Origin of the sequence: Dinghuibacter silviterrae (genome assembly GCF_004366355.1) — a bacterium.
Taxonomy (GTDB): domain Bacteria; phylum Bacteroidota; class Bacteroidia; order Chitinophagales; family Chitinophagaceae; genus Dinghuibacter; species Dinghuibacter silviterrae.
Genome location: NZ_SODV01000002.1, coordinates 1,784,776 through 1,842,240, shown reverse-complemented (window position 1 = coordinate 1,842,240; position 57,465 = coordinate 1,784,776). Strand labels below are relative to the sequence as shown.

Here is a 57,465-nt window from a genome sequence, read left to right as displayed (position 1 = left end):
GGCGGTCGTTTATGGAGGCATCGTCACGGTTTGTTTGTTGTTCATGCGCCTGCCCCCCTTGATTTTCAAGAGGGCATACGACGAACGCCGGTGGACCGTGGGCCGGGAAATCATTTCGGATGCGGTCGCGTTCGCCGTGGTGGGGACAGGGGTCTGTCTCTATACCGCAGTGCGGTATGGGCGCCAGGGCGGTTATCTTACCTTGATAGGGATGGTGGTGGCCATCGGGCTCATACCTTATGTGGTCAGTGTATTGCTTAAAGAGAATAGGCTCCTGAAAAAATACCGGCTTGCCGCGGATACGATCCAAAAAGAATTAGCTGCCCCCCCGGTGCTACAGCCGGTGACCGGCCTGGTATTGCTCCGGTCGGAAAATCCCAGCGAAAACCTGGAAATGACGCCGGACGACCTTGTTTGCATCGAGGCATCGGATAATTATATCCGGGTTTTCCGGGCAAGCACCCCCCCGGTCCTGCTTAGGAGCGCGCTAAAACGGGCGGAAGAAGACCTGAAGGGCCATCCGGGATTTTTTCGCTGCCACCGAGGATACATTGTCAACCTGTCGAAGGTCGTCCTGGTCACCGGGAATGCGCAGGGATTGAAGTTGCACCTGGCGTCTGGCCAGGTAGTCCCGGTTTCCAGGGGTCTCACCGCGGACATCCGGCAACTGCTGAAAAAGACATAGCCTTCCCGTTCGCCCCAAAGCCTTGCAGGCCGCCCCTTGCTTTTGGAAGCCGCTCCCCACCGAGGCTACCTTAGCAGGAAACACGTACGATGCATTCATTTCTTGTCGCTGTATTGGCATTGCATATCACCGGGGGGACGATCGCCCTTTTCGCTGGGTTTAGTGCCATCGTCACCTCAAAAGGTGGGAAGGCACACCGGTTGGCCGGGCGGGTTTATTTCTGGTCCATGACCGCCGTCTTTCTCAGCGTTGTCACGCTTGCCATAGCGCACGACAACCACTTCCTGTTGACGGTTGGTTTTTTCAGTTATTATATGGTCGTCAGGGGGTACCGGATCCTTTACCTGAAAAAGCTCGGGAGAGGGCAAAAGGCGACACCATTGGACTGGGGTATCATGGCCATCGCGGGCCTCTTTATCGGATACCTCCTGTGGTGGGGCGTGTTTGCCGCCCTGGGCGGGGATCGCTTTGGGATCGTGGCAATCGTCTTTGGCAGCCTGGGGGCGCGTGCCGTGTTCCAGGACATACTGAAGTTTACCCGCGGCCCCAGGGACAAGATGCATTGGTGGTACGACCACATCAATGGCATGGGCGGGGCATATATCGCGACGCTCACCGCTGTGGTGGTGGTCAATGTGCAAATGGCACCCGGGTGGGTGTGGTGGTTGCTGCCGGCGGCGATTGGTGTGCCGGTGATTCGGTATACGATTTGGCGGTATAGACCTGACTTTTAATGTATTTTTGCGCTTATGGAAGCGAACAAAAAGGCCTTCTATAGATTCCTGAACCTATTTAGGGAAATCCCGACGGCAGATGTTGAGCTGATCAGCCAGCATCTCCAGCAGAAGGATATTGTTCCCGGTCAGGTTTTGCTTCAGCAAGGCAAAACAGCAAAAGAATTATTCTTTGTTGTTTCAGGGATCCTCAAGATCATTTCCATCAACGAAAAGGGTACCGACGTCATTCAATTCTTCATCAAAGAAAACAGATTTTGTACTATTTTATACAGCTTCAATGGCAACATTGTTGCGCAGGAGAGCATTGTCGCTGCTACGACCGGCGAACTGCTGGTGTTTTCGAAAACATCACTAGAAGCCCTCTATGCTCAATTGCCTTATTTTAAAAACCTCGTAGAGCGCATTACCCAGCAAGCGCTGTTGGATAAGATCAAGATCCGGAACAGCCTTATGGGCGAAGAAGCGACCATCCGGTACCATAAATTCATTTCCCAACAACCGGACATCATGCTTCGGGTTCCTTTAAGTGACGTTGCCTCCTACCTGGGGATCACCCAGCAATCGCTCAGCCGGATACGGAGAAGTTTTAAAAATGGGAAAGGCGGGGATACCGCTGAGTAGTTCCAGGCTGCCAAAAACCGTAAACGGTAAGGGTGGCTAAAGGCCACTAGTCGCAATTGCCAAACCCAACAATAAAGCGGGGATCGAGAGCGCTGGCGCTTTCGACGAGGGCCGGGATTCGTCTGCTTTTATCCCGCTCATCAAAATAGGTTAAATGAAACTCGATTTGATTGTTGTTCCTGTGTAAGGGAATCATACCCTTTTCATTATTCAGCCCAGCTCCATCTGTATAAGCATACCAGGAATTTGTAACAAGTGTTTTTGCGGGAATATTATAGTTTGCTATCCACTGCTCTTCTTCCATTTCTAAAAGCCTTAAATGATAGGCTTTCCCATTTACCAGCGCTTCCAATTGAAGCTTACGCATGATCATTGGCTCCAAATGCCTATTATAAATTGAGGCTGCAATTTCGATATGAAAAACCTTTCGGGTTCCCCCTTCCCTGACATGGTTTTCCATTTCGTCAAAATGGGAATAGATATAGGTTAGCGTTACATCATGGAATTTCAGATGTTTAGGCACCCACCTGCCAGGGACGAGAGCATCAGCCGCCTTATCCCCTAATTTTTTCGCAATCCACATTTCAAATCCGGTTATCATAAAGGCTGAATTTGTCATTTGTTACTATAAAATAGGCTTATGATTGAAACGGCAAGAGCCACCACCGATAAAATTAAGGTTAGGAGAGGCGTCCATTTTCGATATCGGAATTCCCTTTCTTCCAGCCAGTCCTTGAAGAGTATAAATGATGCTATTTCTCGTTTCTTTTTTCGATATATGTAGCTCATGATTGTTACAATGATGGCCGGGTAGTGTAAATATAATATAACGGATTAAATAGCCTTCACCGTTGAAACCAAGGTCGATGAATTGAGGGCGATTGTTTGTTGTACGATAGGTTCGCCCAGGTGGCGGAAAGAAACTCCGTTCAGGGAAAGCTTTTGATCCATAAAGGGGGAGCCAGGAAAAAACTATTCTCATACAAGTATATAAATTTAAATACGTGATAATCAACACATAAGGGCGCGGCCCTTTTTGTAAAATCAATAAGATTCATTAACTTGGGTGATATTTTATGGTCTCGTCAACTTATAACGATAGTAATCAATCTCTTTCTAAACAAACTTCTGGCTTTGAAAAGGCGGAAATAGAAATGTTGCGGGAGAACCTTCGCCGTTCCTACAAGGAGCGGTTCCTGATGGCGACAAGGTTGTATAAGATTCAGCAAACAATGAAGAAGGCGGTCATCACACATAAGCCCTTTATCAGCAAGTAACACGAATGGATATTTTTGACGAGGAAATACTAAAATTCTGGGCAGCTTTGCAAAACTCCCGGGTAAGATATATCATGGTTGGAGGATACGCGACAAACCTACACGGTTTTTCACGATATACAGGTGATTTAGATATTTGGATCGAAGACAACGCAGAAAACAGGCAACGACTTAGGCAGGCGTTTATCGAATGTGGCATGGGAGATTATTACATGCTAGAAACTATGCAATTTGTCCCCGGCTGGACAGATTTTCGTTTAATGAATGGTCTTCGATTGGACATCCTTGTTGATATGAAGGGTCTTGAAGGATATAATTTCGAAGAGTGTCTTCAAATGGCATCTATCGCTGATATCGACGGCGTACAAGTCCCATTCTTACATATCAATCAGTTGATAGCAAACAAAAAAGCCGTCAATAGGCCGAAAGATCAGGTGGATGTGATCGAATTAGAAAAAATACAGAAGATACAGAACGGAATATAACGCCTCAAAAATGCGATGGAAATAACCGCAACTTGCGGAGTAAACGGAAGCCTTCAACTCTGACGATTTGAAGGCTTCCGTTTTTCTGTGTGATCCGGACCCGAAAATAATTCGCCGCTCATTCGCTGCGAAGGGATTTTATGGGGTTAGCGAGGGCCGCGCGGATGGTCTGAATACTGACCGTCAGCAGGGCAATGATGAGGGCGGCGGCGCCGGCCACGACGAAGATCCACCAACTGATCTCCGTACGATAGGCAAACGTTTCGAGCCATTTGTACATACCCCACCACGCAGCGGGGAAGGCGATGAGCGCAGCGATCCCGACAAGGATCGTGAATTCCCTGCTGAGAAGGCCGACGATACTATTGACGCTGGCGCCAAGGACCTTCCGGATCCCGATCTCCTTGGTGCGTTGTTCGGCAGCATAAGTAGCGAGGCCGAAAAGACCGAGGCAGGCAATGAGGATGGCGAAGACGGCGAAGGTGATGAAGACCTGGCCGGTCTGCTGCTCGGCGTGGTACAATCGATCAAAGTCGTTATCCATGAAGGTATAGTTGAAGGGAAGTCCTTGCTTAGCGGCATGGACCTTACTTTCCACCTGCCGGAGGAGACTGAAGACATCCTTCGTGTGAAAGCGGACGGCCATGGTATTCCATATAAACGTGTTGGCGATCATGACAAGGGGGTGGATCTTGTCATGCATGGAGTTATAGTTAAAATCCTTTACGACACCGATGACATGAAAGGCGATATGCTTGAAGTGAGCCGTCGAATCGTCCCGATCGGGATTGACCTCATCCGCCCGATTGTAGAGAAGAAGATTGAACGGGTCCTTCACACCGAGCATCGCTACGGCGGCTTCATTAAGGATGATGGCGGTGGAGTCGGTTGGAAATTGCGCGAGGTCGAAGTTGCGGCCTTTGACGATCTGCATGCCGAGCGTGGGAACATAATGGTCGTCGACCCTGAGCGTGGTCATAAAGGTCGCCTTCCTGGCGTCGAGCGAGGCATCCTGGAACCAGCCTGGCTGTTGGTACTGGTCGCCGCCGGCGGTGGGGATGTCGTTGGTGACGGTTGCGTCGGTGACCCCGGCAAGGGTGAGCAGGTCCTTGCGAAGATTGGTCGTGCCTTCCTGGCCGAGCGACCCGATGTTATGGAGGACGAGTACCTGATCCCGATTAAAGCCGACTTCCTTATTTCGAATATAGTGAAGCTGGCGATAGATGACGAGGGTGCTCACGACAAGGCCGATAGAAATGAAAAATTGAAAGACCACCAGGCTGCTGCGGAGCCAGCTGCTCTTGAAGCCTGCGGCTATTTTTCCTTTCAATACATGAATCGGCTGAAAGGAACTAAGGTAGAAGGCGGGGTAGCTGCCTGCTAGACAGCCGACCACCAGCACCAGGAGAATGAGGATGGGCAGGAACCGACCGCTGAAAAGCACGTTGGGATGGAGCGATTTGCCGGCAAGCTGATTGAACATCGGTAGCAGCAGGACAGCGATGCAAAGGGCAAGGGCGAGGGAGAAGAGGCTGAGCAGGATGGACTCGGTAAGGAATTGGATGATGAGGTGTCCCTTTGTCGAGCCGGTGACCTTGCGGATGCCCACTTCCTTGGCGCGGTTGGCGGAGCGGGCGGTGCTGAGGTTCATGAAATTGACGCAGGCGATCAGGAGGATGAGGACGGCGATGACGGAGAAGATGTATACAAACTGGATATTGCTGTTGGCTTCCAGCTCATAAGACATATTGGAATAGAGGTGCACGTCGGTGAGAGGGAAGATGGGGTACCGGAAATGATTACCCGCTTTCCCGAGGTCGGTGACCGAAGCGTGGAACATTTCCTGGAGGGCCCGGCCGACATTGAGGTTGACGACCGCGTCTACATCCTTCTGGGCTTCGGCTCGCGTGGTGCCGGGTCGGACAAGGATATAGGTATAATAATTACTACTTAACCAGTCGTTGTCGCTGGGGTCATTAAAGGTGTAGGCTTCGCGGAGGGGGCGAATAAAGCTGAAATGGAATTGGGACTGTTCCGGCATGTCCCGGATGACCCCGGTGATTTTGAGGGGCTTATTTTTATACCCTACCTCCAGCGTGCGGCCGATGACATCGGTGCTGTTGAAATAGCGGCGGGCGGCGCTTTCATCGATCACGATGGAACCAGGGTTGTTGAGGGCGGTATTGGGGTCGCCGGCGATCATGGGCAGCGTGAAGACCTTGAAGATCGTCGAGTCGGCGAAAGTGAAGTGATGATCGAGGACGTGGTCGTCACCCTTCCTCACAAACAGGTCGCCCGTGTTTCGAAACCTCACCATCTGCTGGATCTCCGGATAGGAAGCAACGAGCGCGGGGCCGAAAAATTTGGAGGTGTTGGCAGAAACGAACCTGGTGTTGTTGATATAGGCGTCCTCATCGACCCGGTAGATGCGATCCGCGTTTACGTTGTAGCGGTCGTAACTAAGCTCATCGGTGACGTACAGGACGATCAGCAGACAGACACCGAGGCCGGAAGCGAGGCCGATGATGTTGAGGGCGGTAAAGCCCTTGCTTTTACTGAGGCTGCGGAAAGCAATCTTGAGATAGTTGCGGAACATGAGAAGGTCGGGTTTATGATGGGTAAGGCTGTCAAATCATTAGGACGCCACCAAAAGGATGCCGAGCTTATAAAGTCTTGAAGATCATTCTTTTGTCGGAGCCTGCGAGAGACAACGATGTTCGGTTTCGATACAGTAATCGTGCGGGAACGAGCATCGGCGGGCGGATTGGACACTTTTCGAACCTATGATTATGTTTATTTCAAAAAGTCATTCAGGTAACCTAAGATTATTTTTGTTTGCATCATCAGGCTCACATGTCCCTGTGAAGGAACAATGGCCAAATGTGATTTTGGCATTGGCTGCAGGTCTGCGGCAACACCACCACCCAACAATTGATATGTTTTCATCAACTCAGTTTTATCCAATCCGTCATTGTCACCCGAAATAATTAATACAGGCGCAGTAATTTTTGCAATATTCGAGTCACCTACGTTGAATGGAACTTTAGCGAAGTCAAGCATCTGCTTTAAGAAGCTCGTCCATTTTGTTTTATCAGGCGCCACTGCATCGTACCCGGTTTTTATCGGCGTATTATCAAAAAATTCGGGTTTAAAATTTTTAAATGCACTGTTTACTATAGGTAACCAACCAGCTGATTTATAAGTGGAGGAAATGATCACTAATTTTCTTAAGCGTTTAGGGCTTTGTACAGCAAACTGGTAAGCTACTGAGCCCCCCATACTATATCCTACTACATCAGCACTGTCAATTTTCAGGTAATCCATCACACCCTCCACGTCACTTGCTAAAGTAGTCATCGATAAATTTCTATCTGAAAAGGGAGTATGCCCATGTCCTTGCATTTCAATGGCAATTACTTTCCTGGTTTTTGACAGATCAGGGATTAATTGGCCCCAGTTCATATCGATCGTGTAAAAGGCTCCGTGTAGTAAAACGATAGGCCTGCCCTCGCCATATACTTCGTAATAAACTTTGATGCCATTAACGGGTGCGTAACCACTGTTGGAAGGTTTGATTTGCTGCCCGTTTGACCGGGATGCTGTCAACACAATGATTACAATTAGCAGTATTGATTTCGTTTTGAGAAAATTTTGCATAACGTGATTTTTTTTAGATCATTTCCCGGATAAGGTTGCCAATACATTTTCCAAATTGTTCATTGACAGCGTATATCCTTCTTCGAAGCCCATTTCAATCATCTTTTCCATGCGGGCAAGAGATTCATTATAAATAGCAATACGCACGGTTGTCTTTCCTTTCTGTTCGCTAAAGGTGTAATCCCAATCAGAACCGGGTAATTGAGGGTTTTCATCTTTGTCCGCAAAAGCATTGAACAATTTGAAATTAGTCTTTGGGCTGATGGAAGTGTATTTCTGAATTGCCCAAAACTCTTGTCCTTCAGGGCTTACCATCGCATAAAACCTTCGTCCACCCACCTTGAAGTCCATAAATTTTGTTCTTGACGTCCATGGTTTAGCTGCCACCCATTGGTCAAGGATTTCTGGTTTGGTAAAAGCATCCCATACCAGGGAAAGGTCGGCATCAAACTCTCTGGTTATGAATACCGTTTTTGTTGCTTTGTCAACGGTAAAATCAAATAGCAAACTCTTTGTCATTTTTTCTTTTTTTTAATTGTTGATAATACCTCGTCAAGTTGATTAAATTGAGTTTCCCAAGTTTTCCTGAATTGGGCTATCCAATCGTCCAATTCTTGCATTTTTTTTGGATTGAAATGATAATAAATTTCTCTGCCGGACGGCTCAGGTCTAATCAATTCGCATTCCTGTAATACCTTAATATGCTTTGATACGGCCTGCCGGCTCATATCAAATTTTTCCGCCATTGCATTGGGCGTTAATGATTGAATAGCAATTAAAGCTAAAATAGCCCTGCGTGTTGGGTCAGCTATGGCTTGGAATATGTCTTGTTTCATTTTTCAATACTCAATTACGCAACCTACAGGTTGCAAATATATATGCAACTTTTGAGTTGCGCAAGTTTATAGGCAATTATTTTTGACGGGGTAAAATGTCGGAAGCGCTTTCGGGAAAAAAGAAGCGGAATTTGCCAATCATTCGCTGCGGAGGGATTTCACGGGGTTAGCGAGGGCCGCTCGGATCGTCTGGAAGCTCACGGTGACCAGCGCAATCAGAATGGCGGCCCCGGCCGCCGCAGCAAAGATCCACCAACTGATGCCGGTCCTATAGGCAAAACTCTGTAGCCACTGGTTCATGGCCCACCACGCGATGGGAAAGGCGATAATAGAAGCGATCCCCACCAGTTGCAGGAAATCGCGGCTTAGCAGGGCCACGATACCGCCGACATTTGCTCCCAGCACCTTGCGGATGCCGATCTCCTTCGTCCGCTGCTCGGCCGCATAGGTCACCAGGCCGAACAGCCCGAGACAGGCGATGAGGATGGCAAAGACGGCAAAGGTGACAAAGAGCCGGCCCGTCTGCGACTCGCTCTTGTAAATGTTGTTGAAGTCGTTGTCCATGAAGGTATAGCTGAAAGGCGCCCCGTTCGCGATGCGTCCCCAGCCGGCCTCCACCTCCTGTACCTGCGAACGGATGTCGCCGCCCTTAAAGCGGATGGACAGGCTGCCGCGGTTGTCGGCGAGGTTCATGATCATGGGCAGTACTTTTTCATGCATCGAGGTAAAGTTGAAATCCTTTACGACACCGATGACATGGTATTCGTTGAGCTTATAGGCGCCGGTGGAGTCCTGCGTGCCAGGGGCGTAAAGTTTTTGGTTGTGCGGGTCTTTAAAGCCCAGCATCTTTGCCGCCGCTTCATTGAGGATAATGCCCATTGAGTCCGTGCGGTATTCGGAAGGGGCAAAATTCCTGCCCGCGACCATGTGCATGCCAAGCGTGGGGATATAGTGTTCGTCGACATACAAATTGGTCAGGAGCGCCATATTCCCGGGAGCCATATTTCGTTCGCGGTACCAGGCATTCTGACTGTAGTTGCCTGGATTAGTGGGGAGATTGTTGGTAAGGGTTGCGTCGACCACGCCGTTCAGCTTGAGCAGGTCCTGGCGAAACGACCTTACTGCATCGCCGGCCGTATAGGCATTTTGCACGACCAGCACCTGGTCCCGGTCAAAGCCGACATCCCGGTTGCGGATGTAGGTGAGCTGGCGATAGATGACAAGCGTTCCGATAATCAGCCCGATGGATATAAAAAACTGGAAGACGACCAGGCCGCTGCGCAGCCAACTGCTCTTGAAACCCGCGGCGATCCTGCCCTTTAGGACTTGGATCGGCTGGAACGATGAAAGATAGAACGCGGGATAGCTGCCGGCGAGGAAACCCACCGTGAGGACCAGCCCAGCCGCCAGCGGCAGGATGTGCGCAGAGAAGAACATCCCCTCATCCAACTGTTTACCCGAGAGTTGGTTGAAGATGGGCAGGAGAACAACGGCGACGCCCACCGCAAGCAACAGCGAGAAAAAACTGAGCAGCACTGACTCCGTAAGGAACTGGAAAATGAGCTGTCCCCTGGTAGAACCTGTCACCTTGCGAATACCCACTTCCTTTGCGCGATTGGCGGAACGGGCCGTGCTGAGGTTCATAAAATTCACACAGGCGATGGCCAGGATGAGGGTCGCGATAAACAAAAAGACGTACACATAGACTGCGTTGCCGTTGGGTTCGAATTCGGCAATCTTGTTGGAATGAAGATGAATATCCCTCAGCGGCATCAGGAGGTACCGGATATGCGCTCCCTGTCGCTCCATGTCCTGCATGGATTGGTGCAGGTCGGTCTGCATCGCTTTGCCGATATAGGTGTTGACCGTGGCATTCACGCGGCTTTGGAGGAAGTCCTTGCTGTAGCCCGGTCTGACAAGGACATAGCTGATACAGTTCTGGCCGAGCCAATAATCGCCGATGCCGGCTTCGCGCATCGGCCGGATAAGGCTGAAGTGGAAATGCGACTGGCGGGGCATATCCTGGCAGACACCGGTGATCTTGCAGATGGTGTGGTTTTCCAGTTCCAGGGTCTTGCCGACTACGTTCCCCGGGACATCAGATTCATCAAAATATTTTCTGGCTGTACGCTCGTCGATGACCAGCGAGTTGGGTTCATTCAGCGCCGTATTCGGATCTCCGGCGAGCATCCGGACGGTGAAGACCTTGAAAAAGGTGGAATCGGCGAAGACGTAATGGTGTTCCTGGATATAATTGTTGCCCTTTCTCACCATGACATCCCCCGCGTAGCTAAGCCGGACAAATTGTTCGAACTGCGGATTCTCACGGATCAGGGCAGGGGCCAGGGGTTTGGGCCCATCTGCGCCCAGGTATGCCGTATTGTTGTAAAATATGTCCGCGTCAAGGCGATAGATGCGATCCGCGTTGACATTGTAACGGTCATAGCCCAACTCGTCAGTGACATACAGGACGATCAGGAGACAGACAGCGAGTCCTGTCGACAGCCCGATGATGTTGATGGCGGTAAAACCCTTGCTTTTCCTGAGGCTGCGGAACGCGATCCTGAGATAGTTGCGGAACATGGTGTGGTCGGTGTTTGTAACGAGTAAGGCGGCCAAATCATCAAGATGATCCCAAAAGGGCGCCGGATTTGTAAAGTCTTGAAGACCATCCATCTGTCGAGGCTGGTGAGAGGCCATGATGTCCGGTTTCGATACAGTAATCGTGCGTGAACGAACAATCGGCGGGGGACTGCCTGGAGGTCAGATGCGGACATGTTTAAATACGCTGAAAACTGCTGTCAGAAAGGGGTCTATGAAATAAGAAGACGGGTGGTGAGCCTGGTTGGATTTTTTTCGAACCAGGGATACAGAAGTTTGAAGGTTCTATTTTCGACCATGCAGACAATAATATATTGATTATTAATATTTTAATGCGAATTATTGGTCAAAATTTACCCATCCAGTGGTCAATATTCACCCATTGAACCTTCCCAAATAGAATGAATGATAGCTAATGAGTAGAACGAACACATAAGTGCTTATTTTGTAGATTTTATCACATTTTGGGCATTCAAAGTGTGAAATTGCCGATGGAACTTGTAAAAGTAGCCTTGAGTATTTTCCATTTATTATCACCCAACCGATCACCCAACTTATCACCCAACCTGCTCCTGACATTATCCCAGGAGTATTATAGGCCTAGTGGGTTTTTTTGAACAAGAGTATATATGACTTTAAAATTTAATTAATCATAAAAAACTGTTAATCAATATAATACAGACCATCAATAGGGCACTTTGGTTAGAAAATAATTGTATCTTAGTATCATGAGCCAACGGAGATACCAAAAACATAAGTGCAGACTCGCCGTTAGAGGGACAAAAAGAGCCTTTGGAAAACTTGCGCCCAGGCTCGGTGTAAGGAAATTCCACCTTTCACATACGTCAGATTTCTCTGATGTTGAGAACAGCCCTGAAGGAATAGATGAGATTCAGAAATTAGTTAGCCAAGCTGGCCTTGCTGCCGCATCTGAAGCAAAAGCAGTTGGAATACCCAGAGTATTTGCCCGTGATAACAAAATCATCCGGGAATATCCTGATGGGCGTTATGAGGTACTTGCTTCATCTATAGGTCCCAAAGAAGTAACCTATTATAGGCGCTTAAAATCTGATATCCTGCATGTCAGAAAGAAGTAAACGCCTGCGGATTCTTGCGGGCCCCAATGGTAGTGGAAAAAGTACAATCGTAAAGAAAATCAGAAGCAGCTATTATTGTGGATTCTTCGTTAATGCTGATGAAATCCAGCAAACTCTAGACGCCAAGAAAGTCCTCAATCTTAATGCGGAATATGGCTTGACAATTCCATTAGAAACGTATCATCACTACCTGCTCCACGAAGGAAAAAGTTGGTTAGAAAAAGCAGAGGCTGAAAAATCTCCCATCAATATTTCGTTTTCTGAAAATAATTTACTGATAGGTAATAGCCATCCCACAGGCAAATATGATGCGGCAATTGCCGCGGATTTTATCCGGTTTCAACTATTGTTACAGAACAACACCTTCACTTTTGAAACGGTACTTAGTCACTCATCAAAAATAAATTTCCTTCGACAAGCAAAAGAACATGGTTATAAAAACTACTTGTATTTTGTTTGCACCGTCGATCCAACCATTAATATCAATAGGGTTGCACAAAGAGTTGCATTAAAGGGGCATGCCGTTCCGGAAGATAAGATCATTAACAGATATTATAGTTCCTTAGCTTTACTCCCGTCCTTGATCCCATTGACCTACCGAACATATCTTTTAGATAATTCGGCTGAAAATTCTGAAATAAAATTGGTGGCAGAAGTTGAAAATGGGAACACTTTTATTCCAAAAACAGAGAATATTCCCTGGTGGGTGTATGAGCATGTAATAGATCCATTGTTTATTGATGGCAGACCTTCATAAATTTTTCGCCCGATTTCCTAAGAATAGGTCAGCTTTGAGGATAATCGGGTTTGTACAATTGGGCTCCCGCCCAACAAAATGCCAGCTTGTACGTAAATCCTTCCTCTCGTATATCGTTGTGTAGTGATCATCAAACCCAAGCAACCCATGCTGGATTGGACGCCTGCTATTGATCCCTCAGATAACCCAACCCTGGAAGAACTCCGCAAAGACAGCCACGCCTATCTTGCCCCGGAGGTTTGACATATTCTATCACAGTATGCTATTTGATACCGTAAACGAGCCGATCACCAAAGAATAGCAGGGAAATCCAAACCTTAGGTGGTTTACCGTTGGTGGACCAGGTTCGAATTACCCAACCAGCCCGACCGAATCGGATTCGAATCAAATATCAATGAAAATGGCCCGTTTGCGAGTAGCAATTCCGATGCTGGTAACGATAAAAACCAAAAAAACCGATTTCAGAGCGGGTTTTGGTTGCAAAGCCCACCTGTGTGAGTCTGTTTGGCTTTTTTTCGAACCAATGCTATGAGGCATTACTGTCGATTTCCCATATCAAGATATTGATATTCAACATATAAAGACTTGACATACCACACCTACGACAACCCAATTCGACGGATTTGTAGGTCAGGCTGAAAGCTATCGATATAATAAGAGGTACAATGTGCAACATTTAAATAAGTTTGCACAGATTTTCAACTGTTCCCCCAGGGACTTTTTACCAGAGACATCGCTCGTATGAATACAGGATAGTGGCAGTGATCGATTATACATAAACGATATTTATAACTTATGAACTCCCTAACGGTACTTACCCAACCCTTCGACCAATGGATTAACGAAATCTCTTCACTAATTAAGGATGGAGAATCCATTGCTGCTGGACCTGCCTCAACTAAAGAACAATATGATTCATTCAGGGATAAGGAAAAAAATTGGAGCGACAATACATCTATGTTCCTTGAATCAAGTTTTTCAACGAAAAAGTATGTAAATGAGTTCCTAGGACTTGACGCCAGGTTGCATGTTCCACAACAGCCAAGGGTCCAAAAGCCGAAAAATCCCTTAGCTTTTCATGAGGAATATAAGACCGACAAGCACTTTCTTAATCAAAAGATAAATTTCTTAAAAGCGAATCATAGTATCATATCGGTATGCGATCTTATTAGGGGCATTCACGTGGATATAGATTATAGAAAAGGTTATAATCTCAAAATGAAGAAATCCTTTCTTCTTGAAAAACTATATCAGATTGATGACGGCACACATCACGGATTGGATATAATTTTTGAAGGTAATGGAGTCCCTGTCAGGGATTATTCACAGGTCTGTGATATCGCGAGGTCGTTAGAGAATGATGGGTTAATTGAGACTGTAGGTGGTTCCGCTGCCGGAATATGGGGCAAGATAACGTTCAACGGCGCTCAATATGTTGAAGAATATCTTTTGAAGATTACAGAGGATTATTCCTCTGGTCCCTCCACCATTCAAGAACTTTCCCAAAAAATCGAGCAGCTTCGACAAGATCATTCAATGGAGCACCAGGTCCTTTTTGAGGAGCTTGAGGAGCTAAAAGGGGTCATTGAGAAGCTAGACCATAAAAGCTTCGGACAGTTATTAAAAGGAAAATTGTTTGATATGGTGGCGGAAAAGGTTATTTCGTGGGAAACCGCTGGAGCAATCTTTAAGTTCTTATTTGGCCATGGAATAACGCTTCTATTGAACTGAAACAGCCCTTTTTGCACTCTTTAACCCAACACTTCGCCAAGTTATAACCTATGAGGAGGTCATAATCATGATTGCTAGATCTCTATCTTTCGTACCTCTTAAAAACCAGAACTGAAACATTCTGCAAACCAAAGTCTACAGGATTTATAATTTCAACATACTCCGAATGCACCCCGCTAATATAATCCTGAGAGATATTTCCGTTTTTCATTGAAAAGACGATCCAGGTGTGATCACCGTCGTCATAGGCCTTCCATTTTCCTGAATAAACTGTCCTTCCGTTTCTCAACGTAAAGCTCATATCAGGCGCCAGCAAGAGTCCGACGTCGCTGTTGTCGCAATAAGCAGTAGAATCGCCCGCTAATTTATGTGTAAATGGCTTGAATTTGCCCAAGGCAGCGCTCTCAAATCGGTTCTTACAACCGTACTGAAAGATCATCAAAACGCAGAAAGCGGCGAGTAATATATTGTAAGTGACAAAGGTCTTCATCCCGACTATATTTGAATATTAATGATGGGTCTTGACATCGCTGTCTTTTAAAAGTTGCAAAGGGAAACACAAACCTTTTATTTTATTAAAATTCACCTCATCATTTTATCTGCTTTGGGTACTTTGTTTACTTTTTTCGGGGCTAGAATGTGGCGTATCAAACTTCAAGAACCGACCGACGAAAAACTCAAATTAGAGGTTGAAATGTTACGCCGGGGAGTGCCCCCTCCGGGACCATAACCCATTAATTAGATACGGAGTTTTTGCATAAAGGATTAACCTTAAGCGATTCATACCAGAATCTTTTTGAAAGCCAAATATTGATTAAATAGTTTAGAAAATAGGTCAAGACTACCTTTGTCGCCGCTTGAATAAAATCTAATAATTCTGCACCAATCGAAATCTTCCTTGCAATTAAGATCTAACAGGACAAATTCCCTAAATCCACTCATAAAATCAGTCAACTCTGAATCATTCATATTAATTTGCATCGCCGAGATATATCCAAAAACGATATACTGGATATCTTCTACTTTGCTTACCATAAATAGGCCCGGCTTTCTAAGGATATTTTGAATGAGCTCAGAAAATCTCCCAATCATGATCTTTAACGTTTATTGTGTGCAACCTAGTGGGTAAAGTCTTTGAGAAATCGAACCTAAGTGCCAGCAAGATACCTATGGCAGAATAAGCTTTTCTGGGTCAAAATCTGAAATTCCAATATCGGCAAGTGAAATATTAAAAACGTTACAACATTCCATAACGAATCCGCCTACCTCATAGTAAGCGATACGTTGACCTGACTCATAAAGATCCTTGGCTTGGGATGTAGTGCCTAGTTCGTCAATTCTTTCTTTTATCAAGGTAACCAAATGACTTAGAAATAAATATTCAACATTGTCTTTCATATATTTATTGTTGTTTAGTTTTTAGGGCATCCTTTGCAATCTGAAGGTAAGCTTTGTTTCTCTCTATATCCCCTTCCCATTTCTTTATAAGTCCGGTGCGCTCACGGGGATCTTTGGATTCCCATATTTCCTTGGTCAGTCCAGGTTTGGTAAGAGGGTCTTTTACCCATTGCTCATGTTGTTCAATTGTTTTTTCTGTATTTCGAATTGTTTTTTGAAGTTGGCCAATAGTTTGCTTGCCATAGTTTTCCGCTACGCCAGGATAACGCTCGGCCGCGATTTCCCCAGGTGATTTAGGGCTGTTTACCAGTGGCTCAGTAACTATTGTTATTCGATTATCAAAGGGTGCTTCCGTATTTGCAGGGCCAGAACTTGAGAGTGGCAACATTTGTCGGTTCGGAAAAGCACTTGAATTTGGATCAGGAACCGCTCCGGGGGTAGTTGACATCATGACCCCATCAACCGAAGCGCCAATATAAGATCCATGTTCACCACCTAATACGAATCCCAATGATCCGCCTGGCCCTTTTAGGTTATCGCCAATTTCTGTAGCGTGTCTAATATTTGCTCCCGCGACCTCTACATCAACCTCACTTCGAGGACCAATATGAGTCAAGCCGTTGTTATCTTCACGCATTACGTCTTGACGCGCATCGTGCCACCTTTTTGCGGCTTCGGCATTTGCAGCCTGTAACTGTTCCGGATTTAGCATGATTACAACGGCCGTGGTAGCCCGAGGATTCCCATTGTTTAGGCCTGCGGGAGAATATTCTTTCCCATCGAGGTCTACGCCGTCTATGGGCCTGTTGGATGCGAATTGATAAGGTGTTAATTCGGCGTATTTTCTCGACAGCGGATCTACAGACAAAAACCTTCCAACCCTTGGATCGTAGATTCTCATGCCATAATCCTGTTGATCGCCTACACCCTTGACTTCATCATCGTTCTCTTTCCCATTATATCCGTAACGAAAATTTTGTTCCCCATTTTTTATAAAAGTCCGTCCAGGTTCCTGTGCTCCAAACGGATAATAGTCCGTAGCACTCACCACATCTGGGCGGTAATAATCTACAGTCCCATCGCTATTCGAGTCTATTCCGGATTTTCTATCACTAACAACAGCTACTACATTGCCTCTATTATCTGTAAGCTCATATCGCTTGTTTCCCCGAATAAACGTAGTCGCATAACCCACACCTAGGCCGGGCATTGCAACCAATATAACATTTGCACTTTGTAGGTCATCGTGCATCTTGGTAGCAATGGCCTTGGGGTCAGGAATCGCAGCTATGGCAATTTTTTCCTCAACAATGGAAAATGACCTCCTGGTTTCGACAAGCAACTCAGTGATGTTCGTTGCGCGATTATCAGCTGTTTGGAAGAATTTTTGATGATATTCCTTATTTACCGAATCGAGTGTCTTTAATTCGGTTGCGATAGATTGCAATTGCATTTCAAGCCATGCCTTGTATAATGAAAACACATCGGTTTTCTCCCCAAGCAAGGACGAAACATAAGCAGGACGGAGCGAAAGACTGTCTATTGCGGAGTTATTGCGGTCATAGTAAAGAATCCTTGACACTTTACTTAGCAACATAGCTTTATAAGCCTTGGCAATGTGATCTTGATTATAAAAAAGCGTGGTATCACCTCTCTTAATCATAGTTCCTCCCTTTGCCCTGTCTTGTTTTAGGTAGATTGCTACGCTATCCTCTGGAAAATTCTTTGGATTTTGATTATTCAGGAGCCATTTTCGAATCAAATAGTGCTCCCTGACTTCGTCGAGAAGCATAATCTTCCGCAGCACATTTGGCTGGGTAGTCAGTTCAGGGAATGCTTCAGCCAGGTATTGTCCAAACGCCCATCTCGGATTTATTTCTCCAGTGGCATGTAGCTGAATTTGAGCGATGGAAAGTTGCTTGAGGAAACCATCGTAAAAAGCATTGAAATAATCAAACGGGGTGGCCACCTTGCTTTGTACTCGGGCATAGTCACCATCAGCCATTTTTACTGAATCCACAATATTTCCATAACAAGAAAGGAGGTAACAGACATGGGTTTGCTTGTCTATAGCTGCAGCTACTGTAAAGCTCTTCGTATCTTTTGAAGCAAAGATTAAGAGGCTTGGGTCATTGTTGATAACCCTGTTGAGAATTGTCTGTCCAAAGGAGGTTCGTAAGCAAAAGAGAAATACAAGGGATAAGAACAAATGGTTGAGTTTCATAAGCAGCTTATAGGATCGTTCGGAATCAGAGGAACTTTACATCAAATATGTGCTTTTTTTTCATATCCTCAAACCCATGGCGTAACATTTGAACCTTAACTAACCTTTATGTCTTCCTTAAAAGAGGAAGTAATTTGGGCGATATTCTAACCTATTTATGAAATTCGATTTCGTTGCGAGTAACGACAAAAAACAAAAAAAACCGCTCTGAAAGCGGGTTTTGGTTGGAAAGTCCATCTGTGTGATCCGGATTGGATTACCTCCGCCGCGAGGGCGCGGCTGCGGTGATCCATAAAAGGGGAGCTAACCCAAGCCTCCCCAACGGATGTACGCCCCGCCTTCGGCGTGGCTTGTCGTGTTCATCCGTCCGCTTCGGCGAGCAAGCTCGCCGCCGCTCCCGTATAAACACGACCGCCGGGGCAAAGCCCCGGCGAATCCGTTTAGAACGCTTGTGATCCTGGTTGGATTTTTTTCGAACCAACACCACGAGGCCTTGCGGTCGATTTTTCACATCAAAAGGTTGATATTCAATAGGTAAAGATCTTGCATACCCTACTCGCAACAAGGCATTTAGATCAGCAATGAAAATATTATAATATTTGTTTTTACAAATTTCATAAATAACCTAATTTCACAGTTTAGGTGCCAATTATGTGATTTTTTTCACACTTTTGGCATCTAAACTGTGAAATGGAGATCCAACGAAAAATATCGAAAAAGCTGTCCGCGTGGCAAAAATCCACGGCTCGCAAGCCGCTCATCTTGCAAGGCGCAAGGCAGGTCGGTAAGACCTGGCTGCTAAAGCATTTTGGGGACAGTGAATTTGCCGACGTTGCCTACTTCAACTTTGAAGAGCAACCGGACCTCAAACAATTTTTTCAACAAACTAAGGACATTTCCAATATCCTTCAAAACCTCTCTCTCATATTTGGCCGAACCATTCTGCCCCAGGAGACACTGATCATTTTCGATGAAATACAGGAATGCAACGACGCCCTTAATGCACTCAAGTATTTTTGTGAAAATGCGCCTGAGTATGCCGTAGCGGGTGCCGGCTCTCTCCTCGGCGTATCGATGTCCAGGGGAAATTCATTCCCTGTCGGGAAAGTGGATTTTCTACACCTCTACCCTATCTGTTTTTCCGAGTTTTTATCGGTCGCCGATCCAAAACTATTCTCCTACCTGGAAAATATCAATGAAATAGTGCCCATACCTGATATTTTCTTCCATCGGCTGGTTGAAAAGCTGAAGTTGTTCTTTGTAAGCGGGGGAATGCCCGAAGCCGTGGTAACCCTGTTGGAAAACCAGGATATGGAAGGCACACAAGTGGTCCTTCAAAATATTCTAAACGCTTACGCCCTCGATTTTTCCAAACATGCAGAAAACAAAGACATCCCCAAGATAAACCATCTTTGGACGTCGATACCTTCCCAACTAGCCAGGGACAATAAAAAATTCGTTTACCAGACGGTAAAGCAAGGCGCTCGTGCCCGGGAATACGAAGACGCATTACTTTGGCTTTCCCAGGCAGGCCTTATTCATCGGATCTTTCGTAGCGAAAAGCCAGGTCTGCCCCTTTCCGCCTATGACGACCTTTCGGCTTTCAAGCTTTATTTGATCGATGTAGGATTACTGCGTAGGCTATCACTGTTGGACCCCATTGCTGTAACTGAAGGTAACAGGCTATTTACCGAATTTAAAGGGGCATTGAGCGAAAACTTCGTGTTACAACACCTGGTCGCACATTTTGAAGGAGAACCGCGATACTGGACGTCCGGCAACCAGGCAGAGGTGGACTTTTTAATCCAGGTCAAAAATAACATCTTGCCTATTGAAGTTAAGTCGGATGAGAATGTCCGAGGCAAAAGCCTTATTAAGTATAATGAGCTTTATAAGCCGGCGGTGCGTGTACGGTATTCGCTTAGGAATCTGAAAAAGGATGAGGGGCTTCTGAACATACCTTTGTTTATGGTAGATTATACGGAGAAATTGCTTGGACTATAAGAAAAGAACTAATTAAGATGCTCATCTAAATAGGTTAGAAGGCGAATTTAATATCCAATTACTGTTTCTTTTTACGTTGATAAAACATTTTCGCGGCCTTATTAAAATCGCCCTCACCCATAGAATCAGGCACCACTGGGTCCCACATCGAATTCAACTGATCTTCTCCTTCAGAATACAAAAGGTGCCCACCACTGTCATAATAATAAACTGCCAAAGGTCGCATTTGTACTTTTCCAAAATCTATAAGTGTAAGAACCTTTTCGGAAACGCCCTTATATGTAAACACTCCATATTTGAATGATTCGTGGTACACTAAAATCCAGATTTTTATTAAATTCGGCTTATCAGTTCTTATACATGTCCTTCTTATAAAGTGAACATGCGAACTATCGGGGAAAGCTGAAGAGAGTATCCATTCTGATGAATGTAGGAGATCTTCTAAGTATACTTGAGCATTTGCCCTGCAAAATAAAAATGACATTACGAAGAAAAGAGGACAAGCAATTATTTTTTTCATAACGTCGAATTATTACATCAAGATAATAAGATTCTTTCATTTAGTTATGAAAGACAGTATTTGATCCGACAGTTGGTAGTTTCCATAAGTGAGCGATCAAATGAGAACTGCTACAATTAGTCACTCCATAGACATTGACGTCACCTCTTTTGCTTCATGCACTTTACCACTACCACCAAATACCTCAGTTAATGATGACTGTAAAAGTTCTTGGGCTTGAGTTTGAGTTTCAGATATCTGATGCTCCAACTGGTTTATCGTCTGAAGGAGTTGCTGCACTTTGGCGACTATTCGATGTTGTTCAGAAAGAGGAGGGAGGGGAAATAAACAAGATTTAATAAAATCAGATGATACTCTCTTCTGTCCAGCAGAACCAGTCATTTTTCTTTCACCATTTTTCAAAAAAAATGAACTTTTGAAAAAGAGATAAACGTACTCAGGTAGAATGTACTTACTATCGCCTCTGAATATATGTAGTTCCGTTGTGCCAGCCCCAACTCCATTAACTAATCCTTTAAATATCCCAGCTTTGGAGTTTTCAAAACATGGAGTAATCTTAGCAACAGCAACATCATTTTCTGCAAAATGGGTAAACCCAGTTTTCACATCGCTCCATTTCCTGATCTCAAATTTCGGTGCTTCTCCAAAGTTTGAACTAATTAAAGCCATAGGTACAAATGAAACATCTTTATTATCAGCAAACACGTTCCTTGGGTTAATATGACCAAGCTCCCCTAAACGATGCCAGCCCCACCCCATTGGCAATTCAAAAGGGATTTCATGCTGAGAAATAGCGGATAATTCTTTTCCACTTTTAACTTTGCTATCCACTACCAGATTTCGCCTTTCTGCTTTAATGTATTGAATGTTTTTATCAGATGGCTCCTCGGTTTCGTCCTGCTGGGTTAGTTTCCCCTGTATTGCTTCTTGTAGAATGGCTTGGCGAAGTTCCGGAATATCATTTAATTGTAATTCTAAGCAGCAATTATTGATTTGTTCAATAGAAGACTTTCTTCTATTAAGTGAAGCAAGAATTTCGTATTGCTCTTCAATGCAAGGAAGCTTAATTGAAATATTTGAAAGATTTTTGAAATATAATCTTTCCCTAACACTTCCTCCCGTATTCTTTGCAATCTCAAATAAACCAATATCACTTTTAATAAATAAAAGCAAATACTCAGGTGCAATTTTTTCATTGCAAGAAAAGACCACATAATCTGGACTAATTATTCCGATTTTTTGGGGGCTATCAGCTAGACCTATCGAGCCAACATTGATTCTCATTGGGTTGTATGCAAACCAATTCGCTTTTAACAATTTGTACCGGCTTAAGTCAGCCAATCTTTGTTGCTGCGAGAGTATAAGACCATCTTTATTGCTAACACCTATAAGAGGTAGATTGTCTCCATCCCTCTTTCCTACGGTAGTTCTTTGTTCTATTAATACATGACCTAATTTGACTTGAGACATACTATAGCAGTTCTAACTTTAATTTTTCAATAGCATCATTTATTTGATCTCTTTTTAATTCGATTTTTTCCAAAATATCGCTAATTTTCAAATCAGCTTCAATTGAAATTTTTCGAGGGTTCGAGGAGTCCAAATTGTAATTCCTTTTTTTAATATCCTCAATAGTTACCTTCCAAGCGTATTCATTTTCTACTCTTTTCTTCCACCAGTTTTTCTCCAGAGCAAACTCCTTTATGTCAATGGGCTTTGTTTTGTTATAATTTTTTATCCCCTCTGGGTAAGGATGTTCAAAATACCAGACCTCATTAGTGGGCTCACCTTTTTCAAAAAAGAGCAAATTGGTTTTAATACCGGTATAGGGAGCAAACACGCCGTTGGGTAAACGCACAATGGTATGCAGATTACATTTTTCCAATAGATTTTCCTTAATCCGGGTAGCTACCCCTTCACCAAATAAAAACCCATCAGGCAATACCAACCCGCAACGGCCGCCATCCTTTAACAAATGAATAAGAAGAGCCACAAAGAGATTGGCAGTTTCTCGAGTTCGATAAAGTAGAGGGAAATTATTTTCAACGCCATCTTCTTCTATACCGCCAAATGGAGGGTTAGTAATAATAACATTTACCCTATCTCTCTCACTCCAATTAGACCAAGTTTTATTCAATAAGTTATCATGGTCAATTGCAGGAACTTCTAAGCCATGCAAAATCAAATTAGTTGTAGCAAGCATATGGGGCAATGGCTTTTTCTCTACACCTTTAATACTATTTTGCAAGGTTTCTCTATCAACTAAGCTTTTAACTTTGCTGTGCTTACGGATATATTCTATTGCGTTAATCAAAAATCCGCCAGTACCACAGGCAGGGTCTAAAATCGTTTCCCCTAGCTTTGGCTCAATCATCTCAACAATAAACTGCGTTACGGGCCGCGGCGTATAAAACTCTCCGGCGTTCCCTGCGCTTTGCAGGTCACGCAATATCTGTTCGTAAATATCGTTAAAGGCATGACGTTCAGCCTGTGTATTTAGTTTAATATCGCTGTTAATCTTATTTATCACTTGACGCAATAGCGTACCGCTTTTCATGTAATTGTAAGAATCCTCAAACACATCTCTCACCATTTTTGCAGCATCCTTTTTATTGCGAAGCTTCATATTTTTCAATATAGGGAACAAGGTGTTGTCAACAAAGTCTAATAGTTCTTCACCTGTCATGCCTTCTTCATCAGCCGCCCAATTCCGCCAGCGCAAGTCGTTTCTTATAGGAGATTTGTAATCCTCTTTAATTGCCTCCCATTCTTCTTCCATTTCATCAAATATCTTCAGGAAAAGCATCCATCCTAATTGCGAGATGCGCTGAGCGTCTCCGTCTACACCAGCATCCTTACGCATGATATCTTGGATCGATTTAACTGTCGTTGTCAAACTAGCCATTAAAAAAAGGTTTAAATACACGTTGAAATTTTTCTGCATTCTCTTTGAGCCATTGAAAATATTCCGGCCATTTATTCTCGTTGGTTGGATCACCTATTTTATACTTTACTATTCTAAAAGCAGTACTATCAGGCAAATCCATCCATTCCAAATCTGTTCCCAGCTCCTGTTCGACATCAGTCTTATGTTGCAAAATTCTTTGATAAATAGAGCTATCATCTTTGATGTACAATTCGCACCCAACTTGCTTTTGTTTTGAATTAAATGTCAGTGAAAGATCGGCCTTAGAAGTACCAAAGCTTATAGAATACCAATGTTGTGGTCTGGGTGTTCTACCTAATCTCAAAATTGTTGAAGAATCGCCTTTAGCATACTCTTTAAATGCATACCAAAATTGTTGTTGCTGAAGTTTTAACTCTGATACTGATCCCTTTTCTGAAAGCGCTGCCGAATTAATAGTTTTTGCCCAATCGTTTGGTTGCGATATAATATTAAATTTAGGAGCAGGCAAAGAATCCCCGATCTTCCATAATTCTACCTGGATTAAAAAAAATTTAATATCAGCTAGTATATTCCGATTCAGCCAATCGATAGCAGCCTTATGCTCATCATTATAATCTTTGGCGATCCAAATAATAATACTAGCGTCTAGACCCGCAGCATAGGTAATAATCTGTCCTAAATGTTTGTGATCTGTGCTTTCAAGCTGATTTTCAATAATAATCTTCTTTTGAGTCTTAGTTTCTAATCCAACAATATCCGCATTATACCGACCAGTTGCCTCTTCCACTTTAATTTCATCGATTTCTATCTCTAGCTCATTACATAACTCTTGTATGTTTTTAGGCTCTGCAAGCCATCGGGTAAAATCTATTGCCTCGTGGGGCCAAACGGTTCTCAAATCAACTGTTTCAAGTATTCCTAATGGCGTCATAGTATTTATGCGTATAATTGACTTTCCAAATCTTTTAGTGCGGCGGTGTAATTTTCTTTTCCACCGAACATATCAATGATCTCCCTGGGAGTTCCAAAATTAACAAGTGGGTCAATTGAAAGAACTTCTGCACTTTCAATCGTTGCTATTCCCTCGTCAGCATATTTATCAAGCAACGCTTCCAAAACCTTTTTTGATTGCTCGCCATACTTAGTAAAATAGTTACGCTTTTTTACATTATTAACTCTCTCTTTTCGAGTTAACGGCGGCTGGTCGAATGCAACATGACAAACCAAATCAAATAAGTCCAACTCTCTGTTTACAGCATCCTGCAGTGCGCTTACCAAAACACCCTGTTCTTCAAGTTCTTTAATGATAGCAGCCTTTTTATCTGACTGATTCCATCTATTCAGAAAGTCCGTCATTGAGGAATAATGATTTGTAATAATTTCTCTCGTATGGTCCTTCAAACTCACCGTAATTGGTCGGCCTTCATTGTCAAAATACATTTCTCTAGTAACAAGAACAGAAACAGCAACCCCGCTTACATAAGTTTTGTCGCTTCCCTCTCTTACATAGGAAATAGTATCATTATCTGGATAACGAACTGGTGGTTTCCGAACACTAATTTCTTCCCCGCTTACATTATCGATGATGGGATTTGTAAATTCCTCTTCTTCATCTTCGATAGTTGATAAATTTTCTTCCTCGCTCGCCTCTTTGATTCGGATAGGGGGGCCATCAAACTCCGGGTCAGCAAATAAGTCCGTTACATTTCGAAAGTCCAAAATAGTGAAGTAGAGCTTTCCAAAATCCTCTCTAATTCTTGTACCTCTACCTATGATTTGCTTAAACTCAGTCATACTCTGGATATTACTGTCCAGCACAATTACTTTACAAGTTTGTGCATCCACTCCCGTACTCATAAGCTTAGATGTAGTAGCAATTACTGGGTATTTCTCCTCGGGATTAATGAAATTATCAAGCTCCTTTTTTCCTTCGTCATTATCCCCAGTTATCTGCATGATATATTTATAATTCTCCCTTACTAAATCGGCATTATGTCTTGATAAAGCGGATCGCATCCTCTCAGCATGGTCGATATCTACGCAAAAAATTATCGTTTTGGAAAATCTTCCTGCACCATACAAAAACTCAGTCACTTTTCTCGCTACAGTATCCGTTCTTTCTTCGATTACTATGTTGCGGTCAAAATCTCTCCGGTTATAGATTCTATCTTCTACAAGGTTGCCGTCTTTATCTAATTTGCCTTTAGGTGGCCTCCATCCCTCTAGGTCAATATTTAATCCTACTCTTACCACCCTATAAGGAGCCAGAAATCCATCATCTATACCTTGTTTTAGTGAATATGTATAGATTGGATCACCGAAATATTCAATATTTGAAATCTCATTGGTTTCCTTGGGTGTAGCTGTTAGCCCAAGATGAGTCGCATTGGTAAAATATTCTAGTATTTCGCGCCAGGCACTATCTTCTTTCGCACTACCTCTATGACACTCATCTATAATAACAAGATCAAAGAAGTCTGGTGAAAATTGCTTATAAATATTAGCTTCTTCTTCATTGCCGGATAAGCCTTGATATAGTGCCAAAAAAATTTCATAGCTCTTATCTACTTGTCTTTTCTTAACCCAGGTCATCTTGTCACCAAAATGCCGGAAGTCATTTTTCTTTGTTTGATCAATTAGTGCATTTCTATCCGCCAAAAATAATATTCTTTTTTTTACTCTTGCTTTCCATAATCTATAGACTATTTGAAAGGCTGTATATGTTTTTCCCGTACCTGTCGCCATAACCAATAAAATTCGGTTTTGGCCTTTGACAGTAGCCTCTATTGTTCTGTTGATGGCGATTTCCTGGTAGTACCGTGGTTTTCTACCCGAGCTATCAGAATAATACTCTTGCGAAATAATTCTTTCTTGCTCCTCTGTTTTTATACCTTTGAATATTTTGAACTTATTCCATAATTCTTCGGGAGAAGGGAATTGATCAAGCCCCAACTCAAGTTCAATATTCATCCCCTTTGCTGTCCTATCATGAAATAGAAAAGCATCTCCATTGCTACTGAAAACACATGGGATATCGAGTATTCTTGCATATTCTAAAGCTTGCTGAATACCCGCATTGACGGAGTGGTTATTGTCCTTTGCTTCAATTATTGCAATAGGGTTAGAATTATAGTAAAGGATGTAGTCAGCTCTTTTTCTTTTACCTCTTGCAGTAAGCTTTCCTCTTACAAAAATCTTTCCGTCAGTAAAGGAAACTTCTTCCAATATCTGGGATTCAATATCCCAACCGGCCCTCTGTAAAGCTGGCGTTATATATTTTGTACAAATATCCCTTTCGGAAAGTTGATGTTTGGCGCCCATGCTGATTAAGGTGTTTCCCATTCTCAGTATACGGAAGATGGGTAAATTAAGTATGAAATCTAAACATTATTCAAACCCCTCCCTAAAAAACTCTTCCATCGAGATCCCAAACGCCGCCACAACCTTATACAAACTGCTAATCCGTAAATCCTCGGTCCCCCGCTCATACTTCCCATACTGCGCCCTGCCGATATTATGCTCATAGGCGAACTGCTCATAGCTGGTATACCCGCCATCCGTCCGCAATTGCCGGAGGCGTTCCCCGATTTTTCCTAGAAAAATTTCGATTTCCGCGTCGGTTGGTTTTTCATTTTTCTTCTTGGCCATGCTTAAAATAAGACAAAACCTACCTAATAAATTACGCGTATATAGATCGTCCAAAATAAATCGGCTTAAATAGTATCTTTTTTCGATCCTTTTGTTATTTTTGTAGGGCATTCATTGACTATCAATCCATTATGAAGCCTTTTATAGTGTAACTTTGCGATTCTTCAATAAAGGAATTTGAAGCAATTCGCTTGAGTCTTGTCTTAGAAAACTGGCACTTTTCAAGAAGGGAACAAGATGAGAGTGATGAGCCTGCGTTATGGCGTGGGCTCTCCCTTACCTGTTCCCGGGCATGCCAGTGCCTCTAAGATAGGTTTGTGGAGGCCCGCGTCTCTTTCTATGCCTGCCCCACCCTGGATATTAACGTGCAATCTCTAAAATGCAAGATAATGAACTGGGACCAGGACATTCCGAACAGCGCCATCGTCGCGGCGCATCAACCGCTCCACCTAACCCCGGAGTATATGCGCAATCCGGGGAAGTTCATCAGGGATTTTTTCCATGCCCAAACCCTCGATGAGGCTCGGAGGTTTACGACCGCTTTATTTAATAGCGCGATATGCGCACCTAGCCATAGCCGGGACGGGGTTTCCAAGTCGGACATTGTGTTCGCCCACGGCCAGTTTCTCCAATTCGTTGAGGCTGTCTATTGGTTTCACAGGGACGAGATAAATATTGATAAAGGTGGAGATCATGGAAGGACACCAGGGTAGGCCATTTCCGCCGCGTAACCGTCCTCCGGTGCGGGACTATCGATATAAGCATGTCTTGATTGTCTGGCAGGCTGGAAAGTTGGAATCGTTTGCCCGGATATTCGAGGTTATTCCCAAAACAGTCGTTGCCGATGACATGGGAATGCACTACCACAGCTTTGTCAACAAACTCAATAGGCCGGAGTTGTGGAACGTTAAACAGCTTATTCGTCTCCAAGGCCTGACTGGGATTAATTTATCCGCCCTTGTGGAACTGATTGCAGTGGACCTAAACGCGAAAACAAGCACTAATAGTCAAACCCATCAAAATGGAGGATAAAGATCCAAGGTACAGTTATGTGCGCTCCGTATGGAAGGCAGGGGATTTGAAATCCTTTGATGAAATATTCCGCATCGTTCCCAAGAGTATCATTGCCACAGACCTGCATTTAAATTACGAGCGATTTTCAACGAAAGTTCAGAACCTTAGAAAACTGTCGCTCAGGGAAATTGAAAATCTATCGATACTAATCGGGATCCCGTTTAGGGCCCTTTTGGAGCTCGTTTTGTCCGGGATAGCCAGCGCGAATCCGAAAGATCAAAATCAACCCTCCGAAACCACATAGACCATGAATAGCTCCGCCCCTTCCAACACAGGAGATCCGGAGAAAAAGGACCGGCGGTACAAGTTTGTGGCGACGGTGTGGCGGTCGGGGGAGCTGACGTCGTTAAATGACATCTTCGACATTATACCACGTTCGGTGGTTGCAGCGGACCTTGGAGTAAACTACGAACGTTTTACAAGGAAGCTCCTTAAACCTGGAGGATTTTATTTCCGGGAAATTGAGCGGTTATCCGTTCTTCTGGACATCCCGTTTGAAGAGCTATCAAAGCTGGTAGCCATCACCATACAAAACAAATGAGGTACAGGCCCCAAAATCAAATGAAACAGACCAATCATTACCGCCTACTAAAGACCGCCCTGGACAACGGGACCTTGGGCCCGATCCGAAATATAACCCGCATTGTCCCGGTCACCGTCCTCACCAGGGACATGCGCCTCAACTACAATACCACCTCCAAGCGCCTCCTGGACCCCGGTAAGCTCACAGCTACAGATATACTCCGGTTGTCCAAACTGGCCGGGGTAACGCCGGCAGACGTCCTAAAACTAATCGTACAGGAGATCACCAGGCCAAATTGATCCGGGAGCCAAAACAGCCTCTTTACAACATCCACCGTTTGTACTCCGCTTTGACCTGCCCCGCCCCATCGATCCACTCGGGCAACAGGTAATAGTATCCCCGGACGCCTTTGACTTTTTGCTGGACCACCCGGCCATAGTTCACGGCATTGCTCAGGAAGGCGGAGAAATATTGCACCTTATTGTGGTGTTCGGCCAGTACCGACTCACGTTGCTCCAACAGGCGGATCAATTCCGGGGACCTGAGCGGTTTGTTTTCATTTTGCAGGGCAAAAACGATCTTACTGATCCAACTGGAGGTCCCATGGTAGCCGTCCGGCTGTTGCCGGTCCTTTTCCAGTTCCGTCACGCGGCGGACCAGGTACTCCTGGCGGCTAAGGGCATCCCGGAGCAGTTCATGGTCGCGCTGACGCTCTCTCTCGTGGGTTTCGATCATCCGGATAAGGTCTTCCTTGCTATATTGGAGCATTCTGGAGGGAGTGCCGTTTGGGTACGTATTCATAAAACAAGTAGTGAATTCAGTTTTAATGCGGTAGTCTTATCGAAATCTAACCCGGCTCTTATTCAATTCTTATCCAACCCTGGCAGCGTCCGTTCCTATTCCCAATATCATCGGATCATCCTAAAACTGCCCGGCGGGACAGCAACGCCGAGTCGGGAAAAAACTCTCTCCAAAATAGTTATTTTATTTTGAAATATAAAATAACATTTCTACATTAGTCCTATGGCACCCATCAAAAAGGCAAAAAAGGTCACTATTAAGTTCTTCCTGAACCAGCTCCTGGAGCCGGTAACGGGGGATAAAGGGCAAGCGTATTATCCTTTGTATATCCAGGTGACCTTTAATCGCAAGAACATGACCCTAAAGAGCAAGTATGCGGAGTATTACCAAGACCTAAAGGAAGTCAAGCCCGAACTGATGGCATTCGAGGAACGGATCCTGCGCAAGATCATCAGCCACGAAGCAGGCCAGGGTGACAATGACTACGATCTAAAAGGGCTCAAACACAAATACGAGGTGTACTCGACCTCTATCGGCGAAGCCCTGGAAAATTATCTAAAACCCAAGCTGCGGTCGACTATCCTGAAAACCAACGACGAACTGACCACGGTCCTGGATTTCCAGCAAACGCACGCCACGGTAGGGCGGCTTTATAAGGCAGCTAAACTTCTTTTTTCAGGTTTTGAGGATACGCTTCCCATACGACTAAAGGATGATCTGACAGCCTACGGCAATTACCATCAACTACTGCAAAAGCCGGTTTTCGATTTCAGTTTCGCCACGGTATTGGATTGGGTAGACGGTGGCTACCAGGATGAGCAAGGTAAAAAGGAAGCGACCAAAAGGGTAGCGTCACTAATAGACCAGGCCGTGAAAGAGCAGTTGAAGCAATTGTGATTTTTTTTACCCCAATAGTTATTATAAAACACAAATTAAAGTAACATCATGACTTCTAAATTTTATGTAAAGGAACTGGTTGTTCCTACCGGTGCCCTCATCGACGTAACCACTGTCCTCCTGGACAGCGAATTGACCAACGAAATCGTAGGCTGCGATGAAGACGATCACACGATCACCCTTGAAGTAAGCTACAACAAGGAAGAAAGGGATGCGGTAGTGGAAATCGAAAGAATCCTGGAAGACTATGAGGACGAAGAGGACGAATAATAAGTCCCCCACCCTACACGCCGATATTCCGGGCGAAAGGAAAGAGCAGTAACCCGGAATATCCCCATGCAAGCAATTTGCATTGATAATCAACTTTTTGTATTTTACATTCCCGCCCCTTGAAAACAAAACTGATCCCCCTGCCAAGGCAGAAAAAGGAACCCGATGAAAAGGTCTCCGTGGCAGATTGCCGGGCGATCCTCCAGGAAGAAGCCGGGGACCTGAGTGACGCCAGGGTGATCGAGATCAGGGACTACCTATACCGCCTAGCCGCCTTGGCCTGGGAACAACACGAGCACGAAAAGAGGGAGTATGAAAAAAGCAATTATCTACGTACGGGTTAGCACAGACGAACAAAGCGAAAAGGGATACAGCCTGCAACACCAGGAGGATCGCTTGCGGCAGTACTGCCAGCAACAGCAAATCGATATAATAGGCTTCTACAAGGAGGATCATTCAGCGAAGACATTCGAGCGACCGGCGTTTAATGAATTGCTGAAATTCCTAAAGACGAAACGGGGTAATGTTGACCTCCTTTTATTCCTAAAATGGGACCGCTTCAGCCGCAATGCAGCGGACGCCTACTCGATGATTAGCCAGTTGACCAAGCTGGGCGTAGAGCCCCAGGCGATCGAGCAGCCGTTGGACCTGAACATACCGGAAAACAAGATCATGCTGGCCTTTTACCTCGCCGCCCCGGAAGTGGAAAATGACCGGCGTTCGCTCAATGTCATCGCGGGGATGCGTAGGGCCATGAAGGACGGGCGTCACGTCACCATGGCGCCAAAAGGCTATAAAAATGCCCGCAACGAACAAAACCGGCCGATCATCGTCCCCAGCAAAGACGCGCCCATGGTAAAATGGGTGTTCGAGGAAGTAGCCAAGGGCGTCCTTTCGATAAAAGAAGTCTGGCGAACGGCCCGGAGAAAGGGCCTGAACGTGGGGCGCAGCAATATCTGGTACTTGCTCCGTAACCCGATTTACTACGGCAAGATATTGCTGCCCGCCTATAAAGACGAAGAAACAAAGATTATATCGGGCCTACACGAGCCCATCATCAGCGAAGACCTGTTTTATGAAGTCCAGGACGTCCTGGACGGCAAAAAGAGAAACCCAAAACCCAAATACACCGCGCGGGAAGAACTGCCCCTACGGGGTTTCCTGCAATGCCCCCGCTGCGGCCGCGCCTTGACAGGCAGCCCAAGCCGGGGCAACGGCGGCACCTATTTCTACTACCATTGCACAAACGGCTGCAAGGAGCGTGTAAAAGCCGAAGAGGTCAACAAATGCTTTACAAAGGAACTAGCGAGGATCACGATCAAGGACAAATACATCACCCTGTTTGAAAAAGCGGCAGAACACTATTACCACCAAAATCAAGAGCGGAAAAGCGAAAAAGAAGTCCAAACCGAAATCGACAAGCACCTACAGCGAATAAAAAAAGCCCAACAACTCTTGCTAGACGGCGAACTAAGCGCGGCGGAATATAAAGAGATCAAAAGCCAGTACGAACCCGAAATCGCCCAATTAGAGCGAAAGAGGCAAGACATCGAGCAAATGGACGCGAACCTGTTGGAATACGTCAAAGGCACCGCAGACCTCCTAAGAAACCTACTAAGGTACTATAACAACGCCACCCTCCCTGTCAAACAAAAGCTCATCGGTTCGATATACCCCAAAAAACTCATCTACGAGAAAAACGAATTTCGAACCACGGAAGTCAACGAGGTCATAGCCGCAATACGCAGACTGGGCGCGGCTGAAGAAAAGCGTGAAAAAGAAAAAGCCCCCGAAACCGGGGGCCAGTCCGAAGAGGTGATCCGGATTGGATCAATTCAATCTTTGTAATCCATTCAAAACGAATAGCATTCGATTCGCTACTTGTCTTTGTCCCCTACTCTAGTCTGCGAACGATTCATATTGAAATAGCTCAATGCTGATATTCAGTAAAAATCGCCCAAAGGCTTTCAATGGTGACCTGGATTGGATCAATACATTTTCACCATCGTCTTTGTACTCAGCGCATTTTGATTACGCTTTGTATATGGCCCCTGAAATAGGCCCTCGACGCAGTAAAAAAGCAGTGACCTCGATTGGATTCAATAAAAAGATATAACTCCGTGTTCATCAAGGAATATATTCCACCTGCAAGAAACAGCCCTGTATTTTGTCCCCCGAATGATCTAGTCTTATGTAGATCAAAATAAATGAGAAAGTTTTTCTTTCTCCGTAGCCTGGATAGGGATCGAACCTACGACCAACAGCTTAGAAGGCTGCCGCTCTATCCACTGAGCTACCAGGCTGTACAAGGGCAAAAATGAAATAGCTGATCCTGGGATGATCTTCGCCGTAAGAGAAAGAACTTTATCTTGTTAAAGGTACGATAAAGTTTGAAGCAAATAGCGGGAAAACCTTGCAAATTAACTTTTATAACTATCTAACAAATACGCAAGAATGCATCTGTTGTGATAATTGTTACTCGCATGTTCCTTCTCCTATATTACAGATTTCGTGACTTGCAAATTCTGAATAATCTTGCTGATCGAAAGTTCAAATGCGTTTTTGTCGATATTTGCTTGGTTAAACTTGCTAAAATCAATCGAATTGACTCTTCTCAATTCTTGGATATTCTCCCAATATTCGTCAGCCATAGAAATAGGGCGTATATCTCTTTTTTGGACAGAAAAAAGATAAGAATCAATGTGTATGGGAAAAAATATCGTTTCCCAAAGCGTCTCTTGCTTACGCCTTGCCTCAGAAAGCTCAAATTGGCATGCTTTACTTTTAATCGAGTGTTCAGATGCGATAAATAAAACTTTATGATTCTTGTGGACACCACCAGACATAATCTCTTCGAGGGATTTTCCTGCCGGAGCATCTTTCTCCCATAAAAAAGTCCTAATGCCCTTTTTCCTCAATGCATCATTGAGAAGATTAGCGAATAACTGATCTTTTAAACTGTAAGAAATAAAAACAGTATAGAAGTTAATTTTGCTAGTCATAGTATGTACAGTTTCTTTAATATTCATTTCCCTCGTAACATGAAAATACCTTTCCATAATTTCGACGGAGAGCAGCTCACTTTTTAAAATGGTTTGAAAATCTAATGAAGCGTAACAATCGCTTTTAAAGTCATCATCCACTGCTATGGCATTATGGCTTAATCGGCACTCCATGAATGCACATTTGTATAAAACGGTATTATGAAATAAGCTATTCCTAAGTTCTACGGAATTAAATAAGGTATCCGTCAATGTGCAGGAACTAAAAAGAAGGTCATAAAAATCAGGATCAATATCCGGATCACCATCATCTGTGCTGTAATTAATATATGCAAAATGGCAACCCTCTAGGTTACAGCTCGAATAGGTAATATTCCCTGCCGGATATACGCCGTTGAGTTTAAAATTAATTAACCAACAATCTTCAAAGCTTATATTTAATAAGCCAGCTTCATCCCACTCAACATTTCTAAATTCACACCTTTTAAAGGACACTTCATTCCACTGAAATTCCAAATGACTATATCGGCTGTACCTGAATCCGCATCCAATAAATTTAACTTTGGTAAAAATTAAATAAAAGCCCCAGATCCCGTCTAGGTCACAATTTTTAAAAGTGCATTTTACAAATTCGATATCCTGTATGTCGCCTTTAAATGCAACATTTTCAAAGGTCATACTCTTTATAACATGGGCCTTGGTAGACAATGAATTTTTATTAACCATGTAACGCCCTCCCATTCGGATACGATCTTCATTGTCTTTTAATTTTTCAGGTGCATGGTTCTTAATATAGTCAAGAATCTCCTTTTTGTTTTGCAAGATGATTTTTGGAGGGGTATGTAAAACAGCTTTAGACATAGATTACAATACTTTTTCTAACCTATAATATCTGTAAAAAGTTCTAGCATTTTCCTGTCACTGGATATTACCATCTCTTTACTAACCTGGATCGTTTGCTCGTTAATTTCCTGCCATTCGTTTTCAGAACAATCGACAAATTCAATAGGAACGTCCATTTCTGATTGTTTTACAAAACTCTCAGACTCGATACGCAAACAATATTCCTTTGACAATGGGTAATAAAATCGAGCGATCTTAGATTGCATTCGATCCCAAATATGATTTGTTTCTACTTTCACAGTGCCACTATCGTCTTTCTCCACTACAAAGCCAGGATTGTCAGACGTCAACCAAGAAAGATTTTTCGGGCTTTTTAGAATACTCCATTTCTTATCGGCAAGAATACGATAGTAAAAAACAGAAACCTCTTCGTAAAAGTTATAATGATCCCATGCATAACTATATAACTCATTAGATGAGGAACTATCCTCTCTATAATCACACTTTATGTGACAAAGCCAGGTAGTCAATCCTAATTTGAACTTCATATCGGACAAAGGCCTTTCCTCTGCAATGAGTTCTAAAAGCTTATCATATATTCCCATGATATTATTGTTCATCGAAACTTCCATAGGATCGGCATAACAATCCATTTGACTCAGTTTTTTTACCTGCCCGACAACCTCATTCAAATTCTTAAAAGAAATCTGGCTATGGCAAGCATCAAGTAAAACGAAGACGTGATCATATTCAGCAAATTGATGTAAATACCTACCAAAGAAATGAGTATAAGCATCTTGTTGTGCTGAATATAACTCATTAAATAAGTCACCCTTTTCTTGCGCAATAGAAAAGTATGTCGAAGATGGTATAAATAGCCTTTTCACAATTCCCTCTTTTAAAGAGCTATAAGTAAGGTGGTCGTTAGCCCATTTTCTATTAATATCTATCTCCGCCTGAACCTCAGAAAGAAAATCTGACAATAATAACTTCTGCTGATCAAAATAATCAGATATCTGTCCCAAAGAAGTCATATGGTGTGTATCAACGACCTCCTTCAAAGTTTCAACGACGGCCCGCAAAGAAGGCTGCTGCAAGGTAAGATAGACGGGTTTGTCACTAAACAAGAATACATAGATTGCAGTCAGGTCTTCTACTTCTATAGATATATCATCTTGAAAGCGGAAAAGGATTTTGAGTAAGGCCGTTTGACGAGTTGGTAAAAGCATTTCGATTTTTTTTGGGTTGGAAGAAGAACTATCCTCGGGTTAGGCGCTCTCGAAGCTCTGCCCGTTTTCTGTGCAGCTTGGCTTTGATAGCGGCGACAGTACTTTGGTAGTCTACCGACAGTACCTGATAGGGTATTTTATCAACGCGACGCTCCAATAGCTCCAGAGATATTGGATCCACCGTAGAACGAACAATATCCATCTGTTCTCTTAATACTAACTGTTCATAAGGATCGGGATCGGGGTTGACCATATAACTAGAATAGTCCAAAGCCACCAGATTAGGTTCTTTTTTGGGTGGATTGAAAAAATCATAAAAAACATCTCTTGCTGTGAGACGAATAAGGACTGTAAGCGGGTACCCCTCCGACCGTCCATCTAGGCATTTTAAATAAGTTTCCAACGCAGTGATCTGTATAAGTTCTCGAATACAATCATCTTTATTGCCTTTGTACGAAGAAACACGAAGTTTGTAAGAAAAACTTTGATATAATTTATCGTGAAAAGGTCTATAAACAGCACTAAACTCTTCAAGCCGCATGCAAAATAGTTTACAGGTGAAAAGGGTAACATTACAACCAATAAATAACAGGTTTCGTAATAAAATAGGCTATAAACAACCAGGGAGCAATATGATACCACTGGGTGCGTGGGTTATGCCCTTGCCATAATAACTGAGTATAAAAATGCATAAAAAAGGCTTTTTATACTATACTGAACCTGAATTTTGGCTCCAACGTCACAGACTTTTTTAATTTTTTTTCTGAAATTCAACCTATGCTGCGTATTTATTTGATAGTTAATACGCTATGAGAAGATCATTATGAACAAACCCCATTTCAATAATCCGCATTCGGTTTTGAAAACCCGGGGAGCATTTACATTTACCCTGACAAATAAAAACACTTCATTGTATTTCTTTTTTATCATTAACATTCAAAGGGGCTGTGGTTATACCAACAGCGCTGTGCTAATTAAAAATCAATTATTTAAGCGTAATGCAATACTTAGCCAATACAGGTTTAAGCCCATACAAAAAGGCACATGGAATTGGCGCAAGAGCAAGGAGTGATCGGTAATAGCAGCTTATGGCAAAGGTATTATGGCACCACATGCCTAAGCCAGATACAAGGTATTAGATTGAATAGGCAGACAAAAATAATAAAAGGAAGGTTCAATGGCCTTAATACTACAAGGCATTTCGTTTTCAGGAGGTACTATTTTTAACGCTAAGACGTATGGAATGCATTTTTAACAATGAAAAAATCACTTTTTTTTCATTGTTTGGCAATTTTTCATCGTCGAATGACTACCCCTATACAACACGAACATCATATTTTAGTCTGGTTCTTTTATGACTTTTATTGGGTTTTCGGCCAGCCTTATCACTAGGCTTTATGGATTACAGAAGTGGAGGAATAACTAACAATTGCCGGTGCGTAAATGCCAAGCAAAGTGACGCAAATGGTAAATACCTAATGATAGCTATGCAGCCTTACTGCATTTCGCTGCTGGCTAAAATTTTATTGGGCAACCGTTAAAATACTCTTTTAGGGCTAAACCTAATGACAGGATTATTTTTCCCCATTCCCAATGTCCATCAATCCTCGGAGGGGCCGGGTACTAAATAAAAATGATAGCGATTGTATGGTTGATGCCCGATGGTGGGGTGTTTTATTCTAAAGCCATTAACGGCTATCATAGCTATGCCCACTCCTACAGCGCACCACAAAATGATCGCCAACCTCACCGCTCACTTGATGGAGGTTACCCAAGCCTTCAACGATCGGGCCACCCAAATTGGCCTCCCTGTTCGCCTGGACGAAACGCAAACGATTGAGCACCTCAAAAACGGGCTCGATCTGCAGCATTATGTCAACTTCTGGAAACACACTCAGGGCGTCATGCGTGTTGCCTATATCCGGACCGCTGTAGACTGTATCTATCGCCTCTGGAAAAATGACCGCATCTACGGCCATGTATCGGCAGCCTGGGAGTCCAGCCGAATGACCAGCTCCCTGGCGCTGCAATGGGCGGGACCGGCTTTGTACCTGCTCACGGGGAAAAAGATACTTCCCTTGCTGCTGATGAATAATTCATCCAAAGCAAGACAGCGCGCGGAATTGGAGCTTTTCCATTTTTTTCAATATTACGGAAAACTGGCTCTTAGGCGAACCATTGAACCGGATAGCCAAAACAGACACCTTGACCTAGTGTTTGACACCTACCCCTCGCTGAACAGCTACCGCAGTCAAGTACTGCCTAGTACGGAAAACAGCTTTGCCATCCCCGGCCTTGATCAGATCGACGACCCGCTGCACGTTTCTGACTCTGTCAGGAGAAAATTACTTCACTTATATAAGCAGACAATTGGCAAGGGGTATCATCCGCTACTGGTCATCCGGCAGGGGGATGAGCAAAAAAAAAGGCCGGCCATCGGCAATAATACAACGCCCGCTATACTGCGTATTTTTAGCTGGATCGGGGCTGAGTTTGGACCGCAGAATGAAGATTTCCGGGTGATCGGATTTTCTCCTCCGGCACTTGCTGATAAAGACCTGTTACATATCTGGCAGGTGAAACAAGTAAGGGATATTACTTCCCCTCAACCAACGGGAAAGACTTGACAGCCAGGCAATGGACCTGAATAGGATGGGAAAATAAATTGGTGACGCCATAGGTTACAATCCTTCCGTGGCGTGTTTTATGTATACAGCCCGTAAGGGTCTTATTTAGCTATGGCCATTTCAACCGCACGCACCGATCAGGTCGGAAAGATCATCCGTCACCTGCAACTCGTAGTCAAAGTATTCAACGACCAGGCTGTCAAATGTCGCTTGCCGATCCGTTTGGACGCTGAATTCGCGGCTGTCCGAGTCCTGGCAGGTCTGGACCTTGACAATTATACCAACATCTGGAAAGATAAAATGGGGGTAATGGAAATTCCGTACATACGGGCCGCCGTTGAATGTATTGTGGAACTTTGGAAAAATGATCGTCCTTCCGGATATGTAACCGGGGCAAGGGAGGCGGGGCGGCAAACGACTTCCCTCGCCTTGCAATTTGCGGGGCCGGCTTTCTACCTCTTCTCCGGGATAAAACTTCTGCCGGTGCTATTAACCAGCACTTCACCCAAAAGGAAGGAGTTTATTCAACTGGAAACACATCAATTTCTCAAATACTACGGCAAACTGACATTCTCCCTCGTGGACAAAGTCAAACGTGAACACGGAGATCTGGACGAAGTATTTAAGGCCACCCCCACCCTCCAAACGTATAACAAGCAAATTTTGCTTACACCGGAGAATAATTTTGGCATCCCAAGCATGGACCAGGTCGTAGAATCATTACGGGCCAGGGAAGTCGCTACAAAAAAATTGCACCAATTATTTCAACAAACCGCTGGCCGGGGGTATCTTCCGCTGCTGGTCATCCGCCAGGGAGATTTTAGCAAAAAGGCAACCACCGACCAGCCGGAAAGTTTCCTCCAATTATTCCAGTGGATTGGCGCGGAATTAGGTCCACAAAATAAAAATTATCGAGTGATCGGGCTGTCCAGGCCGTCATTATTGCAAAAAGACCTGCTGCATGTCTGGCAGGTGAGCCAATTGCTAGACAAAACGTTGTAGGAAAGCATGGGGGGGGGTGATCACGGCGAGTTTTTCCCTCAAAGCAATATAAAATTGGTCTCCCGCCGTTCAGGCAGGAGACCAATTTTGCTCTAGGCCGCTCAGAGCAGCCCCTGCTCAGCGAAGGAGATAAAGCCATCTTCGGCCAGGATCAAATGATCCAGCAATTTGATACCCAGTATGTCCCCCCCTTCTTTGATGGTCCTGGTCGATAAACGATCATTCATGCTAGGCTCCAAGTTTCCGGAAGGGTGGTTATGGGCTACAATGATCGCGGTCGCGGCTTTTTTCAAGGCCGTAGCCCACATGATCCTTGTATCGAGGTGAGCACTGTTAATGCCACCAATGGCCAAGAGATCAATACCCAATACCCGGCTTGCTTGATTAATATACATTACCCTGAATTCTTCCCGCAGGGCAATCGTATCCATGTTCCACTTCTCTTTGAAAAGTGCGTAGGCCGATTTAGCGTCACCAATTTTATGCAGATCGACCATTCTAACCTTGGGGTGAAAGCGAACCTTGATGTCCGGCACCAGTAATCCATTGTTCTTGTTCATAGAAAATGCTTAAAAAGTTTTTGAATGAATTGTCTGGAACTGGCCCGGGCGCCAGGCCGCATAGGGCAAGGGATGCCCCGTATAAACATGGCGGGAACGAATGACCCAAATACTGACTATGGCTTTGGCGGGATCCCGGTGCCGAGCTGAGGCACCGGAGCGTTTTATGCCGGGGCACGCCTTTGACCTTTTGCGGCTGCGCCCGAAGTTTGTGCAGGACAATACATGAACCTCAAAAGAGGGCTACTTCCAGGTGAGAGCGGCTACTTGGTAGGGTGCGCTTTCTCCGAATGAAAAAAAGAGGACGATGGCGCAAAGGGGGGACAAAAAAAGGCGACCATCTTGCGATGGTCGCCATGATCAGCAATCCAGCCCGGAAGGGCGGTTATCGTTCGACGTCATCCGGCCAGCGGGCGGCTGCATAGTCCGGGAGTTGTACAATGATCCCCTGCATCACCTTAAAAAGCAGGTCGTGCAACAGGTCCAGGGCATCAAACTCCTCGGACGACAAGCACCAGACATCTTCGATGGTGTTCACATCAATAAAGAGGTCCAGGTATTCCAGGTATTTCAGGAATTGCACCGGGTCCATCTCCGTCTCCGCCTTTTTTACTTCCAGGAGCGGGGCCAGTTCATATGTCCGTTTGGGGTTCGCCGCCATACAGGTCTCCTGGTTCAGTCGTTGCCAGGTGCGGATCAGCCATTGGACGTTTGATGTAGAAAGGTTCATACCCTGGGGAATATTCAGGTCTTTGTGCGGATGGTCGGCAAAACGGAGCAGTTGTGCGGCGATGGTGTCGAATACTGCTGTAGAGACTATCGAGACTGTCATATGTTTCAATTTAAAAGGTTCAAAATTGTTGTTATCGTTCAAAAACCTTCGCCAGCCGGTCAAATTCCGCGTGGCTGTCCAGGCGGTAACCTTGACCGTGCGCCTGCTGATTGAGTAGATGCAGCAGGGCTTTGGCCGCGTCCGTTTTGATCCATGCGGCCCCGTGCTGGCGAACAGCGTCCACCAGGGCGATCGCAAAGGGGACAGGGTTGGTCGGCAGCGGGGACCGTAAAAATGCGGTGATCTCCTGCTCAAAGGAGACATTTTTGAGTGTGGTGGTCATATGTTTGGCGCGCTTGTAGCCGGTGTCGCCCCCGGTTGAATTAGTATAAAAATTCGCGGCCATCCTCCAGGAATAGCATGTCATCGCTCATGAGCGTGTCTCGCACGGAGTCCTCACTGATCAGGTATTCGTATTCCTGTTCCAGGGACCAGTACAGATAGTGATTCAATTCCCGGCAGACTTCTTCTATCTGGTCTACCAGGTTGCAAAGAACCGCATCTATATTACCGTACTCAGGACATAAATTATACCCATAGACACAGTTTATGTATATGGTAATAGCCGAATTCCTGTGTGAGGGGCTGACATTTGCGCTTACGGTGATCCTGGATGACTGTATCAGCCTGATCACCCGCCTATCGACCTTCATAGCCGGAAAGTCCAGCGCCACACTATCGGCCCAGGCTTCCCACGCTCGATCCTGCACCCCCTGGATCATGGCCAGCACGTCCACCGTGGCTGTATAGCTGCTGCCGCCCGATTGAGAGCCATAACCACCGCCATAGGTGCGTTGCAGGTCCACTGTAACGCCTACACTGTCAGCCAAGTCTTTGAACTGGCTATATTGAAAGGTCCACCATTCGTAACAAACGCTGCAATAGGTGTGATCCTTTATGGCCCTCTTTTGGGCGCGTTCGTCCAGTTCTACGAATGGATAGGTATGAATAGTTTGTACTTGCATGATGTTTATCTTTTACAGTGACAAAATAAAAAGAGCGCCCCCGTCATCGGCAGAGGCGCTGAGGGGGCGGGCTTATGGTTGATAGCCTTCCAGGAAGAGCTTTGCGGCCCACCGGCCTGCATTGTTCAGGTGGCGCTGCCAGGCACGTTCCGACCTGCACCAGCGAAACCCATTGCGTACAAGGGTTTCCCGTACAGGTTTGGGGGGAATATCCGGAAAAATGAGCTGGACGCGATTGGCTTCCTTGTTCATTCTGAGGGTAACCCCTTTGATGACCTGCTCGTCCTCTGTGATAGCTTCCTCCCTTTCCAACACCGCTATCCGCTTTTTGAGCCGGTTGATGTTTGCGTTGTTGTTGGATAGCTCAAAGTGTAGATATCCCCTAACACCTCCGGAGTTCCCTTCGTTTAAGGCCAGCCAGTCGGCTTCGGTCGCTCCGGGTAGTTTGAGATAAGCTGCTTTGTCGTACTTCCGCACACACTTGTTGGCCTGCTTCATGAATGCTTGCTTCTGCTCGCATTCTTCCAGTTGGGCGCGGAGCTTTACCAGGGCGTCCGGGTCATCGCTGGATATGGCCCGGTTGTGCTCGATACTGTCGGCTTTCTCTGCATAGTAATCGGCCTTTTTGTCGGCCTCGATGGAATCCCGCATGGCGTTGTCCATGCGTTCCAGGTCGCGCCGATGGCGCTTTTCTGAGTGGTGGCCGATCTTGATAGGTTCGCCCTGGGTGGCGTTGCCGATCCGGTGCGCCTGGTCGAAACTGGATTCGGATTTTTTTTGCTGTTTAGACGCCTGCGCCCTGGCAAAGGCGATCCGGTTGTCTTTTCTTTCCTGATAATTGTGTTTCATATAAATTAGGTTTGAAATGAGTAAATGATACATGTGGGATTATGCTCTTTCCTGGATCAACTAACCGTACTGTTTGGTGGAATGATATTTTCAAAATCCGCGTCAGGTGCTTGTTCAAACGGAGGCAAAGCACGAATAAGATATTCCAGCGCTCCCCGGATGGATGCTGTTAAAATCTCTAAAGCGCTGACCTCACGGACCGTCAGCCAGCGGACCTCGTCGATGCATTGCATACATATATTTTCCTCTACCGCCAGCAGCCATTTAGTAATAGCATAGCCATTGGCAGGCACAGTGTGTAAATGCAGGTCCGGTAATTCAGTGACCGGCCGATGATCTGCCGGGTGATAGAAGTTATACGTCTCTACATTGAGTCGATGCCATACATTGACATGCTCCTTTATTTCGGGTTCAGATAATATCTGGCATATGGGGAGCAGACCTCTTTTCGTTGCCGGATTGGATTCGCAGTACATCTGCACGGCGATCTTTTCAAATACATCGGTGGTTAATATGACAACAGACATGGCATTTGTTTTAATTGGTTAAAGAATGAATAGGAGGAGCGCCACGGGGCCGCTCCTCCTGGTTAGGCTGCTGTTGCGGCGGCTTTGGCTTTCTTGGTTTCCAGGCGTACCCGTAGGGGTGCAAGCCGGGATTCCTGCCGGAACTGTCTTTGATCTGCGATTGCTTTGTGTTCGGCCTCGATGGCGGCGGTATTTACCCCCGCGCCCTGTGCCACCAGGTAGCACAGTTGCGCCGCATCTGTTCCGGGCCTTTTACTGTCCTGGTGCTGGAGCACTGCCAGCCTTGCCAGCAGGCAAACCTGTTCCGGGGTGAGTTGGTGAAACCGCACGAGCAGGCTTTGCGTAAATCCTCTGCCGCTGGTTTCCCAACCCACAGCCTTTTTGAAATAATGCGGCGCGCTATCACCAAGCCTATCGAAGATGATCCAACGTCCGGCGGCTATGTCCGCCTCGGAGAGCGACAACACAACATCCGGGGCTTTGATCTGTTCCCGCAACGCGGTATGTACGGCCGCTTGTACTTTGTTGGTGTCGTCCTCTTGCTTCTTCGTTTCGAGGCTATGGATGCGGGCAATTTCTCCTTCCAACATCTCGATGGTGTCGGTATTGGCTTTGATGGCGGCTTTTACTTCGGCTGATGTGGGCGGCTTTTCACCATAGTAGTGCCGTTCCGGGCGCTTCTCCGGGCTGAAGATCATGGGCCTTACTTCATCCTCCCCGATGTACAGACCGGTGATAAGTGTACCAGCGGCCACCTGTCTTTGTAGTAACTCCAAATCGTGCTGATAGTCGGCCAGGTCATGGTCATATTCTTCCTGGCCTGCAGGGTCCTCTAATTCATAGTTATCAGGATCGGGCTTTCCTTCAGCATCCTGGGGCCAGATATGGATATCTTCGTAGGTAGGCAGTGCAGCTAGGCCCGCCTGTTCGATAGCCTCCCGGATATTGGTTGAAGGTTCCTGGTCAAGCACCAGGGCAGTCGGCTTATGTTCCAGCATCGCCGCAGCTATAGCACGTACCAGGTGCGCGATGCACTTACGGGTATAACAATCCCGGTTAGTGCAGTGGGCCTGGGCTTCCGATTCCGGGAACAGGCTTTTTAGGGTGGCGGTGTTATGGGGGCAATGGCTACAGGCTTTCATATCAGGCAGGAGGTCCTTGTCCTTCGTATCAAAGGGGGCGTTTTTCAGGTCGCACCGGTAGATGCGAAGGAGGGATTCCAGGGAAACGGTCTTGGGTACGCCCTTCTCCTTCCAGTCAGAATAATAGGAGGTAAAAAGGGACTGCTGCGCTTCCGGGGAGAGGGTCGCCACTTCCAGGGCTTGCGTCAGGGTGAAATGCCCCGCCGCAAAGATTTCCCGTAGCTCGGGAATGAGCGCGAGCAGCTTTACCCGCTGACGGACAAAAGACAGGGATTTTCCCAGCCGGGCGGCGATCTCCTTGTCGGTCTTGTGGACCTTTTGGTAATTCCCGATCCCTACGGCTTCTTCCATCGGGTGTGCGTCCTGGCGTTGCAGGTTCTCGGCTAACTGGATTTCCACGACCTGTTCGTCAGTGAGGTCATCCACAAAGGCCGGGATAAAGGATAGCCCGGCGAGGTGTCCGGCCCGGACACGGCGCTCCCCCACGACCAGTTCATACCGCTCCTTCTGTACGATCCGGACGGTAACCGCGTGGATGATCCTGCCCAGGCTTTTGATCCCCTTCGCCAGGTTGTCCAGTTCGACGGGGTCGATGTACACCCGGTAATTGAACGGGCTATAGTCGATCAGGTCAATGGGGATCAATATACAATTGGGTTTCTCGGGCACGGATGGGGTCTTTTCGGCCCGATCTTTCCGGCTGACCTTTGCCGGGCTTTTGACTTTGGGGGATTGTTTCTTCTTGCTGATCGTTGTCATGATGTGTGATTTTTATGATTAGGAAATAGTGACGGTTGTGGGGAGCGCATGAACAGGGATAGCCGATGCCGGTAGGTTCTCGGGCTCGCGCGATACCGGTACTGAAGCGGGCCGGGTGGCCTGCCGGAGCATGGCCAGCCGGATTTCCCGGACTTTTTTTTGCTGCCGTATTAGATTTTCTTCCAGTTCAGCAAGCCGGCTTACCTGGGGCAATACCTTTTCGATGCGGGCATAGTAAGGGGCTTGTTCGGTGATGAGGTTGCGGACGTCTCCGATGCGGATCAGAGGAATAACCGAACCGTGGAGGTAATACTCGAAACGGCGGGCCTGCCATAAGGCAAATACGAGCCAGTAGTAACGGTCCCGCTCACCTGCTGCACAGGTGACCCGGAAACAGTTGGGGTTAGGAGTATGGGAAGGACGTCCCGCATTACGGCCCCTGCTGAGGATAAAGAAGGACGCCGGGGGAACCGGAGACCCCGGACGGTAACACTGAATGAGGATTGTTTGCATGTGTCGCGTTTGTGGCCCTTTTCACCCACGACTTCCTCCCAAAAGGAAAAAGGACAAAAAGGAAAGGCGATTTCTAGCATCCGGCTCCTGCGGACGGATGAAAATGCGGTGGGAACAACAGAGGAGGACCTGCCCCGGAGCCCGTGCAGGAGGGGGAGCTGAGGATTGGCACGGGATCATTTTCTGGAGACCGCCCTTGCCGGATGTACTTTAGCCGCTCCTTTTTGTCCTTTTTTCTTGGGAGGTCAAGATTCCTGTCGGTAATACCTATCAGTGATGCGCGGTGAACCTTCGAAAATCGATTAAGGGAGTAGGCGGCGGGAGAAAGAATAGTGGAGGGAGGGAAATGTACGGGGCAGCTTGTCGCTGCTGGTCGCACCGGCGATGAAAGGATTGCGACGCAACAATGCCCAACAGGATACCGATGCTGGTATTATAACCCTATCACTTTTAATACAAGATGGATGTAGGGGCCTGATACCTTCTACCTTGACAAAAACGATTGAATTACCCGTAGCTGACGGATGCTCAGTTACCCCCGTTCAATCGTTTTTGTCAAGGTAGAACACGCCGAAGGCGCGCATAGTTAATGGGAATCCCCGGCTGCACCGAAGGTGTATTCGTTGCGGATAGTTTTAAAGGAAGTGATAAATCGGGTCAGGAAATGCGTTCCCCGCTCGTTTTCATATTGAATGAGCAGGTACCGATCCTGTTTATTGGCTGGCAGGTCTGGCGTAGTACGCACTTCTTCCGCCAACGGGGAGACATTATAGTGAATGATCGTGACGGGGATCTCAATTCTTGCATCCGGTGCAATACTGGTCAGTTTAGGAGGCAATTCGAATCGGGTAAAAATGTCCTTATGATTGGGAAAGGTTACATTGTAGGCGTAGTGCTTCGAATTGTTTTTGATGATCAGGATCGCATTGTCGCTGACCTCCCAGATGCGTTCAATGTCCTCGGCACCATACTCCGGCTGATCACCTATATAGCGCGAGGGAACAGCCCCCTTCCGGGGATAGGTACTGATTACACCTTGCATCCTGCCTTGCCATTGCAGTGCAGCATCGATCCGCGCTCCTTTGAAATAAAAGTAGTAGAGGTCAACCCCAACACGTTTCAAAAAAGAAAACCATTTCATAAGGAATATATATCCTTAAAGATAATATCTTTTTGAAAGGAAGAGATCAATGCCCAGGGCGATGAAATTCCGAAGGGCAAATGCCCTCCGGGCGGGGGTTGAGCAGGACGAAGCAGGAACGATCAGGACACCTTTAACGGATCATCTTTTCTTCGAATTTCGTGTTGATTATTTTCAGGCTTACTGCGATGTTATCAAGTTTTTCAAAATCAAACCCACAGAGATACTGGAGGTATTCATTGGCCAATTCATCCCGGTATAAAGCGCCTACCTTTCGTATCTCCTTTCCATAGGCTTGTATATTCTTCATATACAGGTAGGGTTTATTTAATTCTATTTTTCCATTATAGCCAAATAAAGTAGGCTTATCCAAAAAGGAAAGTTCCGTTTCGGAAAACCTGAGTAGGTTGCATACGCTTTGGTATTTCAGCCCCTCTATTTCTCTTTCGCGGAAATAATGATGGATGGTCAGCCAAACCAGCTTGCCCTGATCTTCCACTCCTGAACTCATCAGCCAAACTGTACTTTTACTGCCGGTAGGAACTGTCAGGCTACCTACATAAAGATAATTGAATAGGTCAGAGAGGACCCGATTGGGGCTAACCTTATATTTTATACAAAGGAAATTGATCAATAAAAAATAGGTATTCAAAAACTCAAGTAAAAAACCGGTCGTTCTTTTCCGGGCAAACCCGGAAAAAACATCTTCTATCGATTTAGGAATACCCTCGTATTTTTCCTCTTTTTTTCTAAATTTAAATCTCATCATAAATTTATATAACCAACTCGATACACAAGTCGCTCCCCGTGATTTTGCATTTAAATTCATAGTTAGCAAATATTTTTTTTACCTGTTTTGCTACAGTATTGCCAGGATACAATGTGCCATATATGTATACTGTCTCCCGGCTAACAGCATACAGCAATAATCGCTCGACCAAATATGACAAGAGTGCGTACGAATGAGCATCTTGTATCTCTATTTCTTTGATCTCAAGGATCTCGTCTTTAAGGTGTGCTTTTATTGCACAACAGGTTTCCTGGGATTTCCGCATTTGAAATGTGGTGGCCCCCTCCACCTCGAAGGTTCGAATATGGTAGCATTCGTCGTGAAAACAAATAAAGGCCGCAGGATCGGCAAAGGTATATGTATTGGCAAGGGCTTTATTGCTACATGCCTGTGCCTGCACCAGGTAATTGCAGGGGGCTTTCAATTCCCGGCCCAAAGAAGGCACTTCGTTTACCGGCACTTCTGCCCAGTTAAAATTAATTGTAAAATACACTACTCTCTTGCCCAATGAGGCAGTAAAACCATACCGGGCAAGCCTGTTCATTAAGACCAAAAAATACGTGTCGTTATACCCCCAGGTCCCCGAAATACAATCAACTTTATACTGGCTTGCTTCCAGCAACATCAACTCAATCACCTTTTCCAATATACCATTTGGAAATTCGACACGCGCGTCGATCTCGATCTGCATTTCTTCTTCCCGATGATAGGCAAACCATTCAATAGGGAAAAAGTATTTTGTACTATGTTGTAACTGGTATTGCAGCAGGTACATAATTTCTTCACCTTTGACCTCTGCCTTTTCAATGATATAGTAATAATCACCGGCAGTACCAAAGGAGAGTAATTCCTTTTCTGCCTTCGTTGACGGAATTTCTTCCGAAGTGTAAGTAAACCGGGTTCTGTTGTCATTGCGCATCTCTCTGAACGCAGCAGTCAAATAGTGATTGGGTTTAATATTCACTTTTTTAAACCACCCATTGCTCCATTTATATTTCATACTTTAATTCGAATTGGATGATTCCATGCTAACGAGGGTCATGATCCCCCATCATCGTTCTCAAGTTCTTTAAGGCCTCATATTTATGAGCAAAGGCAGTTTTGGGATTCATTTTTAATTTTTCCGCAATTTTCACCATAGACAGATGCTCATCCCTTAAGTACTGCCGTATCACCTTTTTTTGCTGCTTCGGCAATTTTTCTATAGCCGAAGCGGCTCTTTCGAAGAAGTTATGGACAGCCGGAGCGTCCAGCTTTTTGCATATCGCCTTGTCATGATCTTCCGTGAGATGATCGAACGTGGCCGACTGTGGATTAAAAAAACTTACTTTTCTTCTTCTCTTTTGTCGCAACAGATCAATACACAGGTGTTTGGCAACACGATGAAGAAAGGCTTCAGCGTGCCTGGCATTATGCACGGACAATCTTTTGTTCCATAATTCATGTATCGCCAACATGGCAATATCTTCCGCGTCATGCATATCTTTCAGATACCTAAAAGCAAATCGGGTCAATGTTTGATAAAAGGCAGCTATAATCCTGGCCAATGCCAACTCGTCCCCGTTTTGAATAGCAGCCAGATCTTTGTCCTCGAACACGTTAATTTTTATGACTAGGTATGGTTATGACAACCCGCAACGGTTTCTGATCAATTTAAAAATCCCTGGCCGTAACCAGGGATGCACTAACCAGGAACCATCGACCATTAAAACCTTATCCTATTTGATGCAAACCTAGTTGGTGTGAGCGGATAAGTTTGCTTAATAAATTAAGTTTTTTGTCGAAAGTGGGGAGGTTATGGGTAACGGGAGAGCGGTGCGGGCACCGATACTCATTGTCGCATATCTAGTTGAAATTCTTTCAGGTACAAATATGTCTTGCTCGAATTGACTGAAATTTACTGCCACCTGGATGCGGTAAATTCAACTATTTTGCCCGATGGCAACAACATAGCACCCCCAAAACAGGCCTGACGTGTTTTAAATGATGGCAAAATCATCAGTTGACCCTTTTAAATGCACAGATGGGAAATATTTTTAGCAAACTACAATCTTCCGTTAAGGCCCCTGCTGCTGTTGCAGGCCAAAAGAATACGCCCTTATCGCCCCCCATAAAAAACAAATTGCTGGATGTTATTGCACACGACCTGATCGGTGAAATGTATGGATTAATGAAGATCAGCGCCGATCTGGAATTGGCAGACCAAAAGAATGAGGCTCTGGGCGAGATGATCTACGATTGTAGAAATTCCATTATAGCGCATATTCAATTCGTTAATAGCCTGCTGGAATATTGGCGGCTGGATGCGGGCCAGGCCCAACCCCAAAAGCAGATCGTTGAAACCAGGGCCCTGATTGACAGGGTTATTCAAAGCCAGCGATACGCGGCAGGAGAAAAGGAGGTAAAAGTGCAAGTGACAATAAACGACGATCTGCCCAGGCAACTCATCACAGACGAGTTTCGGCTGCGCAATGTACTATGTAATTTGTTGTCCAACGCCATTACACATTCTAAAAGGGAGGGCAGCATATCACTGCGGGTGGAATCAATCGAAAGGGGGAAAATATTGTTTTGTATCAGGGACGGAAGGGGCAACGTTACTTCCAAAGAACAGCGCTCGATGTTTAAGCCGTTTGTACTAAAGGAAAGTGGTACTGAATGTTATAAAAAGCAAAATCTGAATCTTTTTATAGCAGCGTGGATAACAGATACGCTGCTAAAAGGCACCCTTTCAGGAGAACCGGATCACGCCGGAGGGTTCAAAATGTATCTTACAATACCTATCAAACTATAACATTTGAAATTAAAGTTTTTAGAGAAAGTTTTTGCGATGGGGACCGCGGGCATCCAGGACGAGGAAATGGCCGACAGGATCAGCTATTGTAACAAGCTCAGTTTTACTTTTAGTGTATGCCTCATTGTGGATATGGGCTTTGTGATCTCCATCTTTCAGGGGAACAGGACGGTGATCATTGCGGCTATCATTGAATTCATCTTGAACGGCTCGGTGCTTCTTTTCAACTGGAAAAAGATGTATGTATTTGCGCGCTTCCTGTTGTATACGCTGCAATGTGTGGCGATCGCCTTTTTCGGAATATTGTTTGGCAAGTCATTCTATCTGGAGTTTACGGTCATCTTTCTTATTTTAATCAACTACCTCGTATTCAAGTCAAAAATCCATAGAACGATTGGCCTCTCACTCGCTATGATGGTATTGATCATCCTGGAAGTGCGGTATGGCTCCAAAGGCTACCAGGATTTGATCCCGGTATCCGGTGAACAGACAGCCTTCCTGATCCATGTAATGATCGTCCTTTTTGTAATTACCATTATCCTGGTGGTAAACAAGCCCTATGTGCATGGGTACGACAAAAGGTATGAGTTGAAACGGGCCAATATCGAGCTTGAACGGGCTAATTGGTTGATCAAAGTATTTGTCGCGCAAATGACCCATGAGTTAAGGAACGAACTGGATACAATCCACCAGGTCACTCAATTGCTACAAAATGATATGCACAAGGATGAGATTTCGCAGGAAAACCTTTCGCTGTTGGAAATAGCAGCTACTGCCAGCAAGGATGCCCGTAATATCAGTAACAACGTACTGGACATGGCGGCCATTGAAACGGGGAACATCCCGGCGCCGGTCTATGAAGCGATCCGCGTGGATCACTTTGTCCAGAAAGTCGTTGATGTACATACCATAGCAGCCCGGGAAAAGGGTATACAACTCAACATGACGATCACGGGTTTGCCCCGGTTTATCAATACGGACCCGGTCATTCTAAAACAGATCATCAGCAACCTGGTGTCCAATGCCATCAAATATTCCTACCCAGACACGACGGTTGGTATCACCTTCGACCGGCTGGCAGGGAACTGTTGGGAGATTCGGGTGGTAAGTCATGGTTTAACGATCCCAAAAGAAAAACTGGCAACCATTTTCAATCCTTTTGTTTCCTTAAAGGTGGACCGTGTACAAGGGGCCGGATTGGGCCTGTATATCGTGAAAAATAAAGTAGATGCTATGGGCGGCACGATTGAAGCCGATAGCAATGAACACGGTGAAAATGTTTTTAGGGTAAAATTGCCCGTGTTGACGGGTGAAGTGGGTGTACCGGAATTAGACCCTTTAGCCCCTCCCTTGCAGGATTTATTTAAAAACGTGCATGTACTCTCTGCGGAGGACCACCAGGTCAACACCCATTTACTGGAACGGTTTTTACAGCAATTGGGTTGTACCGTAACAACCGTGGAGAATGGCCGGGAGTTGCTGGACCAGGCACTGCTGAAATCACCGGACATCATTATATTGGATTGCTACATGCCGGTGATGAACGGAGAACAGACGATCCGGGCTATCAAAATGACACCATCGCTCCAGCATATCCCTATCATTGCCGTCAGCGCGGATTTATATTCCGACACACCGGATAGAATCCTCGAAGCAGGGGCAGACACCTTTTTAAAAAAGCCATTGCAATACGAGATTTTACAAAATGCGATGGCACAGTTTATTGCAAAACAGTAGTTTACCGCGTACTATCACACCCTCTCCAGATTGGTTTCTTCCCAGATGGAATTTGGGCGTTTATACCGTTGGGTAAAGACCTGCCATAGCCAGCTTGCTTGCATACACCTTTCCAACCCACGAAGATGCCTGACCAGCAGGTCACGCATTGTGGGGTCGGGGAAAGAGGACTGCACGATCTCCGCTTGTATGGATTGCAGCAGGGAAAATAGCCGGGCAAGCAGGTCGCTGACAATCCTGGCAGCGGCAAGAAGGGCCTCGTCCAATGGCAGCCCAGGATGGTTTAGTAAGGTGATCATTACCAGGTTGGAATCGGAGCCGTTGTCTATCACCTCTTTCTCAAAGGAAAAGAGATCGTTCGACAAGGCCCCAAACGCCGCGATAGTCCAGTGAAGGTCCCTCATTTTATCGGATAACCCCAATTGGGAAAGCCGGTGCCAGTCCAGAAACTGGCCATCACAGTATTCCACCCACATGACGATGTGGTGCATACCTGCAAAGTGACAACGTCTTTCAATGTAGTTGTCAATACTCAGTAAGCGCCCGGTCGTGGCAGTATTGTTGTCTTTGTACGTAACGCCAATGTGATGGCAATACAATCGCAGGAAGGCGGCAAACCAGTGGGCTGGGGATCCTTTCTTAAATTCTTCGAGGGTGGCCGCATTGGCAACCTCGACGGGGTTGGTCGGTAACTGGGGGGCCAAGGCCTCACCCATAGTGGCTATATGGTCGATCAATTGTTTGCCCCTATACTGTTCGTCCGGGGAACACTGTCCGAATTGATCGCGCCCGTAGAGATCGTTCAGGTAAAAATCAACAATGAGGTTTTTCATCATGGTCACCATCCTATCGGTGGTGGCCTCCGGATACAAATACAGGGCGCACGTCACATGGTGCTGGGCATTGGGAAGCCAGATCCCATACTGTTCACCAAAATCCCGACCCCATTTCCGTAGCACCTCGCTTTGGGGATGGGGGTGAAAATCCCGGCAAAAATCAGACAATGTAATGCCCGGGCGGTCGAAAAGCCGTTGTAACGAATAGGCGGGGCGGTCTACATGGTGATATTGGGCGCGGGCGCGATCCAGCTCCTGTTCGAGAGACAACCGGGCGGAGGCTTCTACTTTCATAGCAAAAGGTTTATGATGAGTAATAAGGTATTCGCACGCCTTTGCAAGGCAGTGTTTCCCCTGCGATGTGGAGCAGGAGCGGTGTTTAAAAGGAAGGGATCAGTTAAATAGTGTCCGGGCGGGTGGAATGATCGTTTTATAGGGTCGTAAAGTGGATCGGCAGCGATTCGTATTTGAAGCTGGCGACATTGGGCACACGGGCTAGTTCATGCAGGGGCGCTACCGAGAATCCGGTCATATGGCTTACAAGATAGCCAACAGCGATCTTTGTTTCGAGCCGGGCCAGTAGGGCGCCTATACAATGGTGGATGCCATACCCGAACGTCAGCACCTTTGAATTATCCCTGTTAAGATCAAAGGTATCCGGTGACGCATATACGTCCGGGTCACGATTGGCTGCAGCGATCCAAAGGTTCACCAGATCACCTTCTTGTATGGCTTGACCGTTCAACGTAACCGGCTGCCGGGCAATCCGTGTGATGGACAAAACCGGGCTGCGGAATCGTAACACCTCATTAATGGTTCCAGGTATGTCTTCCGGGTGCTGGGCAAGGTGCATTTGGAGATCGGGGCGTTCAGTTAAGGTCAGCATGGTATTGCCCAGGAGGCCGCTGACGGATTCGGAACCGGCAACCAGGAAGGCGATACAGTTGGCGATGATATCGGCATCGGTCAACCCTTCCCCGTCGAGGGAGGTGGCTAATAAATAGGAAACCAGGTCCTCCTGTGGTTCTTTTTTACGGGTTTGCAGAAGCTGGTAAAAATAGCCGCCCATTTCGACCTGGACCTGCTGAAAGGCGGCTATGCCGATCACGGTGGGGTCGCCAATGAGTGTACGCGCCCAGGAGACGATCGTTCTGTCGTCCTGGTCGGTGGCGCCGAGGAGGCGGGCTATCACCGTGGCCGGCAGCAGATCGGCAAAGTCCCTGATAAAGTCGATTTTCCCAGTTGGCATAAAGGGGGAAAGGAGTTCATCGCATTTTTGATGAATCCATTGACTGAGCTGCGTCATAACCGGCGGGGTAAATGCCTTGTTGAACAGAGACCGGATTTTTTTATGATCCGGAGGGTCTGTCATGGGAAGGCTATTGCCCAAAGATGCCTGTTTGGGCACGTATTGGTTGGAAAAATAGGCATAATCGCTGAGCCCTCTTTGTACATCGTTATACCGGAAAACCTGCCAGGCACCTTTGCCGCCAAAATAGAAAGTCATATCGGGGTCATAATAGACAGGGGATTCTTCCTGCATCTGGCGGAACCAGGATGTAGGATCGAGTGTGGTAGTGATATTCATATTGATCAATTACGGGAAAACGATGGGTGAAATGTTTGCATTAAATATAGGAAAGCGATCCGCATTACCATTGCAGACAAAGGGGCGTATGCCAGTACTGTCATAAGTAACACAAAATCCTACAGGGGCATTTTTTGGCGAAAAGAGACCCGATAGCAGCATAGCCCCCTAAAATGCATTATTTATTTTGGCTATATTTGTCTAGCCTTATTAGAACTATGATCAATAAAAAAATTCTGATTGCTGATGACCATTTTTCCACTCGGAAAGGGTTAAAATGGATGTTGAATTTGAAGTTCAACATCAAAGAGATAGACGAAGTATCGAACTGCAATGAGCTGGTACAGTTGTTCAAACAAAACGATAAAGCCTATACCCACCTTATCCTGGACATTCAAATGTCTGACGGAAGCACCCTAGAACTGATTGCCGGGATCATTAAGATCGCTCCGACCTTGCAGATCATGATCCATTCCATGCAGCCGGAACCAGTATACAAAGCCAATTTATTGCAAATGGGGGTCTTCGGGTTCGTCTCCAAAAATGCAGGTGAGGACCTGGTCATAGATGAGCTGAACCGGTTCGTTAATACATACGCAACGCCCAGGACCCTAAAAAAGGTAAATGCCCAACTGGAAAATCCGTTGGCCAAATTCACCAATAGAGAATTACAGGTCTTGCACTACCTGAAGGAGGGGAAAAGCACCGGGGAGATCGCAGATTTGCTAAGCGTAAGTGATAGCATGATCTCTATGTGTAAGAAAAAGATTTTAACGGAAACCAATACCTCCAACGTGAAAGAGTTGACTGATTTGGTAGCATTGCATGGGATGCCTGAAGAAGGAAGAAAGACGCAGCAGGGAAAAAAAAGGTAAAGGGAGCGGTAAACGCCGTTTATACTTTAATAATACAGGAAACGCCGTCTGTTCAGGACGGCTTTATTTATGCAATTAAAAGATAGACCGCCCGGCGCGAGCGGTCTATGGTTGTACATTCAGCACCTATTAAGTACCTCCTTCCAATGGTATAGTCTGGAGTGGATACACCAGGACGACCCGAGAGGTTTAATGATGCAGATATAGTAGAAACACCGGAAGTGGCGATTGGGACCAGTGCGGAAGAGCATATTTTCTCAATGCTATCGTGGTTTTTTCAAGGTAAGGGGGTACGGCATCACGATCGTTTTGATCTCATCGAGGTCCGGGTTGGACGTCAGCCGCAAAAGGGAGGCAGGTACACAGAACTTTGCTTCCAGCGTATCCAGGAAACTCTGTTTTCTCTCCAGCACACCATCTAATTTTCCTATGGTCTTAAATTCCAATAGTTCCATGCCTTCCATCCGGACTGAAGTAAGTCTGTGATGCGTGGATCTACTGCTGCCAAAGAACTCCACCTCCTCCGGGTCAAAGGAAAGTTCCACTGCCAATGTCTTTATAGGTACTGATGGCAGATAGTAGAGATAATCCCGGAAAGGCTGAAGCTGGTCCACAATGAAGGTGAACGCATCCCCGAACGCTGGATCGCTCCGGAGCGCAAAGATTTCGGTAATAAAACCGATCTTAAAATTCTCCTGGCGGAACTGTCCTTTCGAATTAAAGTAGATCTCAAAGAGCATCCCGTTGAGCATATGATTCTGCCCGTTGTTGGTATAATTTTTTAACCAGGGCCCCAGCTTTTCAAATTTGTCTTTGGCAGGGTAAGAGCCTCCACAGGCGGTCTGGAGCAAATTCCGGCCAAAGAGAAACTGTTCATCGTCTGAAAAGGTCGCCGGAGGCATATGGGCAAAGCTCCTGACGCCAATATTCTGGGTATCAAAGTTATAGGACTTCAATTGGGTGATGATCTGGCCAAATTCCGAATCGTCCGGCTGGTATTGGCCGTCTGCGATCATATCTGCAGCATACGGCAGCGTACCGGCATGGATCAATTTCCCGGAATTAAAGAAGAACTGCCCGATCAGGGAAGTATGCTCCCAACTCGTTTGTGTTCCTTTGGAGAGGACGTACAATGATGTCCGTACCCTTTTAAAGAACTCCTCCACCGGAATGTTCTGGTCCCCGATGTGTTTTAACAGGCATGAGGTATACAAACCGTTCCCGTGGGGACCTATATCGCTGGCTCTTTCACCGGGAGAGGTGGAAAAGGCGATCAGGGTGCCTTTGGGCGCATTGACTGCCGCCAACCCTCTTTCCTGGCTGGTTCTCGCCCAGGAGGGAAAGGGATTATCTCTACAGGCATCCAGGATCACGATGTTGACTTCGTTCTTGGCCCACTGCAAATAATTCAGCAGCGCTGCCAGCTTAATGGCGGTAGACTGTACATCCGGGGGGCGTGCTACATGGGTATCGACGCCCATCAGGTAATTGTGCCCGTCATCGAGCTGCATGGCATGGCCCGCAAAATAGAATAGACCGTAGGTATAGTTGGGCAGGTCGCCCCCAAATTGCATGATGGCATTTTGTAGGGCCTGGTTGGTAGGCTCAAAGCAGCGCATTACGGTAAATCCCAAAGACATCAGTTTATCTGCCACATCGGTAGCATCTTTCACCGCTGCTTTCAGTTTGGTGGTATGCTGGTAGTCGTTGACGCCGATCACCAGGGCAAGGGCATTTGTTTTTTCAGCAGTCATAGTGGAACATGAATTTAAAGACGCGCAAAAATAGTTGATCGTTACATACCTCGTATCAATGTATACTCTTTGCTATACCACTAATACACTCTTTAGAGACTTCGGTAAAGTCTATAAACTGTTTATATATTATTTATAACCAGTTTGTCACAAATGGGAATGTCCCTGGTAGGATATTGAAAATTTGTACAGTTTGGAGACGATCCTTTTAGATAATATCTGGCTACAAGCATTGCCTACTATTCGAAAGCAACTTTCAACCGGGCGGCTTCCGCTGCCAGCCTTTCAGGACGTAATATATCTACCCAAATGACCGGCCTGGGCATTCGATAATCACGGCGAATTACAC

At 45.6% G+C, this 57,465-nt stretch carries 57 protein-coding genes and 1 tRNA gene (2 of these 58 cut by a window edge); 21 read left to right on the top strand and 37 right to left on the bottom strand.

Annotated features, from left to right (window positions below):
- The 3 genes from EDB95_RS24800 to EDB95_RS24790 all read left to right on the top strand — a co-directional run.
- Positions 1–685 carry the 3' portion of a LytR/AlgR family response regulator transcription factor gene (locus tag EDB95_RS24800; protein WP_133998937.1) on the top strand. The gene continues 122 nt to the left of window position 1, outside the view, so 685 of the gene's 807 nt are visible here — the last part of the coding sequence; its start codon lies beyond the left edge, outside the window; it ends in the stop codon at positions 683–685.
- An 89-nt stretch (positions 686–774) separates the two neighbouring features.
- The gene (locus EDB95_RS24795; protein ID WP_133998934.1) at positions 775–1,419 is read left to right on the top strand and encodes a hypothetical protein; all 645 of its coding nucleotides are present in this window, start codon (positions 775–777) and stop codon (positions 1,417–1,419) included.
- A 15-nt stretch (positions 1,420–1,434) separates the two neighbouring features.
- A complete protein-coding gene (locus EDB95_RS24790; RefSeq protein ID WP_133998931.1) occupies positions 1,435–2,043 on the top strand; it encodes a Crp/Fnr family transcriptional regulator in 609 nt (202 codons plus the stop codon).
- A gap of 46 nt (positions 2,044–2,089) precedes the next feature.
- Here the strand turns inward: EDB95_RS24790 and EDB95_RS24785 are convergent, their stop codons facing one another.
- The gene (locus tag EDB95_RS24785) at positions 2,090–2,662 is read right to left on the bottom strand and encodes a hypothetical protein (protein ID WP_133998928.1); all 573 of its coding nucleotides are present in this window, start codon (positions 2,660–2,662) and stop codon (positions 2,090–2,092) included.
- A gap of 6 nt (positions 2,663–2,668) precedes the next feature.
- On the bottom strand, positions 2,669–3,025 hold the full coding sequence (locus EDB95_RS24780) for a hypothetical protein (protein WP_133998925.1): 357 nt from the start codon (positions 3,023–3,025) through the stop codon (positions 2,669–2,671).
- 300 nt (positions 3,026–3,325) lie between these two features.
- Here EDB95_RS24780 and EDB95_RS24775 point away from each other — a divergent pair, with 300 nt between their 5' ends.
- Positions 3,326–3,805 carry a hypothetical protein gene (locus tag EDB95_RS24775; RefSeq protein ID WP_133998922.1) on the top strand — a complete coding sequence of 160 codons (480 nt, stop codon included), beginning with the start codon at positions 3,326–3,328 and terminating at the stop codon, positions 3,803–3,805.
- A 118-nt stretch (positions 3,806–3,923) separates the two neighbouring features.
- Here the strand turns inward: EDB95_RS24775 and EDB95_RS24770 are convergent, their stop codons facing one another.
- From EDB95_RS24770 to EDB95_RS24750, 5 genes are all read right to left on the bottom strand, one after another.
- Positions 3,924–6,401: an ABC transporter permease gene (locus EDB95_RS24770; protein ID WP_133998919.1), complete on the bottom strand. Its 2,478-nt coding sequence runs from the start codon at positions 6,399–6,401 to the stop codon at positions 3,924–3,926.
- A 197-nt stretch (positions 6,402–6,598) separates the two neighbouring features.
- Entirely contained in the window at positions 6,599–7,462 is an 864-nt protein-coding gene (locus EDB95_RS24765; RefSeq protein ID WP_133998916.1) for an alpha/beta fold hydrolase, read from the bottom strand.
- Positions 7,463–7,480: 18 nt separating this feature from the next.
- Entirely contained in the window at positions 7,481–7,981 is a 501-nt protein-coding gene (locus tag EDB95_RS24760; protein WP_133998913.1) for an SRPBCC family protein, read from the bottom strand.
- On the bottom strand, positions 7,978–8,298 hold the full coding sequence (locus EDB95_RS24755) for an ArsR/SmtB family transcription factor (protein WP_133998910.1): 321 nt from the start codon (positions 8,296–8,298) through the stop codon (positions 7,978–7,980). Before EDB95_RS24755 ends, EDB95_RS24760 begins: the two co-directional genes overlap by 4 nt.
- 138 nt (positions 8,299–8,436) lie before the next feature.
- Positions 8,437–10,881, bottom strand: a complete 2,445-nt coding sequence (locus tag EDB95_RS24750) for an ABC transporter permease (RefSeq protein WP_133998908.1) — start codon at positions 10,879–10,881, stop codon at positions 8,437–8,439.
- 746 nt (positions 10,882–11,627) lie between these two features.
- Here EDB95_RS24750 and EDB95_RS24745 point away from each other — a divergent pair.
- The 3 genes from EDB95_RS24745 (at position 11,628) to EDB95_RS24735 (ending at position 14,484) form a co-directional block, all read left to right on the top strand.
- On the top strand, positions 11,628–11,996 hold the full coding sequence (locus tag EDB95_RS24745) for a hypothetical protein (protein WP_133998905.1): 369 nt from the start codon (positions 11,628–11,630) through the stop codon (positions 11,994–11,996).
- On the top strand, positions 11,980–12,753 hold the full coding sequence (locus tag EDB95_RS24740; RefSeq protein ID WP_133998903.1) for a toxin: 774 nt from the start codon (positions 11,980–11,982) through the stop codon (positions 12,751–12,753). The genes EDB95_RS24745 and EDB95_RS24740 overlap by 17 nt, the downstream gene beginning before the upstream one ends.
- A 795-nt stretch (positions 12,754–13,548) precedes the next feature.
- Entirely contained in the window at positions 13,549–14,484 is a 936-nt protein-coding gene (locus tag EDB95_RS24735) for a hypothetical protein (protein WP_133998900.1), read from the top strand.
- 82 nt (positions 14,485–14,566) lie between these two features.
- Here the strand turns inward: EDB95_RS24735 and EDB95_RS24730 are convergent, their stop codons facing one another.
- The 3 genes from EDB95_RS24730 to EDB95_RS24720 form a co-directional block, all read right to left on the bottom strand.
- Positions 14,567–14,974, bottom strand: a complete 408-nt coding sequence (locus tag EDB95_RS24730; protein WP_133998897.1) for a hypothetical protein — start codon at positions 14,972–14,974, stop codon at positions 14,567–14,569.
- A 677-nt stretch (positions 14,975–15,651) separates the two neighbouring features.
- Complete coding sequence (locus EDB95_RS24725) at positions 15,652–15,882, bottom strand: hypothetical protein (protein WP_133998894.1); 231 nt, start codon at positions 15,880–15,882, stop codon at positions 15,652–15,654.
- A gap of 4 nt (positions 15,883–15,886) precedes the next feature.
- Positions 15,887–18,106: an RHS repeat domain-containing protein gene (locus tag EDB95_RS24720; protein ID WP_133998891.1), complete on the bottom strand. Its 2,220-nt coding sequence runs from the start codon at positions 18,104–18,106 to the stop codon at positions 15,887–15,889.
- Between the two features lie 690 nt (positions 18,107–18,796).
- On the opposite strand from EDB95_RS24720, the gene EDB95_RS24715 reads away from it, so the two are divergent.
- Positions 18,797–20,110, top strand: a complete 1,314-nt coding sequence (locus tag EDB95_RS24715; RefSeq protein ID WP_133998888.1) for an ATP-binding protein — start codon at positions 18,797–18,799, stop codon at positions 20,108–20,110.
- 58 nt (positions 20,111–20,168) lie between these two features.
- Here EDB95_RS24715 and EDB95_RS24710 read toward each other — a convergent pair whose 3' ends face one another.
- The 6 genes from EDB95_RS24710 to EDB95_RS24685 form a co-directional block, all read right to left on the bottom strand.
- Positions 20,169–20,630, bottom strand: coding sequence for a surface-adhesin E family protein (locus EDB95_RS24710; RefSeq protein ID WP_133998885.1), 462 nt, complete (start codon positions 20,628–20,630; stop codon positions 20,169–20,171).
- Positions 20,631–20,750: 120 nt separating this feature from the next.
- Positions 20,751–22,100, bottom strand: coding sequence for a restriction endonuclease subunit S (locus tag EDB95_RS24705; RefSeq protein WP_133998882.1), 1,350 nt, complete (start codon positions 22,098–22,100; stop codon positions 20,751–20,753).
- Position 22,101: 1 nt separating this feature from the next.
- A complete protein-coding gene (locus EDB95_RS24700) occupies positions 22,102–23,535 on the bottom strand; it encodes a type I restriction-modification system subunit M (RefSeq protein WP_133998878.1) in 1,434 nt (477 codons plus the stop codon).
- A complete protein-coding gene (locus EDB95_RS24695) occupies positions 23,528–24,469 on the bottom strand; it encodes a DUF4268 domain-containing protein (protein WP_211352205.1) in 942 nt (313 codons plus the stop codon). Before EDB95_RS24695 ends, EDB95_RS24700 begins: the two co-directional genes overlap by 8 nt.
- A gap of 5 nt (positions 24,470–24,474) precedes the next feature.
- Positions 24,475–26,880: an EcoAI/FtnUII family type I restriction enzme subunit R gene (hsdR, locus tag EDB95_RS24690; RefSeq protein ID WP_211352203.1), complete on the bottom strand. Its 2,406-nt coding sequence runs from the start codon at positions 26,878–26,880 to the stop codon at positions 24,475–24,477.
- Positions 26,881–26,925: 45 nt separating this feature from the next.
- Positions 26,926–27,186, bottom strand: coding sequence for a helix-turn-helix domain-containing protein (locus EDB95_RS24685; protein WP_133998873.1), 261 nt, complete (start codon positions 27,184–27,186; stop codon positions 26,926–26,928).
- Between the two features lie 389 nt (positions 27,187–27,575).
- On the opposite strand from EDB95_RS24685, the gene EDB95_RS27415 reads away from it, so the two are divergent.
- The 4 genes from EDB95_RS27415 to EDB95_RS24670 all read left to right on the top strand — a co-directional run bounded on the left by EDB95_RS27415 (position 27,576) and on the right by EDB95_RS24670 (position 29,082).
- Positions 27,576–27,899, top strand: coding sequence for a hypothetical protein (locus EDB95_RS27415; protein WP_162852780.1), 324 nt, complete (start codon positions 27,576–27,578; stop codon positions 27,897–27,899).
- Complete coding sequence (locus EDB95_RS24680) at positions 27,871–28,218, top strand: hypothetical protein (protein WP_133998871.1); 348 nt, start codon at positions 27,871–27,873, stop codon at positions 28,216–28,218. The genes EDB95_RS27415 and EDB95_RS24680 overlap by 29 nt, the downstream gene beginning before the upstream one ends.
- Positions 28,219–28,507: 289 nt before the next feature.
- Entirely contained in the window at positions 28,508–28,801 is a 294-nt protein-coding gene (locus tag EDB95_RS24675) for a hypothetical protein (protein ID WP_133998868.1), read from the top strand.
- Between the two features lie 20 nt (positions 28,802–28,821).
- Positions 28,822–29,082 carry a hypothetical protein gene (locus EDB95_RS24670; RefSeq protein WP_133998865.1) on the top strand — a complete coding sequence of 87 codons (261 nt, stop codon included), beginning with the start codon at positions 28,822–28,824 and terminating at the stop codon, positions 29,080–29,082.
- 22 nt (positions 29,083–29,104) lie between these two features.
- On the opposite strand, the gene EDB95_RS24665 is transcribed toward EDB95_RS24670, so the two are convergent.
- The gene (locus tag EDB95_RS24665) at positions 29,105–29,584 is read right to left on the bottom strand and encodes a hypothetical protein (protein ID WP_133998862.1); all 480 of its coding nucleotides are present in this window, start codon (positions 29,582–29,584) and stop codon (positions 29,105–29,107) included.
- Between the two features lie 222 nt (positions 29,585–29,806).
- On the opposite strand from EDB95_RS24665, the gene EDB95_RS24660 reads away from it, so the two are divergent.
- From EDB95_RS24660 to EDB95_RS24645, 4 genes are all read left to right on the top strand, one after another.
- Positions 29,807–30,481, top strand: coding sequence for a hypothetical protein (locus tag EDB95_RS24660; protein ID WP_133998859.1), 675 nt, complete (start codon positions 29,807–29,809; stop codon positions 30,479–30,481).
- A 48-nt stretch (positions 30,482–30,529) separates the two neighbouring features.
- Entirely contained in the window at positions 30,530–30,751 is a 222-nt protein-coding gene (locus EDB95_RS24655) for a hypothetical protein (protein WP_133998856.1), read from the top strand.
- A 119-nt stretch (positions 30,752–30,870) separates the two neighbouring features.
- Positions 30,871–31,095, top strand: a complete 225-nt coding sequence (locus tag EDB95_RS24650; protein WP_133998853.1) for a hypothetical protein — start codon at positions 30,871–30,873, stop codon at positions 31,093–31,095.
- The gene (locus EDB95_RS24645) at positions 31,064–32,599 is read left to right on the top strand and encodes a recombinase family protein (protein ID WP_133998850.1); all 1,536 of its coding nucleotides are present in this window, start codon (positions 31,064–31,066) and stop codon (positions 32,597–32,599) included. The genes EDB95_RS24650 and EDB95_RS24645 overlap by 32 nt, the downstream gene beginning before the upstream one ends.
- A gap of 382 nt (positions 32,600–32,981) precedes the next feature.
- Here the strand turns inward: EDB95_RS24645 and EDB95_RS24640 are convergent.
- The 4 genes from EDB95_RS24640 to EDB95_RS24625 form a co-directional block, all read right to left on the bottom strand.
- Positions 32,982–33,054, bottom strand: a tRNA-Arg gene (locus tag EDB95_RS24640).
- A 192-nt stretch (positions 33,055–33,246) separates the two neighbouring features.
- On the bottom strand, positions 33,247–34,614 hold the full coding sequence (locus tag EDB95_RS24635; protein WP_133998847.1) for a TIR domain-containing protein: 1,368 nt from the start codon (positions 34,612–34,614) through the stop codon (positions 33,247–33,249).
- 17 nt (positions 34,615–34,631) lie between these two features.
- On the bottom strand, positions 34,632–35,825 hold the full coding sequence (locus tag EDB95_RS24630; protein WP_133998844.1) for a DUF4238 domain-containing protein: 1,194 nt from the start codon (positions 35,823–35,825) through the stop codon (positions 34,632–34,634).
- A gap of 28 nt (positions 35,826–35,853) precedes the next feature.
- Positions 35,854–36,366 (bottom strand): RNA polymerase sigma factor, encoded by a 513-nt coding sequence (locus tag EDB95_RS24625; protein WP_133998842.1) that lies wholly within the window; start codon positions 36,364–36,366, stop codon positions 35,854–35,856.
- Between the two features lie 1,192 nt (positions 36,367–37,558).
- Here EDB95_RS24625 and EDB95_RS24620 point away from each other — a divergent pair.
- Positions 37,559–38,452, top strand: a complete 894-nt coding sequence (locus tag EDB95_RS24620) for a hypothetical protein (RefSeq protein ID WP_133998838.1) — start codon at positions 37,559–37,561, stop codon at positions 38,450–38,452.
- Between the two features lie 111 nt (positions 38,453–38,563).
- Positions 38,564–39,454, top strand: coding sequence for a hypothetical protein (locus EDB95_RS24615; RefSeq protein ID WP_133998835.1), 891 nt, complete (start codon positions 38,564–38,566; stop codon positions 39,452–39,454).
- A gap of 101 nt (positions 39,455–39,555) precedes the next feature.
- Here EDB95_RS24615 and EDB95_RS24610 read toward each other — a convergent pair whose 3' ends face one another.
- From EDB95_RS24610 to EDB95_RS24555, 12 genes are all read right to left on the bottom strand, one after another.
- Positions 39,556–40,014 (bottom strand): JAB domain-containing protein, encoded by a 459-nt coding sequence (locus tag EDB95_RS24610; protein ID WP_133998832.1) that lies wholly within the window; start codon positions 40,012–40,014, stop codon positions 39,556–39,558.
- Between the two features lie 385 nt (positions 40,015–40,399).
- Complete coding sequence (locus EDB95_RS24605; protein ID WP_133998829.1) at positions 40,400–40,846, bottom strand: hypothetical protein; 447 nt, start codon at positions 40,844–40,846, stop codon at positions 40,400–40,402.
- A 31-nt stretch (positions 40,847–40,877) separates the two neighbouring features.
- Positions 40,878–41,129 (bottom strand): hypothetical protein, encoded by a 252-nt coding sequence (locus EDB95_RS24600; RefSeq protein WP_133998826.1) that lies wholly within the window; start codon positions 41,127–41,129, stop codon positions 40,878–40,880.
- Positions 41,130–41,169: 40 nt separating this feature from the next.
- A complete protein-coding gene (locus tag EDB95_RS24595; protein ID WP_133998823.1) occupies positions 41,170–41,811 on the bottom strand; it encodes a hypothetical protein in 642 nt (213 codons plus the stop codon).
- Positions 41,812–41,883: 72 nt separating this feature from the next.
- Positions 41,884–42,660, bottom strand: coding sequence for a DUF3560 domain-containing protein (locus EDB95_RS24590; protein WP_162852779.1), 777 nt, complete (start codon positions 42,658–42,660; stop codon positions 41,884–41,886).
- Between the two features lie 56 nt (positions 42,661–42,716).
- The gene (locus EDB95_RS24585; protein ID WP_133998817.1) at positions 42,717–43,187 is read right to left on the bottom strand and encodes a hypothetical protein; all 471 of its coding nucleotides are present in this window, start codon (positions 43,185–43,187) and stop codon (positions 42,717–42,719) included.
- Positions 43,188–43,249: 62 nt separating this feature from the next.
- Positions 43,250–45,088: a ParB/RepB/Spo0J family partition protein gene (locus EDB95_RS24580; protein WP_133998814.1), complete on the bottom strand. Its 1,839-nt coding sequence runs from the start codon at positions 45,086–45,088 to the stop codon at positions 43,250–43,252.
- 18 nt (positions 45,089–45,106) lie between these two features.
- Complete coding sequence (locus tag EDB95_RS24575) at positions 45,107–45,601, bottom strand: DUF6943 family protein (protein WP_133998811.1); 495 nt, start codon at positions 45,599–45,601, stop codon at positions 45,107–45,109.
- A gap of 586 nt (positions 45,602–46,187) precedes the next feature.
- A complete protein-coding gene (locus EDB95_RS24570) occupies positions 46,188–46,742 on the bottom strand; it encodes a hypothetical protein (protein ID WP_133998808.1) in 555 nt (184 codons plus the stop codon).
- A 133-nt stretch (positions 46,743–46,875) separates the two neighbouring features.
- Positions 46,876–47,511 carry a hypothetical protein gene (locus EDB95_RS24565; protein WP_133998805.1) on the bottom strand — a complete coding sequence of 212 codons (636 nt, stop codon included), beginning with the start codon at positions 47,509–47,511 and terminating at the stop codon, positions 46,876–46,878.
- A 4-nt stretch (positions 47,512–47,515) separates the two neighbouring features.
- Positions 47,516–48,532, bottom strand: a complete 1,017-nt coding sequence (locus tag EDB95_RS24560) for a hypothetical protein (protein WP_133998802.1) — start codon at positions 48,530–48,532, stop codon at positions 47,516–47,518.
- Positions 48,533–48,560: 28 nt separating this feature from the next.
- The gene (locus EDB95_RS24555; protein WP_162852778.1) at positions 48,561–49,130 is read right to left on the bottom strand and encodes an RNA polymerase sigma factor; all 570 of its coding nucleotides are present in this window, start codon (positions 49,128–49,130) and stop codon (positions 48,561–48,563) included.
- A 425-nt stretch (positions 49,131–49,555) separates the two neighbouring features.
- On the opposite strand from EDB95_RS24555, the gene EDB95_RS24550 reads away from it, so the two are divergent.
- Both EDB95_RS24550 and EDB95_RS24545 read left to right on the top strand, forming a co-directional pair.
- Entirely contained in the window at positions 49,556–50,326 is a 771-nt protein-coding gene (locus EDB95_RS24550) for a sensor histidine kinase (protein WP_133998796.1), read from the top strand.
- A 3-nt stretch (positions 50,327–50,329) separates the two neighbouring features.
- The gene (locus EDB95_RS24545; protein WP_133998793.1) at positions 50,330–52,063 is read left to right on the top strand and encodes a hybrid sensor histidine kinase/response regulator; all 1,734 of its coding nucleotides are present in this window, start codon (positions 50,330–50,332) and stop codon (positions 52,061–52,063) included.
- Positions 52,064–52,077: 14 nt separating this feature from the next.
- On the opposite strand, the gene EDB95_RS24540 is transcribed toward EDB95_RS24545, so the two are convergent.
- Together EDB95_RS24540 and EDB95_RS24535 are read right to left on the bottom strand one after the other, a co-directional pair.
- Entirely contained in the window at positions 52,078–53,193 is a 1,116-nt protein-coding gene (locus EDB95_RS24540) for a terpene synthase family protein (protein WP_133998790.1), read from the bottom strand.
- 136 nt (positions 53,194–53,329) lie between these two features.
- Positions 53,330–54,487 carry a cytochrome P450 gene (locus EDB95_RS24535; protein ID WP_133998787.1) on the bottom strand — a complete coding sequence of 386 codons (1,158 nt, stop codon included), beginning with the start codon at positions 54,485–54,487 and terminating at the stop codon, positions 53,330–53,332.
- 218 nt (positions 54,488–54,705) lie between these two features.
- Here EDB95_RS24535 and EDB95_RS24530 point away from each other — a divergent pair, with 218 nt between their 5' ends.
- Positions 54,706–55,362, top strand: coding sequence for a response regulator (locus tag EDB95_RS24530; RefSeq protein ID WP_162852777.1), 657 nt, complete (start codon positions 54,706–54,708; stop codon positions 55,360–55,362).
- 263 nt (positions 55,363–55,625) lie between these two features.
- Here the strand turns inward: EDB95_RS24530 and EDB95_RS24525 are convergent, their stop codons facing one another.
- The gene (locus EDB95_RS24525; protein ID WP_133998782.1) at positions 55,626–57,116 is read right to left on the bottom strand and encodes a caspase family protein; all 1,491 of its coding nucleotides are present in this window, start codon (positions 57,114–57,116) and stop codon (positions 55,626–55,628) included.
- 239 nt (positions 57,117–57,355) lie between these two features.
- On the bottom strand, positions 57,356–57,465 hold the end of the coding sequence (locus tag EDB95_RS24520; RefSeq protein WP_133998779.1) for a hypothetical protein. It continues 1,078 nt past the right edge of the window; 110 of the gene's 1,188 nt are visible here — the last part of the coding sequence; its start codon lies beyond the right edge, outside the window; the stop codon is at positions 57,356–57,358.

Coding starts and splice junctions, on each gene's coding strand:
- EDB95_RS24660 (WP_133998859.1), top strand. CDS start 29,807: ATGGCACCCATCAAAAAGGCAAAAAAGGTCACTATTAAGTTCTTCCTG.
- EDB95_RS24700 (WP_133998878.1), bottom strand. CDS start 23,535: ATGGCTAGTTTGACAACGACAGTTAAATCGATCCAAGATATCATGCGT.
- EDB95_RS24735 (WP_133998900.1), top strand. CDS start 13,549: ATGAACTCCCTAACGGTACTTACCCAACCCTTCGACCAATGGATTAAC.
- EDB95_RS24710 (WP_133998885.1), bottom strand. CDS start 20,630: ATGAAAAAAATAATTGCTTGTCCTCTTTTCTTCGTAATGTCATTTTTA.
- EDB95_RS24720 (WP_133998891.1), bottom strand. CDS start 18,106: ATGAAACTCAACCATTTGTTCTTATCCCTTGTATTTCTCTTTTGCTTA.
- EDB95_RS24740 (WP_133998903.1), top strand. CDS start 11,980: ATGTCAGAAAGAAGTAAACGCCTGCGGATTCTTGCGGGCCCCAATGGT.
- EDB95_RS24705 (WP_133998882.1), bottom strand. CDS start 22,100: ATGTCTCAAGTCAAATTAGGTCATGTATTAATAGAACAAAGAACTACC.
- EDB95_RS24540 (WP_133998790.1), bottom strand. CDS start 53,193: ATGAAAGTAGAAGCCTCCGCCCGGTTGTCTCTCGAACAGGAGCTGGAT.
- EDB95_RS24675 (WP_133998868.1), top strand. CDS start 28,508: ATGAATAGCTCCGCCCCTTCCAACACAGGAGATCCGGAGAAAAAGGAC.
- EDB95_RS24635 (WP_133998847.1), bottom strand. CDS start 34,614: ATGTCTAAAGCTGTTTTACATACCCCTCCAAAAATCATCTTGCAAAAC.
- EDB95_RS24585 (WP_133998817.1), bottom strand. CDS start 43,187: ATGTCTGTTGTCATATTAACCACCGATGTATTTGAAAAGATCGCCGTG.
- EDB95_RS24745 (WP_133998905.1), top strand. CDS start 11,628: ATGAGCCAACGGAGATACCAAAAACATAAGTGCAGACTCGCCGTTAGA.
- EDB95_RS24695 (WP_211352205.1), bottom strand. CDS start 24,469: ATGACGCCATTAGGAATACTTGAAACAGTTGATTTGAGAACCGTTTGG.
- EDB95_RS24575 (WP_133998811.1), bottom strand. CDS start 45,601: ATGCAAACAATCCTCATTCAGTGTTACCGTCCGGGGTCTCCGGTTCCC.
- EDB95_RS24730 (WP_133998897.1), bottom strand. CDS start 14,974: ATGAAGACCTTTGTCACTTACAATATATTACTCGCCGCTTTCTGCGTT.
- EDB95_RS24630 (WP_133998844.1), bottom strand. CDS start 35,825: ATGCTTTTACCAACTCGTCAAACGGCCTTACTCAAAATCCTTTTCCGC.
- EDB95_RS24590 (WP_162852779.1), bottom strand. CDS start 42,660: ATGAAACACAATTATCAGGAAAGAAAAGACAACCGGATCGCCTTTGCC.
- EDB95_RS24750 (WP_133998908.1), bottom strand. CDS start 10,881: ATGTTCCGCAACTATCTCAGGATCGCGTTCCGCAGCCTCAGGAAAAGC.
- EDB95_RS24725 (WP_133998894.1), bottom strand. CDS start 15,882: ATGAAAGACAATGTTGAATATTTATTTCTAAGTCATTTGGTTACCTTG.
- EDB95_RS24565 (WP_133998805.1), bottom strand. CDS start 47,511: ATGATGAGATTTAAATTTAGAAAAAAAGAGGAAAAATACGAGGGTATT.
- EDB95_RS24525 (WP_133998782.1), bottom strand. CDS start 57,116: ATGACTGCTGAAAAAACAAATGCCCTTGCCCTGGTGATCGGCGTCAAC.
- EDB95_RS24665 (WP_133998862.1), bottom strand. CDS start 29,584: ATGAATACGTACCCAAACGGCACTCCCTCCAGAATGCTCCAATATAGC.
- hsdR (WP_211352203.1), bottom strand. CDS start 26,880: ATGGGAAACACCTTAATCAGCATGGGCGCCAAACATCAACTTTCCGAA.
- EDB95_RS24780 (WP_133998925.1), bottom strand. CDS start 3,025: ATGAGAATAGTTTTTTCCTGGCTCCCCCTTTATGGATCAAAAGCTTTC.
- EDB95_RS24775 (WP_133998922.1), top strand. CDS start 3,326: ATGGATATTTTTGACGAGGAAATACTAAAATTCTGGGCAGCTTTGCAA.
- EDB95_RS27415 (WP_162852780.1), top strand. CDS start 27,576: ATGAACTGGGACCAGGACATTCCGAACAGCGCCATCGTCGCGGCGCAT.
- EDB95_RS24790 (WP_133998931.1), top strand. CDS start 1,435: ATGGAAGCGAACAAAAAGGCCTTCTATAGATTCCTGAACCTATTTAGG.
- EDB95_RS24550 (WP_133998796.1), top strand. CDS start 49,556: ATGGGAAATATTTTTAGCAAACTACAATCTTCCGTTAAGGCCCCTGCT.
- EDB95_RS24570 (WP_133998808.1), bottom strand. CDS start 46,742: ATGAAATGGTTTTCTTTTTTGAAACGTGTTGGGGTTGACCTCTACTAC.
- EDB95_RS24765 (WP_133998916.1), bottom strand. CDS start 7,462: ATGCAAAATTTTCTCAAAACGAAATCAATACTGCTAATTGTAATCATT.
- EDB95_RS24580 (WP_133998814.1), bottom strand. CDS start 45,088: ATGACAACGATCAGCAAGAAGAAACAATCCCCCAAAGTCAAAAGCCCG.
- EDB95_RS24770 (WP_133998919.1), bottom strand. CDS start 6,401: ATGTTCCGCAACTATCTCAAGATTGCTTTCCGCAGCCTCAGTAAAAGC.
- EDB95_RS24760 (WP_133998913.1), bottom strand. CDS start 7,981: ATGACAAAGAGTTTGCTATTTGATTTTACCGTTGACAAAGCAACAAAA.
- EDB95_RS24645 (WP_133998850.1), top strand. CDS start 31,064: ATGAAAAAAGCAATTATCTACGTACGGGTTAGCACAGACGAACAAAGC.
- EDB95_RS24625 (WP_133998842.1), bottom strand. CDS start 36,366: ATGCGGCTTGAAGAGTTTAGTGCTGTTTATAGACCTTTTCACGATAAA.
- EDB95_RS24595 (WP_133998823.1), bottom strand. CDS start 41,811: ATGCAAGTACAAACTATTCATACCTATCCATTCGTAGAACTGGACGAA.
- EDB95_RS24755 (WP_133998910.1), bottom strand. CDS start 8,298: ATGAAACAAGACATATTCCAAGCCATAGCTGACCCAACACGCAGGGCT.
- EDB95_RS24795 (WP_133998934.1), top strand. CDS start 775: ATGCATTCATTTCTTGTCGCTGTATTGGCATTGCATATCACCGGGGGG.
- EDB95_RS24530 (WP_162852777.1), top strand. CDS start 54,706: ATGATCAATAAAAAAATTCTGATTGCTGATGACCATTTTTCCACTCGG.
- EDB95_RS24610 (WP_133998832.1), bottom strand. CDS start 40,014: ATGAACAAGAACAATGGATTACTGGTGCCGGACATCAAGGTTCGCTTT.
- EDB95_RS24535 (WP_133998787.1), bottom strand. CDS start 54,487: ATGAATATCACTACCACACTCGATCCTACATCCTGGTTCCGCCAGATG.
- EDB95_RS24655 (WP_133998856.1), top strand. CDS start 30,530: ATGACTTCTAAATTTTATGTAAAGGAACTGGTTGTTCCTACCGGTGCC.
- EDB95_RS24605 (WP_133998829.1), bottom strand. CDS start 40,846: ATGACAGTCTCGATAGTCTCTACAGCAGTATTCGACACCATCGCCGCA.
- EDB95_RS24785 (WP_133998928.1), bottom strand. CDS start 2,662: ATGACAAATTCAGCCTTTATGATAACCGGATTTGAAATGTGGATTGCG.
- EDB95_RS24620 (WP_133998838.1), top strand. CDS start 37,559: ATGATCGCCAACCTCACCGCTCACTTGATGGAGGTTACCCAAGCCTTC.
- EDB95_RS24670 (WP_133998865.1), top strand. CDS start 28,822: ATGAAACAGACCAATCATTACCGCCTACTAAAGACCGCCCTGGACAAC.
- EDB95_RS24600 (WP_133998826.1), bottom strand. CDS start 41,129: ATGACCACCACACTCAAAAATGTCTCCTTTGAGCAGGAGATCACCGCA.
- EDB95_RS24715 (WP_133998888.1), top strand. CDS start 18,797: ATGGAGATCCAACGAAAAATATCGAAAAAGCTGTCCGCGTGGCAAAAA.
- EDB95_RS24685 (WP_133998873.1), bottom strand. CDS start 27,186: ATGGCCAAGAAGAAAAATGAAAAACCAACCGACGCGGAAATCGAAATT.
- EDB95_RS24615 (WP_133998835.1), top strand. CDS start 38,564: ATGGCCATTTCAACCGCACGCACCGATCAGGTCGGAAAGATCATCCGT.
- EDB95_RS24560 (WP_133998802.1), bottom strand. CDS start 48,532: ATGAAATATAAATGGAGCAATGGGTGGTTTAAAAAAGTGAATATTAAA.